The 57,671-nt window shown below is 44.7% G+C and carries 48 protein-coding genes, 7 tRNA genes and 1 CRISPR repeat array (1 of these 56 only partly in view); of the genes, 6 read left to right on the top strand and 49 right to left on the bottom strand.

From position 1 onward, the window contains the following. The 5 genes from B5G00_RS09265 to B5G00_RS09245 all read right to left on the bottom strand — a co-directional run. Nucleotides 1–1,355 carry the 5' portion of a CRISPR-associated helicase/endonuclease Cas3 gene (locus B5G00_RS09265; RefSeq protein ID WP_087271869.1) on the bottom strand. 784 nt of this gene lie to the left of the window's left edge, so 1,355 of the gene's 2,139 nt are visible here — the first part of the coding sequence; it begins with the start codon at nucleotides 1,353–1,355; the stop codon falls past the left edge of the window. Between the two features lie 274 nt (nucleotides 1,356–1,629). Further along, nucleotides 1,630–3,845: direct repeats of the CRISPR family, unit length 32 nt; unit sequence GTTTCAATCCACGTTCCCGCGCAGGGAACGAC. A gap of 378 nt (nucleotides 3,846–4,223) precedes the next feature. Continuing rightward, the gene (gene cas6 / locus B5G00_RS09260) at nucleotides 4,224–5,111 is read right to left on the bottom strand and encodes a CRISPR system precrRNA processing endoribonuclease RAMP protein Cas6 (protein ID WP_087271866.1); all 888 of its coding nucleotides are present in this window, start codon (nucleotides 5,109–5,111) and stop codon (nucleotides 4,224–4,226) included. A 62-nt stretch (nucleotides 5,112–5,173) separates the two neighbouring features. Then, nucleotides 5,174–6,541, bottom strand: a complete 1,368-nt coding sequence (rlmD, locus tag B5G00_RS09255; RefSeq protein WP_087271962.1) for a 23S rRNA (uracil(1939)-C(5))-methyltransferase RlmD — start codon at nucleotides 6,539–6,541, stop codon at nucleotides 5,174–5,176. A 165-nt stretch (nucleotides 6,542–6,706) separates the two neighbouring features. After that, the gene (locus B5G00_RS09250) at nucleotides 6,707–7,651 is read right to left on the bottom strand and encodes a 3'-5' exoribonuclease YhaM family protein (RefSeq protein ID WP_087271864.1); all 945 of its coding nucleotides are present in this window, start codon (nucleotides 7,649–7,651) and stop codon (nucleotides 6,707–6,709) included. Between the two features lie 15 nt (nucleotides 7,652–7,666). After that, nucleotides 7,667–9,109: a S1C family serine protease gene (locus B5G00_RS09245; protein WP_242971327.1), complete on the bottom strand. Its 1,443-nt coding sequence runs from the start codon at nucleotides 9,107–9,109 to the stop codon at nucleotides 7,667–7,669. 235 nt (nucleotides 9,110–9,344) lie between these two features. Here B5G00_RS09245 and B5G00_RS09240 point away from each other — a divergent pair, with 235 nt between their 5' ends. Genes B5G00_RS09240 through B5G00_RS09230 form a run of 3 tightly spaced genes read left to right on the top strand, consistent with a single transcriptional unit; the run spans nucleotide 9,345 to nucleotide 13,857 of the window. Next, a complete protein-coding gene (locus B5G00_RS09240; RefSeq protein ID WP_087271956.1) occupies nucleotides 9,345–11,723 on the top strand; it encodes an endonuclease MutS2 in 2,379 nt (792 codons plus the stop codon). A gap of 11 nt (nucleotides 11,724–11,734) precedes the next feature. Then, complete coding sequence (locus B5G00_RS09235; RefSeq protein WP_087271861.1) at nucleotides 11,735–12,439, top strand: response regulator transcription factor; 705 nt, start codon at nucleotides 11,735–11,737, stop codon at nucleotides 12,437–12,439. Continuing rightward, nucleotides 12,436–13,857: a sensor histidine kinase gene (locus B5G00_RS09230; protein WP_087271857.1), complete on the top strand. Its 1,422-nt coding sequence runs from the start codon at nucleotides 12,436–12,438 to the stop codon at nucleotides 13,855–13,857. The genes B5G00_RS09235 and B5G00_RS09230 overlap by 4 nt, the downstream gene beginning before the upstream one ends. Before the next feature lie 194 nt (nucleotides 13,858–14,051). Here the strand turns inward: B5G00_RS09230 and B5G00_RS09225 are convergent, their stop codons facing one another. The 11 genes from B5G00_RS09225 to B5G00_RS09175 form a co-directional block, all read right to left on the bottom strand. After that, entirely contained in the window at nucleotides 14,052–14,552 is a 501-nt protein-coding gene (locus B5G00_RS09225; protein WP_087271854.1) for a tRNA (cytidine(34)-2'-O)-methyltransferase, read from the bottom strand. A gap of 14 nt (nucleotides 14,553–14,566) precedes the next feature. Then, nucleotides 14,567–15,553, bottom strand: coding sequence for an AIR synthase family protein (locus B5G00_RS09220; RefSeq protein ID WP_087271851.1), 987 nt, complete (start codon nucleotides 15,551–15,553; stop codon nucleotides 14,567–14,569). 165 nt (nucleotides 15,554–15,718) lie between these two features. Then, nucleotides 15,719–16,429: a 3'-5' exonuclease gene (locus B5G00_RS09215; RefSeq protein ID WP_087271847.1), complete on the bottom strand. Its 711-nt coding sequence runs from the start codon at nucleotides 16,427–16,429 to the stop codon at nucleotides 15,719–15,721. Further along, complete coding sequence (gene nth, locus B5G00_RS09210) at nucleotides 16,426–17,082, bottom strand: endonuclease III (RefSeq protein ID WP_087271844.1); 657 nt, start codon at nucleotides 17,080–17,082, stop codon at nucleotides 16,426–16,428. Before nth ends, B5G00_RS09215 begins: the two co-directional genes overlap by 4 nt. 22 nt (nucleotides 17,083–17,104) lie before the next feature. Then, the gene (locus B5G00_RS09205) at nucleotides 17,105–18,841 is read right to left on the bottom strand and encodes a B12-binding domain-containing radical SAM protein (RefSeq protein ID WP_087271841.1); all 1,737 of its coding nucleotides are present in this window, start codon (nucleotides 18,839–18,841) and stop codon (nucleotides 17,105–17,107) included. A gap of 26 nt (nucleotides 18,842–18,867) precedes the next feature. Continuing rightward, nucleotides 18,868–20,859, bottom strand: coding sequence for a ferrous iron transport protein B (feoB, locus tag B5G00_RS09200; RefSeq protein ID WP_087271837.1), 1,992 nt, complete (start codon nucleotides 20,857–20,859; stop codon nucleotides 18,868–18,870). Continuing rightward, complete coding sequence (locus B5G00_RS09195; protein ID WP_087271834.1) at nucleotides 20,849–21,082, bottom strand: FeoA family protein; 234 nt, start codon at nucleotides 21,080–21,082, stop codon at nucleotides 20,849–20,851. The genes feoB and B5G00_RS09195 overlap by 11 nt, the downstream gene beginning before the upstream one ends. A 31-nt stretch (nucleotides 21,083–21,113) precedes the next feature. Beyond that, a complete protein-coding gene (locus B5G00_RS09190; RefSeq protein ID WP_334293305.1) occupies nucleotides 21,114–22,481 on the bottom strand; it encodes an MATE family efflux transporter in 1,368 nt (455 codons plus the stop codon). Between the two features lie 20 nt (nucleotides 22,482–22,501). Then, nucleotides 22,502–23,335 carry a diaminopimelate epimerase gene (dapF, locus tag B5G00_RS09185; protein ID WP_087271830.1) on the bottom strand — a complete coding sequence of 278 codons (834 nt, stop codon included), beginning with the start codon at nucleotides 23,333–23,335 and terminating at the stop codon, nucleotides 22,502–22,504. A gap of 163 nt (nucleotides 23,336–23,498) precedes the next feature. Then, nucleotides 23,499–24,452 (bottom strand): 4Fe-4S binding protein, encoded by a 954-nt coding sequence (locus tag B5G00_RS09180; protein WP_087271827.1) that lies wholly within the window; start codon nucleotides 24,450–24,452, stop codon nucleotides 23,499–23,501. A 24-nt stretch (nucleotides 24,453–24,476) separates the two neighbouring features. After that, nucleotides 24,477–26,114 carry an FAD-dependent oxidoreductase gene (locus tag B5G00_RS09175; protein ID WP_087271824.1) on the bottom strand — a complete coding sequence of 546 codons (1,638 nt, stop codon included), beginning with the start codon at nucleotides 26,112–26,114 and terminating at the stop codon, nucleotides 24,477–24,479. Nucleotides 26,115–26,256: 142 nt separating this feature from the next. Here B5G00_RS09175 and B5G00_RS09170 point away from each other — a divergent pair, with 142 nt between their 5' ends. Beyond that, entirely contained in the window at nucleotides 26,257–27,180 is a 924-nt protein-coding gene (locus tag B5G00_RS09170) for a LysR family transcriptional regulator (protein WP_087271821.1), read from the top strand. Nucleotides 27,181–27,229: 49 nt separating this feature from the next. Here the strand turns inward: B5G00_RS09170 and rd are convergent, their stop codons facing one another. From rd to B5G00_RS09150, 4 genes are all read right to left on the bottom strand, one after another. Next, nucleotides 27,230–27,391 (bottom strand): rubredoxin, encoded by a 162-nt coding sequence (gene rd / locus B5G00_RS09165; protein ID WP_087271818.1) that lies wholly within the window; start codon nucleotides 27,389–27,391, stop codon nucleotides 27,230–27,232. A 213-nt stretch (nucleotides 27,392–27,604) separates the two neighbouring features. Then, the gene (locus B5G00_RS09160; protein WP_087271815.1) at nucleotides 27,605–28,939 is read right to left on the bottom strand and encodes a Na+/H+ antiporter family protein; all 1,335 of its coding nucleotides are present in this window, start codon (nucleotides 28,937–28,939) and stop codon (nucleotides 27,605–27,607) included. An 85-nt stretch (nucleotides 28,940–29,024) separates the two neighbouring features. Beyond that, nucleotides 29,025–30,560: a histidine ammonia-lyase gene (gene hutH, locus B5G00_RS09155; protein WP_087271812.1), complete on the bottom strand. Its 1,536-nt coding sequence runs from the start codon at nucleotides 30,558–30,560 to the stop codon at nucleotides 29,025–29,027. A 306-nt stretch (nucleotides 30,561–30,866) separates the two neighbouring features. After that, nucleotides 30,867–33,728 carry an AAA family ATPase gene (locus tag B5G00_RS09150; protein WP_087271809.1) on the bottom strand — a complete coding sequence of 954 codons (2,862 nt, stop codon included), beginning with the start codon at nucleotides 33,726–33,728 and terminating at the stop codon, nucleotides 30,867–30,869. Nucleotides 33,729–33,886: 158 nt separating this feature from the next. Here B5G00_RS09150 and B5G00_RS09145 point away from each other — a divergent pair, with 158 nt between their 5' ends. Next, on the top strand, nucleotides 33,887–34,279 hold the full coding sequence (locus B5G00_RS09145; protein ID WP_087271806.1) for a DUF3783 domain-containing protein: 393 nt from the start codon (nucleotides 33,887–33,889) through the stop codon (nucleotides 34,277–34,279). 92 nt (nucleotides 34,280–34,371) lie between these two features. Further along, nucleotides 34,372–35,139 (top strand): polysaccharide deacetylase family protein, encoded by a 768-nt coding sequence (locus B5G00_RS09140; protein WP_087271803.1) that lies wholly within the window; start codon nucleotides 34,372–34,374, stop codon nucleotides 35,137–35,139. A gap of 31 nt (nucleotides 35,140–35,170) precedes the next feature. On the opposite strand, the gene B5G00_RS09135 is transcribed toward B5G00_RS09140, so the two are convergent. The 29 genes from B5G00_RS09135 to rplQ all read right to left on the bottom strand — a co-directional run bounded on the left by B5G00_RS09135 (nucleotide 35,171) and on the right by rplQ (nucleotide 57,615). After that, nucleotides 35,171–35,251 (bottom strand) — tRNA-Leu (locus B5G00_RS09135). A 66-nt stretch (nucleotides 35,252–35,317) separates the two neighbouring features. Next, nucleotides 35,318–35,390: transfer RNA gene (locus tag B5G00_RS09130), tRNA-Lys, on the bottom strand. Between the two features lie 10 nt (nucleotides 35,391–35,400). Next, nucleotides 35,401–35,472, bottom strand: a tRNA-Gln gene (locus B5G00_RS09125). Between the two features lie 18 nt (nucleotides 35,473–35,490). Beyond that, a tRNA-His gene (locus B5G00_RS09120) sits at nucleotides 35,491–35,564 on the bottom strand. Between the two features lie 29 nt (nucleotides 35,565–35,593). Further along, nucleotides 35,594–35,667, bottom strand: a tRNA-Arg gene (locus tag B5G00_RS09115). A 24-nt stretch (nucleotides 35,668–35,691) separates the two neighbouring features. Beyond that, nucleotides 35,692–35,762: transfer RNA gene (locus tag B5G00_RS09110), tRNA-Gly, on the bottom strand. A gap of 5 nt (nucleotides 35,763–35,767) precedes the next feature. Next, nucleotides 35,768–35,842: transfer RNA gene (locus tag B5G00_RS09105), tRNA-Pro, on the bottom strand. A gap of 167 nt (nucleotides 35,843–36,009) precedes the next feature. Further along, the gene (locus tag B5G00_RS09100) at nucleotides 36,010–36,495 is read right to left on the bottom strand and encodes a metallophosphoesterase family protein (RefSeq protein WP_087271800.1); all 486 of its coding nucleotides are present in this window, start codon (nucleotides 36,493–36,495) and stop codon (nucleotides 36,010–36,012) included. A 20-nt stretch (nucleotides 36,496–36,515) separates the two neighbouring features. Continuing rightward, nucleotides 36,516–37,115, bottom strand: a complete 600-nt coding sequence (locus tag B5G00_RS09095; RefSeq protein ID WP_087271797.1) for an XTP/dITP diphosphatase — start codon at nucleotides 37,113–37,115, stop codon at nucleotides 36,516–36,518. 6 nt (nucleotides 37,116–37,121) lie between these two features. Further along, nucleotides 37,122–38,291 carry a THUMP domain-containing class I SAM-dependent RNA methyltransferase gene (locus B5G00_RS09090; protein WP_087271794.1) on the bottom strand — a complete coding sequence of 390 codons (1,170 nt, stop codon included), beginning with the start codon at nucleotides 38,289–38,291 and terminating at the stop codon, nucleotides 37,122–37,124. Continuing rightward, nucleotides 38,291–38,833, bottom strand: a complete 543-nt coding sequence (gene yfcE / locus B5G00_RS09085; RefSeq protein WP_087271790.1) for a phosphodiesterase — start codon at nucleotides 38,831–38,833, stop codon at nucleotides 38,291–38,293. Before yfcE ends, B5G00_RS09090 begins: the two co-directional genes overlap by 1 nt. Nucleotides 38,834–38,870: 37 nt before the next feature. Next, nucleotides 38,871–39,221 carry a rhodanese-like domain-containing protein gene (locus B5G00_RS09080; protein ID WP_087271950.1) on the bottom strand — a complete coding sequence of 117 codons (351 nt, stop codon included), beginning with the start codon at nucleotides 39,219–39,221 and terminating at the stop codon, nucleotides 38,871–38,873. Between the two features lie 152 nt (nucleotides 39,222–39,373). Then, nucleotides 39,374–39,559, bottom strand: coding sequence for a hypothetical protein (locus tag B5G00_RS09075; protein WP_087271787.1), 186 nt, complete (start codon nucleotides 39,557–39,559; stop codon nucleotides 39,374–39,376). Between the two features lie 589 nt (nucleotides 39,560–40,148). Further along, nucleotides 40,149–41,345: an ATP-binding protein gene (locus B5G00_RS09070; RefSeq protein WP_087271784.1), complete on the bottom strand. Its 1,197-nt coding sequence runs from the start codon at nucleotides 41,343–41,345 to the stop codon at nucleotides 40,149–40,151. A gap of 414 nt (nucleotides 41,346–41,759) precedes the next feature. Then, nucleotides 41,760–42,953, bottom strand: coding sequence for a pyridoxal phosphate-dependent aminotransferase (locus B5G00_RS09065; RefSeq protein ID WP_087271947.1), 1,194 nt, complete (start codon nucleotides 42,951–42,953; stop codon nucleotides 41,760–41,762). 104 nt (nucleotides 42,954–43,057) lie between these two features. Then, nucleotides 43,058–44,182, bottom strand: coding sequence for an MGDG synthase family glycosyltransferase (locus tag B5G00_RS09060; protein ID WP_087271781.1), 1,125 nt, complete (start codon nucleotides 44,180–44,182; stop codon nucleotides 43,058–43,060). A gap of 3 nt (nucleotides 44,183–44,185) precedes the next feature. Further along, nucleotides 44,186–44,803, bottom strand: a complete 618-nt coding sequence (locus B5G00_RS09055) for a glycerol-3-phosphate acyltransferase (RefSeq protein ID WP_087271776.1) — start codon at nucleotides 44,801–44,803, stop codon at nucleotides 44,186–44,188. A gap of 11 nt (nucleotides 44,804–44,814) precedes the next feature. Beyond that, nucleotides 44,815–45,384, bottom strand: coding sequence for a CDP-alcohol phosphatidyltransferase family protein (locus tag B5G00_RS09050; protein WP_087271944.1), 570 nt, complete (start codon nucleotides 45,382–45,384; stop codon nucleotides 44,815–44,817). Between the two features lie 75 nt (nucleotides 45,385–45,459). Further along, nucleotides 45,460–46,662 carry a S41 family peptidase gene (locus B5G00_RS09045; protein ID WP_087271773.1) on the bottom strand — a complete coding sequence of 401 codons (1,203 nt, stop codon included), beginning with the start codon at nucleotides 46,660–46,662 and terminating at the stop codon, nucleotides 45,460–45,462. Nucleotides 46,663–46,757: 95 nt separating this feature from the next. Further along, nucleotides 46,758–47,669 carry a permease-like cell division protein FtsX gene (gene ftsX / locus B5G00_RS09040; protein ID WP_087271770.1) on the bottom strand — a complete coding sequence of 304 codons (912 nt, stop codon included), beginning with the start codon at nucleotides 47,667–47,669 and terminating at the stop codon, nucleotides 46,758–46,760. Further along, nucleotides 47,659–48,345 (bottom strand): cell division ATP-binding protein FtsE, encoded by a 687-nt coding sequence (ftsE, locus tag B5G00_RS09035; RefSeq protein WP_087271767.1) that lies wholly within the window; start codon nucleotides 48,343–48,345, stop codon nucleotides 47,659–47,661. Before ftsE ends, ftsX begins: the two co-directional genes overlap by 11 nt. Before the next feature lie 38 nt (nucleotides 48,346–48,383). Continuing rightward, a complete protein-coding gene (locus B5G00_RS09030) occupies nucleotides 48,384–49,472 on the bottom strand; it encodes a PucR family transcriptional regulator (RefSeq protein WP_087271764.1) in 1,089 nt (362 codons plus the stop codon). A gap of 145 nt (nucleotides 49,473–49,617) precedes the next feature. Continuing rightward, on the bottom strand, nucleotides 49,618–50,307 hold the full coding sequence (locus B5G00_RS09025; RefSeq protein WP_087271761.1) for a WecB/TagA/CpsF family glycosyltransferase: 690 nt from the start codon (nucleotides 50,305–50,307) through the stop codon (nucleotides 49,618–49,620). Nucleotides 50,308–50,319: 12 nt separating this feature from the next. Next, complete coding sequence (locus tag B5G00_RS09020; RefSeq protein WP_087271759.1) at nucleotides 50,320–52,086, bottom strand: cobaltochelatase CobT-related protein; 1,767 nt, start codon at nucleotides 52,084–52,086, stop codon at nucleotides 50,320–50,322. 8 nt (nucleotides 52,087–52,094) lie between these two features. Beyond that, on the bottom strand, nucleotides 52,095–53,018 hold the full coding sequence (locus tag B5G00_RS09015; RefSeq protein ID WP_087271756.1) for an AAA family ATPase: 924 nt from the start codon (nucleotides 53,016–53,018) through the stop codon (nucleotides 52,095–52,097). 98 nt (nucleotides 53,019–53,116) lie between these two features. After that, the gene (locus B5G00_RS09010) at nucleotides 53,117–55,231 is read right to left on the bottom strand and encodes a glutamine synthetase III family protein (protein ID WP_087271753.1); all 2,115 of its coding nucleotides are present in this window, start codon (nucleotides 55,229–55,231) and stop codon (nucleotides 53,117–53,119) included. 79 nt (nucleotides 55,232–55,310) lie between these two features. Next, entirely contained in the window at nucleotides 55,311–55,868 is a 558-nt protein-coding gene (locus B5G00_RS09005) for a manganese efflux pump MntP (RefSeq protein WP_087271749.1), read from the bottom strand. 59 nt (nucleotides 55,869–55,927) lie between these two features. Beyond that, the gene (locus B5G00_RS09000) at nucleotides 55,928–56,911 is read right to left on the bottom strand and encodes a diacylglycerol/lipid kinase family protein (RefSeq protein ID WP_087271746.1); all 984 of its coding nucleotides are present in this window, start codon (nucleotides 56,909–56,911) and stop codon (nucleotides 55,928–55,930) included. Between the two features lie 167 nt (nucleotides 56,912–57,078). Then, nucleotides 57,079–57,615: a 50S ribosomal protein L17 gene (gene rplQ, locus B5G00_RS08995; protein WP_087271743.1), complete on the bottom strand. Its 537-nt coding sequence runs from the start codon at nucleotides 57,613–57,615 to the stop codon at nucleotides 57,079–57,081. Nucleotides 57,616–57,671 lie beyond the last annotated feature (56 nt).

Here is a 57,671-nt window from a genome sequence, read left to right as displayed (position 1 = left end):
TGGGCTCGTTTCTTCGTGTTTACAATACAGAGTGCCTGATATTCCTGTTCTAGTTTCTCAATAAGTTCTTCTTCCGAAACTGTTCCAATATTTTTGAAGGTTACTCTGTCAAAAAACTGAAACTGTTCCTCTACTCTCGGACAAAGCTCTATAATCGGCATTTTTCTCCTAAAAAGAGGAGTCAACGCCGGTTGTGTTGCTGTACAAAGTACAATACTGGAACGAAAATTAGTGGCCAGTTCTTCCATCACCGCAATGCAGGGTTTCAAATAGTCTGTAGGGATCATTTGAGCTTCATCAAATATGATAACACTGTTGGCTATATTATGCAGTTTTCTGCATTTAGAAGACTTATTTGCAAACAAGGACTCGAAAAACTGCACATTGGTAGTCACCACTACCGGCTTGTCCCAGTTCTCCGCTGCAAGCTGCATAGACTTCAGTTCCTCCGAGCTTTCATAATCAACATTATAATGATTTTCCAGGACATTCTGATCTCCCAGTATCTCTCGGAACACTTCTGCGTTCTGTTCAATAATACTTGTATACGGAATTACATAAATAACACGGTCCATGTGATTCTTTACCGCATGCTGAAGAGCAAATGCCAATGATGCAATGGTTTTTCCCCCGCCAGTAGGCACAGTAAGTTGAAATATTCCCCTTTCCATTTGTCCATATTCGAAACAATTTCTTAATATCTCTGTTCTTCTTCCATTTACAGTATCTATATCCTTGTTCAGCAGCCATCCAGCAACATGATCTTTCAGTTTCTTAAGAAGCGCCTCTGGATTTTCCCCTGCTTCTCTCTGTGTTCCCCCATTCTTCATAAAATTTTCCGTATCCAGAAAGTCTGCATCTACAAGGCACGAATATATCATTCGGATAAACACACTTAGTGAGAAATCTGGATCTGGCGTTTTCCTTGGGTCAAATGGAATGGTTTTTATCTCAGGAATTTGAATTTCATTTTTATAAGCACTGTAATCCTCAATCTGTTTTTTCTTTCTCCCTTCTAATGTAGGCGCATTTCCTGTGTCTGAAGAATTCCCGTAATCCGGCAGTCCTGAATGATGTCCGGCAATGCAGTAACCCATAAAACTATACATCCCGCCTTTTTCAAAACATACCTTTGCTCCTGCAGTAGAATGGTCTACTTTCTTGTTGCTGTTATTCTTGATTTTTTCCTGAAATGGAAGAGAGTATTTTCCTATGTCATGAATCATACCACAGAAATAGCCCCAGTCCGCCTTTCTGAAACTACTAGCAAAATTTCCTGCTTTGTCTGCGGTTCCATATGAGTGTTCCTTTATTGACTGTATACGTTCCCTGTCAATATGTGCAAAAAATTCCATGATTTCTTCCTCTTTTCTATATTACAATTTTATACTCCGATAAAAAATAATGTTCAAGCCTATTTCATTTATTTCTAACCGTATCCTTAAACATTTGTCACTCAATATTCTTTTGACAGAATTCAGAAGATCTTGTACAAAATCATTTTATAATCATACAATTCCATGCTCATTCTTCCGTGAGACTTAGATATTCCAACATTGACTAGCTACAATCTGCATTTTCAACAGGGAAATGGCATATCGGCGGTAGCCAAACAGCAAAGAATATACTATTTTAATCCACGTTCCCGCGTAGGGAACGACGCTTCATACTGCAGTGAGTAATTCGTAACACCAGAGTTTCAATCCACGTTCCCGCGTAGGGAACGACCTTTCTATCAGGCTACAGTCTATATATCCGTCCTGGTTTCAATCCACGTTCCCGCGTAGGGAACGACTCCACTTCGATAACATACGGCTGTGGGATAGTAGGTTTCAATCCACGTTCCCGCGTAGGGAACGACTAAATCAGCAGATCAGGTCCGTAAAGCAAAGAATTGTTTCAATCCACGTTCCCGCGTAGGGAACGACGATAAACCTAATATAAAAACAGGCAAAAAAGAACGTTTCAATCCACGTTCCCGCGCAGGGAACGACGCTTACAATCTTTCCTACATGGAGGCAAAGGCAAGTTTCAATCCACGTTCCCGCGCAGGGAACGACACAAGCGATATTGGCAATTTAAAAAACGATGTAGTTTCAATCCACGTTCCCGCGCAGGGAACGACTAATCATCACTTCTTCCAACATGGAAAACCCAATGTTTCAATCCACGTTCCCGCGCAGGGAACGACGCAGTCACATAATAATATGATCACCAATTATCAGTTTCAATCCACGTTCCCGCGCAGGGAACGACTCTGGTGTGTGAAAAAAGTATGTGAGTCACAAGTAGTTTCAATCCACGTTCCCGCGCAGGGAACGACAAAGGTGTGACTTTGTGGCATACTGATAACATAGGTTTCAATCCACGTTCCCGCGCAGGGAACGACATCGTCCTCAAAATATGGAGTCTTAGAAGCAACTTGTTTCAATCCACGTTCCCGCGCAGGGAACGACTCGTTTTTCATGTCGCTCATAATGTCGTACAAGGAAGTTTCAATCCACGTTCCCGCGCAGGGAACGACATCTATTCACCGAATATAAAAAACCTAGGGACAGTTTCAATCCACGTTCCCGCGCAGGGAACGACATTTCCCAGCTTTTACTATCGCCAGTCTGCTTATAGTTTCAATCCACGTTCCCGCGCAGGGAACGACTAGCACGGCTCATTTTATCTATGACATAGTAACTGGTTTCAATCCACGTTCCCGCGCAGGGAACGACTTGTCCCAGACACCGCAGTAGTCTCTTGTTAGAGTTTCAATCCACGTTCCCGCGCAGGGAACGACTTTTATATATTCTAAAACTATATCGATATTGTATGTTTCAATCCACGTTCCCGCGCAGGGAACGACATACCGCTTCCACCACTGCAACCTCTACTAAGCCGTTTCAATCCACGTTCCCGCGCAGGGAACGACACAGCCATAGCCAATATGCTTATTTTCGTGAAAGTTTCAATCCACGTTCCCGCGCAGGGAACGACAAAGATTTTGTTTAAATGCCGTTCCAGAAATAGTGTTTCAATCCACGTTCCCGCGCAGGGAACGACCTACTAAGTCAAGAGCTTTTTGCTCATTTTCCCGGTTTCAATCCACGTTCCCGCGCAGGGAACGACTTGGTTGATTGACCAATTTTTAGATATTCCGCCCGTTTCAATCCACGTTCCCGCGCAGGGAACGACCCGCCCGAAAAATTATATAGATATAGTAGCATCGGTTTCAATCCACGTTCCCGCGCAGGGAACGACCTACTCGATAGTCGCTCGCTATTTTATCGTAATGTTTCAATCCACGTTCCCGCGCAGGGAACGACCATAGTCACGGCAATATTGGCGTTACCACAAACCAAGTTTCAATCCACGTTCCCGCGCAGGGAACGACAAATATCGCCATACACCATGGTTTTTGCTTTCTCGTTTCAATCCACGTTCCCGCGCAGGGAACGACGACACGGACAGTATACATTCAGGAGTGACGGACGGTTTCAATCCACGTTCCCGCGCAGGGAACGACAAAAAAAGCTGAGGAAGCTGCCAGGAGTACAGCTGTTTCAATCCACGTTCCCGCGCAGGGAACGACTGAAGTTAATAATGGATTGTGAAATCAGAGACATGTTTCAATCCACGTTCCCGCGCAGGGAACGACGTGCTGTCAATAACCCAAGCAACAGATGCAGTAGTTTCAATCCACGTTCCCGCGCAGGGAACGACCCGTCCACTTGATACGTCTGATTTCCGATATACGTGTTTCAATCCACGTTCCCGCGCAGGGAACGACACAGGCAACAGGAGACAGCTCATGGACAATCGCTAGTTTCAATCCACGTTCCCGCGCAGGGAACGACACCAATTTTGTACAAATCATCATCTGATTTGACACTGATTTTTATACAATTATACCAATGTTCTCTTCGCAATGCAAGCTGTATGGCTCTGTCTAAGCCTTTTCAGCCCTTCACGGTACTATCCATTTTGGTGCGAATCTTCTGGCAAATCCATGTTCGCTTAAGATTCGCACTTGTCATCTGTTTCATCTTTTTCTTATTGAACATTGCCAATATACTGAGTTTCTATGATATGCCACTTCTCATTGTCTAAATATTTTTCTCTGACCTCTATAATCTCTGCCTCACGCCCCTGCATACATTTCTACGAGAATAAACCGCCATACTTCCACAACATATCCAACAGACACATCAAAACAATCGTTTCTTCCAACTGTCTCATATAAAATATACTCTTATTTTTCCCATTCCAAATGTTGTATTTCTTCCAATATGCAGTCTTTGTGCTGCATACAGCCATGGTACAAAAGGTGTCAGGTCTCCTCTATATTCCAGCTCCCCCATTAGGCCACTAAAATCCATTTTCCTATTTGTACGATTGGAATAACGCACCATTGGTTCTATTCTAAGCTCTTCTCTTATGGTACATACTTCCGCCGCAAGTGCCTGCAGTTTCTCTGCTTCTGATCTGTCTACCCAGCCTCCATATCTTTCTGCTATCATCGTAATCCGATTTATAATATTCCGTATCAGAGTCATAAATGGTAAGCTTTTTACCATCTGCCCTCCACGCCGGATTCTTAGAGGCGTACATATCTTTATTATCACACCTGTAACCTTTGTCAACTCAAAACCTTGGATAAAGGTTGCGCTCATGTCCAATTTACTGACACTCCCATTACGCCAGATAAGTCTCTGTGTATGGCTATTTACAACTTCTGAGAGACAGAATGGATATCTGTACGCTCCCAGACCAAATTCTTGAATATGTTCTAGCGCTAAGATTAAAGAAGGGGCATATTTTGATGCATTTCCAAATAGCCAAAACTCAAAGTTGATTTTCTCTCCCCGTCTGATCATATTCCGTGGCGCACAAATCTCCGGCGGAATAATCATATACGGCTTTACAACCACCTGGTTTCTATCAGTATCCAGCGATTCACCATTCCGATATAAAAAAGCACTGGCCTCCTTATCCACTTGGAGCAGGGACTGCCCAATCGCCCCTCGCAAGGTTGAGCCAAGAAAAGTCGGTAGTTCTGCCTGTTCTAATGCGAGAAGCGAAATGGCAAGCGGCAAATAACTGATTTCAAAATGTTTATGCATTCGTTCTATTCCTCCTCTTACATTATCATCTGGCCGCATTTCCCCATTGCTCTGCAGCTCATCTATTCATTCCTTCGATTTAAAAGGCATACACTTTCTACATGAACCCCCTGAGGAAACATATCGCACACTGCCACTTTCTCCACCTGATATTCCTTCTCACACAGCACTTTCAAATCCCTTGCAAGTGTTGCAGAGTCGCAGCTTACATACACAATTTTTTCCGGCTGCATTTTCAGCATAGTCTGGAGCACTGCTCCATCGCAGCCTTTTCTTGGGGGATCTACTACGATAACGTCTGCACGGATTCCCTCTTTCTCGTATTTCTCAGGAAGGACCTCCTCCGCTTTTCCCACGAAAAATTCTGCATTGGAAATCCCATTGAGCTTAGCATTTCTTTTGGCGTCCTCGATTGCCGGGGGAACGATTTCCACCCCATAAACCTGTTTTGCCTTCTGGGCCAGAAACAGAGAGATCGTCCCGATTCCGCAGTAAAGGTCCCAGACTGTCTCTTTTCCTGTAAGGCCGGCATATTCCAGGGCAGTTCCGTAAAGTTTTTCTGTCTGTATAGGGTTTACCTGGTAGAAAGACAAGGGAGAAATCTGGTATTGGATTTCTCCAATATAATCTGTGATATACTCTTTTCCCCAAAGAGGGATTATCTTCTCTCCCAGGATTACATTATTCCTCTTTGTATTCACATTCAGGGAGATGCTGGTCATACCTGGAATATACTTTAAAGCCTCCACAAACTTGTCCTGGGCAGGAATCCTGTCCCCATTGATGATCAGGCAGACCATAATTTCTCCGGTTTTAAATCCATATCTGAGAAGGATATGGCGGACCAGTCCTGTTCCAGTCTTTTCATCGTAAGGCTCCACATGACAGGTTTCCATATAGTTCAGAATCCTGTTCAGGATTTCCTGATTTACTTCCACGCCCAGAAGGCAGTCCCGGTTGGCCACAATGCTGTGGGTTCTTCCCGCATAAAATCCGGTAATAATCTTCCCTTCTTTATTGCGTCCTACAGGGAACTGGGCTTTATTTCGGTAGCGCCAGGGTTCCTCCATCCCAATGACTCTATCCGCCTGTATATTGGTAAATCCCCCGATCCGCTGGAGGTTTCCCAGAACTTTGTTCTTCTTAAATTCCAGCTGTTTTTCATAAGAAAGGAATTGCAGCTGGCAGCCTCCACAAGCCCTTGCAATAGAACATCTTGGTTCCCTTCGGTCCTGAGAAGGTTTGAGGACCTGGAGCAGCCGGGCATATCCATAATTTTTTTTAGCTTTCATGATTTTCACTTCTGCCCGGTCACCGATAACTGTGTCCTTTACAAAAAGGGTATAGCCCTCCGCTTTTCCGATACCTTCTCCATCATGTCCCATATCTTCAATATCTATCGTCAAAATATCATTTTTCTTAAATTCCATAGAATCTCCCTCTGTTTTTCTGTTCCTCTCCTGACTGGGCTTTGGTTCTGCAGCATTCAGTGTGCAAGAGCCAGACGCCGTCTTGTACATGGAGGTGCTTTTCATAAAAAAAGCAAAAACTGCCGGCATTCTTTTTTATACCAGTCAGCTTCTGCTTTTTCTCTCTTATAAACTGCTCTTCCGAAGATTGGATTCAAAGAAGCGGTTATATCCCAGCCAGTCTTTCTGCTCTCCTGCTCCGTTGAATATCTCTGTGAGAGTTTCCATCTTGGCGTCTGTATTGTCCGCCAGGTTCAGGGCCACAGCCTCTGCCAGCGCCGGTTTTTTCGGAGAACCATATTCCAGTTCACCGTGATGGGCCAAGATGCAGTGTTTCACTTCACTTTCCAGTTTCTCCGGAAATCCCGGAATTTCTCTGGCCTTGTCATGGATCATTTCTGCTCCCATCATAATATGGCCCAGAAGCTGGCCGTCATCGGTATAATCGTTTTTTGGAAAAGGACTCAGCTCCTTTGTTTTTCCAATGTCATGGAGCATGGCCGTTGTGATCAGCAGGTCCTGATTCAGTATAGGGTAAGTCCTGCAGTAATACTGGCAGAGCTTCACTACACTCAGGGTATGCTCTAAAAGGCCGCCGATAAATCCGTGATGGACCGTCTTTGCTGCAGAATTCCCTTTAAACGCCCGGACAAATTCTTCGTCTTCCTGAAAGAAGCTGACCAGCAGTCTGTGAAGATAAGGATTTTTCACCTGGGCTGCAAGACCCAGCAGTTCCTGATACATAGTATCCACATTCTTGTCGCTTACAGGAAGATAATTTCCAGGCTCATATTCTCCTTCTCCTGCTTTTCTGGCCCGTTTGATACTCACCTGCAGACTCCCCTGAAAACTGGTCACATCTCCTACCACGTCTATGTAATCCAGAGGCTCGAATTCATCGATTCCCAGAGAATTCGGCTCCCAGATTTTTCCGTCAATAGTCCCTGTTTTATCCTGAAGAATCAGATTTTCATAAGGCTTCCCGTTTTTAGTTACTGCCGCCTGTTTGTGTTTGCATAAATATATACCTGAAATCTTTTCCCCTTCCCGGAGTTCGTTAATAAATTTCATCTTTCAATGCCCTTTCTATTTTGCCTTTAGCGTAACCTCAAAGGATACTTCCACATAACCTTCCGTTCCCTGGCGCATGGCCTTGACTTTTATGGTATCTCCGTTTTTGCAGGCTTTCATCTGCTGCTGGTATCCTTTGACAGTCTCCACTTTTTCTCCATTGACTTCCGTAATCACATCGCCGTTCTGGATCCCCACCTGCATAGCAGGAGAATCCACCTCTACTTTTTCCACAAAAACTCCCACCGGGATTCCCTTCTTTTCGGAAATCTCTGAGGTGATATTCTCTCCGGTAATGCCCATATAGATAATATCCTGATTGCCTGAAAGGGTCTGGATCAATTCTCTGCTGTCAGAAATAGACAGACCTGTGATGAGATTCTGGGTATCTTCATTAGCAAAAGACTGGGCAATAATGCCGATAATCTCCCCATCCAAATTTACAATCACGCCGCTTCCCTGGCTGCTGCCGGTAATATCGGTGGTAATAAGACCATATTCTGCATCTATCTTAGATACTGTATTTGAAGTAGAAGTTACGATTCCGTAGCCAACAGAATCACTATACCCCATAGGACAGCCAATTGCAAGCACAGGTTCTCCCTGTCTTACATTATAGGACTCGCCCAAGGGTGCAATAGCTACTGCCTGCTGGGTCTCTGCAGGCACTTCTGACTTCGGAACCTTTAAAATAGCAAAGCCAGTATTGGTATCTGCTTTCTGGAACCGGGCTTCAATCATCTTTCCATCACAAAAAGTAACATGGATCCGGTCTACCTTTTCCACGATCCGATACTCTGTAAGGATATAATATTCTTCTCCGCTTTCTGCCACCAAAAGTCCGGAAATCGAACTCTCATAAGGCGTCTGGAACCAGTCCTGGGTATTCTGGCTGCTGGTAACCGTTACTATAGCCTTTTCCGCTTCCTGAGCAGTTGAAAAAATATCCGCATATAAAGTCTGATAATCCTCTGGGGTCATTTCCTGGATGATTGTTGTCTGTTCCTGGGTATCCTCCTGTTCTTCTTCCTGAGTATCTTCCTGTTCTTCCTCAGTCTCTTCCGTACTGTTCTGAAACTGTACCTCCTGGGCGCTTTTTCTCGCCCTTGCCTCTTCCAGGAATGCCGGCGCCAGGGCACCGAAAACCAGGGCTGCCGCCAACCCAAATACTGCGCCGGAGCCCACCAGCTTTCCTGCCTGTCTGGCTATTTTCTTTTTATCCAGAGGTTTTGCTTTAATTGTCTCTTTCATAAATTCATAAGAGCTTCCGTCATCTTCCGTCTCCGCCGCTTCCAGAGAGTTCTCCTGTTTCTGAGTCTCTTCTGCAGCTTCCCGGGTATTCTCCTGGACCTGACTCTCCTTTCCCGGTTCCGGAACTCTTTCCTGTTCCCCTTTCTTTTCTGGGGTCTCCCGGGATTCTTCATACGCCTGTATCTCTTCTCTTCTATCTTCGCCCATATCCTTTGCTCTCCGTCTGTCAGATTCACAAATGCTCAACGGCATATTTTTGTCTATTATACTGAAAATTTATGAACTTTTTATGAAGAATATACAAATAAACATCTTTCTAAAAGAAAAAAAGAAGCCCAAAACCTTTTCATTCTCAGGCATTTCATGTAGAATAGAGAAGACATACAAGTGTCCCCTGAGGCCTTTGCCCCAGGAAAAAATGGAATCTGACAAGGTGGACAATATGAATGAAAAAGCATTAAAGACTTTAGAATATTATAAAATCACAGAGCAGCTGGAGAGTTTTGCCACTTCCAGCCTTGGAAAGGACATGTGCCGGCGCCTTATGCCCTCTGCGGAACTGGCAGAGATTGAGCTTATGCAGCAGGAAACGGCTGACGCACTTTCCCGGGTCTATCAGAAAGGCTCCCTTTCCTTCGGCGGAGTGAAGGATATCCGTGGTTCTCTGAAAAGGTTGGAAGTAGGTGCTTCTCTTGGAACCGGAGAGCTTCTGGATATTGCAGGACTTCTGGAAAATGCCGGACGGGCCAAAGCCTATTCCCGGAAAGACACAGAGGATGAGAATACCGATTCCCTGGACGGAATGTTTCAGGTTCTGGAACCTCTTACTCCCCTGTCTTCAGAAATCCGCCGCTGTATCCTGACTCCGGAAGAAATTGCAGATGACGCCAGTCCGGGACTCCGTCAGGTACGCCGGAATATGAAAAACATCAATGAAAAAATACACAGCCAGCTGTCTTCCTACATCAGCGGAAGTGCCAGGACCTATCTTCAGGACGGAGTGATTACCATGCGTAATGGACGATACTGTATTCCTGTAAAATCAGAATACAGAGGTCAGGTCCCCGGAATGATACATGACCAGTCCTCCACTGGCTCAACAGTATTCGTAGAGCCTATGGCTGTAGTAAAACTGAATAATGATCTGCGGGAACTGGAGGCCAAAGAACAGGCAGAGATTGAAATCATTCTCTCCAATCTCAGCCAGGCTGCCGCCGAAAGTCTGGAACTGATCCAGGACGATCTGAAAATTCTGGCCCAGCTTGACTTTATCTTCGCCCGGGCTCTTCTGGCCAAGTCTCAGAACGCCACAGAACCCAAGTTTAACACTGAGGGCATTATCGATTTAAAGAAAGCCCGGCATCCATTGATCGAAAAGCATCAGGTAGTCCCTATTGACATCCGTCTGGGAGAAACCTTCGACCTTCTCATCGTTACCGGCCCCAACACCGGCGGAAAGACGGTGTCACTGAAAACAGTAGGACTCCTCACTCTTATGGGACAGTCAGGACTTCATATTCCCGCTTTTGACAACTCCCGTCTCAGCGTGTTTAAAGAGGTTTATGCTGACATTGGAGACGAGCAGAGCATTGAACAGTCTCTCAGTACCTTTTCCTCTCACATGACCAATGTGGTCCGTTTTCTGGAAAAGGCAGACCGGGATTCCCTGGTCCTCTTCGACGAACTGGGAGCCGGAACCGACCCTACGGAAGGTGCGGCTCTGGCCATTGCCATACTTTCCCATCTCCACAGGCAGGGAATCCGTACAATGGCAACCACACACTACAGCGAACTGAAAGTTTATGCGCTCTCCACTCAGGGGGTAGAGAATGCCTCCTGTGAATTTGATGTAGAAACCCTCCGGCCTACCTACCGCCTCCTTATCGGCGTTCCCGGAAAGAGCAACGCTTTTGCGATTTCCAGTAAACTGGGTCTGCCGGATTATATTATTGAAAAGGCTAAAGAGCAGATCAGTCAGGAGGATGAATCTTTTGAGGATGTGCTCACTTCTCTGGAAGAAAGCCGGAAAACCATTGAATCAGAACAGGAGGAAATCGCAAAATACAAAGAAGAGATTAAGGAACTGAAGGCTCGGCTGGAGGCCAAAGAAGACCGGCTGGATCAGCAGAAGGAAAAAATCCTGAGAAATGCTAATGAAGAAGCCCACCGGATTCTGCGGGAGGCTAAGGAATATGCAGACCAGACCATGAAGATTTTCAACAAAGCCGGCAAAGAGACCCTCAGTGCCAAAGAACTGGAGGCTCAAAGGGAAAAGCTCCGGAAACGCGTCAATGATACGGGAAAGAAAATCGCTCTGAAAACTCCGGAGAAAAAGAAATCTTCTCTTACGCCCAAGGATATTTCCCTGGGAGACAGCGTTCGGGTATTAAGCCTGAATGTAAAAGGCACGATCAGTTCCAAACCAGACGCCAAGGGTATGGTCTATGTACAGATGGGTATTCTCCGCTCTAAAGTAGCTCTTTCCGATCTGGAGCTTATTGACGAGCCAGTGATCACCGGACCATCTCTTCAGAAAACAGGAGCCGGAAAAATCCGTATGAGTAAATCCGCTTCTGTGAGAACAGAGATTAATCTTCTTGGAAAAACTGTAGATGAAGCCGTAGCAGAACTGGATAAGTATCTGGACGACGCTTATCTGGCTCATTTAAGCAGTGTCCGTATCGTACACGGCAAAGGCACCGGCGCTTTGCGGAAAGGCGTTCATAATTATCTGAAACGTCTGAAATACGTAGATAATTTCCATCTGGCGGAATTTGGAGAAGGAGACGCCGGGGTAACTATTGTAGAATTTAAAAAGTAAGGGGGATAAATATGGCTGTAAAACAGAAAATACTCATTGTAGATGACGACAACAATATTGCAGAGCTGATCTCTCTGTATCTTACCAAGGAATGTTACGACACCAAAATTGTAAATGACGGAGAAGAGGCCCTGAAGGCTTTCGCCTCTTTTGCTCCCAATCTGATCCTGCTGGATCTGATGCTGCCAGGAATGGACGGCTATCAGGTGTGCCGGGAAATCCGTCATAAATCCAATGTACCTATTATCATGCTCTCCGCCAAGGGAGAGATTTTTGACAAGGTCCTGGGCTTGGAGCTTGGCGCAGACGACTATATGATCAAACCCTTTGACTCCAAAGAGCTGGTGGCCAGAGTAAAAGCGGTTCTTCGCAGATATCAGCCTACGGTGGCCCCCGCCACTCAGCCTGCGGGAAAATATGTGGAATATCCGGATCTGGCCATTAACCTGACCAATTACTCGGTAATCTATTACGGAAACCAGATCGACATGCCTCCAAAGGAACTGGAGCTTCTTTATTTCCTGGCTTCTTCTCCCAATCAGGTGTTTACCAGAGAGCAGCTTTTGGACCATATCTGGGGCTATGAATACATCGGAGATACCAGAACTGTAGACGTACACATTAAGCGTCTCAGGGAAAAGATAAAAGACCACCCGGCCTGGTCTATTGCCACCGTCTGGGGAATCGGCTATAAATTTGAGGTTAAAAACAAATGAAAAAATACCTGTATATAAAATTTGTCCTGGCATTTTTTATACTGGGTTTTATCGGCTTTTTCACGGTGGCCCTGGCAGGCAGCTCCATGGCAGAGCGGCATGTGGAATCCGTATACAGCAACCAGCTGTACCGGGAGGCCACAGACATTGCCTCCAACCGGGCCACCAAGTATTACAGAGAAACGATTTCGCCGGAAGACACCTACCAGAATCTCTGTACCGTAGCCTCCTACCAGGACTGCTCTATCTGGCTGATCAGTCCTCAGGGAGAAATCCTCATGAACACAGATGAAGAACTGTACACAGAGGATTATCCTGTGATCGAGGACTTTGATCCGGGAACTGCCAGCGGCTCTTATTATCAGGTGGGAAATTTTTTCAACGAATTTTCCCAGGAGCAGTTAAGCGTTATGGTTCCTGTAACCTTGAATATGAGCGTAAATGGGTATGTGGCCATCCACCTGCCCATGTCTGTAATATACGAGCAGCGAGATGATATTTTAAATATCATTTATATAGTCTTTTTCGTTTTCCTGGCAATCCTGGCAGCCATTATCCCGGTTTTTTCTTTTATGATCTACCGGCCTCTGAAAAAAATCATTCAGGGAGCAGACGCTTTCGCCTCAGGAAATCTGAAATATAATATCCCCTTGGATAAGGAAGATGAGCTGGGTTATCTGGCTCTGACTCTGAACTATATGTCAGATGAACTGGACATGACAGGGAACTATCAGAAAAAGTTTATTGCCAACGTGTCTCATGATTTCCGCTCTCCCCTTACCTCTATTAAAGGGTACACGGAAGCTATCCTGGACGGGACTATTCCCCCTGAGCTCCAGGAAAAATATCTGAAAATCGTAGTCTTTGAAACAGACCGGCTTTATAAGCTGACAGAAAGTCTTCTGACCCTGAATAATCTGGACCAGAAGGGCAGGCACCTGGACTATTCGGATTTTGATATCAACAATGTGATCAAAACCACCGCTGCCACCTTTGAAGGAACCTGCAGGGACCGGCGGATTTCCATTGAACTGCTCCTTACAGGACAGACTCTTTTTGTCCACGCAGACATGGTCCAGATCCAGCAGGTGCTTTATAACCTTATTGACAACGCCATTAAGTTCAGTCCCGAAGATTCTGTAATTAAAATTGAATCTTCCCTGAAACACGAAACTGTCTTCGTCTCTGTAAAAGATATGGGATGCGGTATTGCCAAGGCAAATCTGTCCAAAATCTGGGACAGATTTTATAAGATTGATTCTTCCAGAGGAAAGGACCGGAAGGGCACAGGCCTGGGCCTTTCTATTGTAAAGGAAATCATCAATGCCCACCAGCAGAATATCAACGTGATCAGCACAGAAGGGGTTGGCACGGAATTTATTTTTACCCTGGCCAAAAGTCAGGAAAAAGAAATCTGAGCCCGGGAAACCATATCAGCCTGCTTCCTTTTCCGAAAGTCAAAAGGAGCTGCTGCATTAATCATATGTCAGAAATATTTATACATTTTATGCGAATTCGTCGAGCACTGCTTTGAGACCATAGGCTCAAAGCGGCGCAGACTGAGCAAGAAAATGTATAAATATTCTCGATTTTGATTAATGCAGCAGCTCCTTTATTTCCACTGATATTTTGTCAAATGTCCTTCCAGCTGCATATGGTCGAAACGATTCTGCCGCAGAGCCTCATAAAGGACAATGGCCACAGAGTTGCTGAGATTCAGCGAACGGATATCCCCTATCATGGGAATCCGGATAGCAGTCTCCTGGTTCTCCAAAAGGATTTCCTCGGGAATCCCGGCGCTTTCCTTTCCGAACATAATATAGCAGTCCTCTTCGTAATGAACCTCTGTGTAAATCTGAGGGGCTTTGGTCGTAGCCATATAAATCTTTGCCCCGGGATTTTTTTCCAGGAAATCCTGGTAGTTCAGATAAGTGGTCACATCCAGGTCTTTCCAGTAGTCCATCCCTGCTCTTTTAATAGCCTTCTCATTCAGCCTGAATCCTAAAGGCTCTATAAGATGAAGTCTGGTTCCTGTAGCCACACAGGTCCTGCCGATATTTCCTGTGTTGGCAGGAATTTCCGGCTCATACAGTACAATATTCAACTTTGCCATTTTTTCTTCCTCTGTTACTGATAGATTTTGTAGAGTTCATCGCTCTGAGGCTTATCCAGGTATCTGGTGTCTTCACCATTTCTCAGTATCCTGTCATTTCCTTCAGTAGCTTTCCCAACTACGGAGGCAGGGATTCCTGCCTGCTTCAGTTTCTCTGCCAGGCTGTACCCGTCATCTGCAGCGATCATCATAGAACCGCTGGACATGAGGATATAAGGGTTCAGGCCCAGAGTCTCGCATACCTCTACGGTTTCCTGACGGATGGGAATTTTTTTCAGGTCAATGTCCAGGCCTACGCCGGAACCGCTTCCCATTTCCCAGAGAGCCCCGAAAACTCCTCCCTCAGTAATATCATGCATAGCAGAAATGCTCCACTCTCTTGCAATCCTGGCCTCAGGAAGCACAGAAAGATACTGGTCAAAATTCTTGGCAGTCTCTACAAAAGAAGGGGCGAATTTTTCCAGAAGCTCTGTTTCCTTTTCTTTTGCTGCTACAGATGTACCTTCCAGGCCAATCCACTTAGTGATCACAATATCCTGGCCAGGTCTTACAGCAGCTGTAGTCAGCACTCTGTTCTTTTTCATCTTTCCCACGCCAGTAAGCGAAATCAGCGGCTGCTTTACCACATGGGTAATCTCTGTGTGTCCGCCCATGACTTCCATGTTCAGCTCTTTACAGGCCCTTTCTACTCCCCGCATCATCTCTTTAAGTTCCTCTTCCCTGGTATCCGGAGTGAGAAGGATCGTCAGCATAACTCCCAGAGGGTCTGCTCCGGAAGCAGCCAGATCATTGGCTGTAATATGGACGCTGTGCCGTCCAATGTCCTTCGTAGTTCCGGTGATAGGGTCTGTAGAAAGTACAAAAACCTCTCCCTCTCCCAGTTCCACTACGGCACAGTCCTGACCCACTGCAGGGCCTACCAGCACCTCATCTCTTCTGTGCTCTACCTCTTTCAAAACGGAACGTATCAGCATAGGTTCCGGTAATTTCCCAATTTTCATCTTCCAAACCTCCGTCTCCAGGGGCCCGCCCCCTGGTCTTACCTGTTGTTATTCCTACAATGCATATGCCGCCATGGGCACCACCATAGCCAGCACGATGATCACGGCCAGCACAGCTGCAAAAATCCGCTGTTTTTTAGAATCCTTTCTATTTCTCATATTCTCTTACCTCACAATCTTTCCATAAGTTCCAAGAATTGTATCGATCAACCGGGAGGCTTCGTTTTTAGTCAGACTCTCCGGCTCTGTGTCAAGGTTTATTCTATGATATTTTACTAAATCCTGCAAGTAACGTTTTTGGGCCGGAGTAATAGGGCCCTGGCGCTTCACTTTGCAGATCAGTTCCTGAGGGCAGAAAAGCTGGGGATTTTTCTCTTCAAACTCTTCCCGGAGCCTTTCATAAAGGCGGAAAGTAGTCAGAGCGTCCTCTGAGGCCCTGTGGGCTTCTTCCTGAGGAAGGTGGTAATACTGTCTCAGGTTCTGAAGACTTTTGCTCTCCAGGTCCGGCAGAAGATTTCTGGCAAGCTTCAGAGTATCCATACCCTTTTTCTCAAAATCCATGCCCATATTCACTGCACTATGCTTTACGAAGCTATAATCAAACATAATATTATGGCCCAGAAGAGGAAGTTCCCCGCAGAAATCCAGAAGACCTTTCACTGCCTCCTGTCCAAAGGGTTTTCCCTCCACCATCCGGCTGCTGATACCGGTAAGCTCTGTGATCCTCTCCGGGATTTTCGTCTGCGGGTCCACCAAAGTAGCATAGGTCTCCTGTATCTGACCATCTCGGATCTTCACTGCTCCGATTTCAATGATCCTGTCCTTTTTCGGTTCCAGACCTGTAGTCTCCAGGTCCAGAGATACATATTCTCTCATGATTTTTTCCTGCTTTTCTTTTGCTTTTCTTTATACTCTGTACAATATTCTGTCAGGAAACATTCCTGGCATTTCGGGGACCTGGCAAAGCAGATCTGGCGCCCAAAAGTAATGATCTGGATATTGTAGAGGATCCAGTGGTCCTTTGGCAGCACCTTCATCAGCTCCATCTCTATCTTCTCCGGATCTGTTTCTTTTGTAAATCCCAGCCGCCTTGAAATCCTTTTAACATGGGTATCTACCACTATACTGGGCTCATGGAAAATATTTCCCCTGATCACATTGGCAGTTTTTCTCCCCACTCCGGGAAGACTTACCAGGTCTTCCAGACTTTCCGGCACTTTCCCGTCAAACTCCAGGCAGATTTTCCTGGCACATCCAATAATATTCTTCGCCTTGTTATGATAGAATCCCGTAGGCTTGATATCCTGTTCCAGCTCTTCCAGGTCTGCCCTGGCGAAAGCCTCCATATCCGGATATTTCTGAAACAGGTCCTTGGTCACCACATTCACCCTGGCATCGGTACACTGGGCGCTGAGCATAGTGGCTACCAGAAGCTGTTCCGGGGTCTCATAATTTAAATAACATTTATATTCTCTGGTATAAACCTCATCCAGCCTGGCAAGAATCTCTTTTGTCCTTTTTGAAGCCATGATCCACCTCTTTCTCTGTTCCTTACAGTTCCACCAGAAAAGCCGCCGCATCCCAGGTCAGGGGGCTTCTCTTCTGATAATCAAAAAGCACCGGATAAATTCCCTCTTCCTTCTTTCCTTCTGCTACATTCCAGGAAAAAATTTCCAGGTGGGTCATTTTTTCCATCTGTCTGGAAGAATACTCTCGGTATCCGGAAAGATATCGAGGCCCTTCTTTTTCTCTCTCATAAAAAGCCTGAATCTTGTCTTTATAAGCCTTTCTCTCCGGCGCCCAGGAAGGTCTGGTCTTCATATTTTCCCTGGCGTAAAGGTCATAGACCATCAGCTGCCGGTAAAACTCCAGGCAGGAAATCCCTGCCGTTTCCAAAAATTCCAGAAGAATTTCATATCTGCGGATCCTGGAATGGGACAAAGTGTCATATCCTTTTTCCTCATAAAATTTCCCAAGTGCTTCATAGAAGGAAAATGGCTCCGGGAATTCTTGTACTGCGGCCTGTATGGTATGAGAAAACTGCCCGCTGTTGTAATAGATTTCCGTCATCTCTTCTACGCTTTTCAGGCGGATAATATCCTGATAGGAAAGCCACCGGGTTCCGAGAACTTCATAGGGTTCCCTGTCTTTATAGAGACAGCCGTAGTCTTGGGCCTTTTCATGCATATAAGAGCCCTTCAGGACTTTTAAAAATCCCAGCTGAAGCTGGTTTGGAGAAAGGGCATAGACCTCATTGAAAGATTTCCGGAAACTCTCATAGTCCTCCCAGGGAAGTCCCGCGATCAAGTCCAGATGCTGATGGATATTCCCTCCTTCATTCACTGCCAGTACATTGGCCGCGATCTTTTCAAAGGGAGCGTACCTGCGGATTTCCCGAAGGGTCTTTTTATTGGTAGACTGAACTCCGATTTCCAGCTGTATCAGTCCGGGACGCATGGTCCTGATCAGCTCTATTTCCTTTTGAGTGAGAAGGTCGGCGCCAATCTCAAAGTGAAAATTCGTCACTCCATTGTCGTGTTCCTTAATATACTGCCATATTTCCAGGGCATGGCTCTCCCGGCAGTTAAAGGTCCTGTCTACAAATTTTACCTGAGGCACTTTATGCTCCAGGAAAATCCCCAGTTCCTTTTTTACCAGTTCCAGACTTTTAAACCGAAGTTTTTTGTCCACAGAAGACAGACAGTAGCTGCAGGAAAAAGGACAGCCTCTGCTGCTCTCATAGTACAGGATCTTATGAGCAAATAAAGACAGGTCTTCATAGGGAAATACCAGCCAGTCCATGTCCAGAACTTCCGGAAATCCGGTATTTACCAGGCTCTCCTTGTCCCGGAAACAGATTCCCGGAACAGTAGAAAGAGCACGGCCATCTTCCAGCCCAGAGTTTACATAATATTTTACCAGATTCCGGAAAGTTTCTTCTCCCTCTCCCAGCATAACGCCAAAGACCTCCGGCATTTCCCTGAGAAAGTTCTCTGCATCATAGGATACTTCTGGTCCACCTGTCCAGATAACCGTGTCCGGCAAAATCTTATGAATATCTCTGATAAGTTCTTTCACATAAGAAATATTCCAGATATAACAGGAAAAACACAGAACCCTGGGGGCCCTGTGATATATATCCTTCAATATCTGGTCTTTTTCCTGATTAATCGTATATTCCCTCAGAGAAATCCTCTGAGAGAACTCCTGGCAGTAAGCCTTCAGGCTGTAGACTGCCAGGTTTGTATGAATATATTTTGCATTTACCGCTGCAAGAAGAATATCCATTTATTTCTCCTTCTATAAAAATTCTTTTACAGCCCCAGAAGGCTTCCCACCTGGAACACCAGCACTGCCGCAGTATAAGCCAGCAGGAGCTGGAAGACCACCATTTTCAATGTCCAGGAAGTAGAATGGGTCTCCTTCCTGACTGTAGCCAATGTAGCCACACAAGGGGTATACAGCAGGCAGAATACCATCAGCGCATAAGCGTTCAGGGGGCCAAACCCAATTGCTCCCAGAGCCTGGGAAAGAGTGGTCATTCCCTCAGGAGAACTGATATTATTGACTCCGTAAAGAACGGAAAAGCTGGAAATCACCACTTCTTTTGCGGAAAGTCCGGAAATCAGCGCCACTACGATCTGCCAGGTTCCCAGCCCTGCAGGTATCAGTACCGGAGCCAGGACTTTTCCGATCATAGCGCCGAAACTTGTAGTCACATCGCTGGTCATTCCCTGAAAATTATAGTTCAGGATAAACCAGATCACAATCGAGGCTACGAAGATTGTAGTTCCTGCTTTTGTGAGATAATCCTTTACCTTCTCCCACACATAAATCCGGATAGTCCTGGGATTTGGCACCTTGTAATCCGGCAGCTCAATAAGAAGAGGTATTTTTTTATCTGTTCTCCATACTTTCCCGATGATGAGAGCCAGAAGGATCGCCACGATCATTCCCAAAGCATAAAGGGAGAATGCCGCCACCATGGCGTATTTTCCAAAAAATACATCTGCAAACAGCACGTAAATAGGCAGACGTGCAGAACAGGACATGAAAGGTGTAAGAAGGATGGTCTTCTTTCTGTCCTCCTCATTTTCCAGAGTTCTGGTGGCCATTACTGCCGGTACCGTACAGCCAAAGCCCAGTACCATAGGCAGAAAAGCTTTGCCGGACAGCCCCACTTTTCCCATGATCCCATCCATGACATAAGCCACTCTTGCCATATAGCCGCTGTCCTCCAGAAAAGCCAGGGCCAGAAACAGGATAAAGATATTTGGAAGGAAGGTCAGGATGCCGCCTACACCGGACATAATCCCGTCTACCACCAGTGAACAGACCCAGCCAGAAGCACCCAGAGCTGTAAGAGCCGTTCTGGCTGCCTCAAAAGCCCAGTCAAGGCCCAGCTCAAAGACTCCCTTAACGGCATCTCCTACTGTAAAGGTCAGGAAAAATACCAGGGCCATAATACATAAAAACACGGGAACTCCTGCCACAGGGTGGGTCAGAATCCTGTCTGCCTTTTCTGTCATAGACTGACGGTTTCCTTTATAGAACACACACTCCTCTATGATTTCCTCAATATAGTTGTATTTTTCATTGATAATCTGCTTTTCATAGTTCTTATCTGCAATATCAGAAATGTCCACAGGCTGCTCTTCTATGATCTGCTCATCATTTTCCAGGATTTTGATGCTGTGCCACCGAAGATTTTTGCTTTCCGGATACTGCTTCTGTATCCGATTGCTGATTTCCTGGATTTTCTCCTCAATTTCCCGAGAATATTCCACTACAGGATCTGCTGTCTGTTCTTCATAATGGTGCTCTACTGCATGGAGAAGCACATCCAGACCGGTACGCTTTCTGGCAGATACCGGCACTACAGGAATATTTCCCAACAGCTCCGGAAGACGATGAAGGTCAATCTCCATTCCCCGCTCTTCCACAATGTCCATCATATTCAGGGCAACTACCACAGGTTTTCCCAGTTCCAGAAGCTGGAGCGTCAGATACAGGTTTCGCTCCAGAGCCGAGGCATCCACCACGTCTACAATAATATCCACCTCATCTCCCAGGATTACCTTTCTGGAGACTTTTTCCTCCATGGAATAGGAAGTCAGACTGTAAATTCCGGGAAGGTCAATAAGACGCATTTTCCTGCCTTTGTATTCAGTCTCTCCCTCTTTTTTTTCTACTGTAACTCCCGGCCAGTTTGCCACTTTCAAATTTGCACCTGTATAGGCGTTAAAGAGTGTGGTCTTGCCGCAGTTGGGATTTCCCGCAAATCCTACACGTATCTCACTCTTCATCTGTAAGTTCCTCCACTTCTATTCCCTGGGCAATGTCATTTCCAAGAGCCCAGCGGCTGCCCCGGACTTTAATAATCGTTGCTCCATTTCTCTTCCGATTCAGCACCCGCACTCTGGTCCCTTCCAGGATACCCAGAGCCTCCAGCCGGCGGAGGATTTTTTCACTTTCCCGAACATTTGCCACCCGGAAGTCTTTTTCAATCGGTGTCTCATTTAATTTCATCCAGTGAACATCTCCAATCTTTTGTGACATTTTATCTGGTTACGTTCCGCAGCCAGCGGTAACTCTTATATCTCTGCAGTGAGAAAGGCACCTTAATCACCTCGTCACTGCACAGAAGGATATAAACCCATGGCATAGGGATTCCTATGACAAAGGCCCCCACTGCCGCTCCTAATATGGAGCAGAGCCACATAACCCCTACGTCCAGGAAAAGTCCGAATCTGGTATCTCCCCCTGCCCGGAGCACCCCTACTACGATAGTGCTGTTCAGAGACTGCCCGATCACATAATAGGACATGATAAGCATCATAGCCGTAAGATAGCTCTTGGCCAGAGGGGTCAATTTCAAAAACATGGGCAGCAGCGGAGAAATGGCTAATATTACCACAGCTCCTCCTATACCGCAGACAATGGACAGCTTTACAAAGCGGCTGCCATATTCCTTTGCCAGTTCTTCTTTCTTCTCTCCAATGGCTTTGCCGATCATAATAGCCGTAGCGCTGGAGATACCAAAGCCGATGACCATAGAAAGCTGCCGGCACACCTGAGCCACAGAATGAGCTGCTACCGCAGCACTTCCCAGATGGCCTACAATAGCAGAAATAGCTGCCATTCCTGCACCCCATGCCAGCTCATTTAAAAGTACGGGAAAAGCATAGGTAAAAAAGTCTCTTCCCAGAGCCTTGTCTTTTACAAAAAGATCCTTTATATGAATCTTCACCACATCGTTCTTTTTCTGAGCATAGTACACTACTATGATAACTTCAATTGCTCTGGAAAGCAAGGTTCCCAGAGCAGCTCCTGCAGACCCCATTGCCGGCGCTCCCAGAAGACCAAAGATAAAAATGGAGTTCAGTATAATATTGGCGCAGAGAGAAACTCCATAGACCACTGTGGCAATGATCACCCGCTCAATGCTTCTGATGATATTCAGATATACATTCGTAAAGGCTGACAAAACATAGGAGAATCCTGCAATCCTCAGATAAGCTACTCCTTCTGCAATAACTGCCTGGTCTGAAGTAAAAATCAGCATCAGATACTGAGGAATAAAGATTGCTGCAGCTCCAAAAACAATGCCCGCTCCAATGGAAATACGAAAAGACATCCCCATAACCTTTTCAATTGTCCTGGTATCCTTTTTTCCCCAGTACTGGGCAGTGAGAACACAAGCTCCCGATGTCAGTCCGAAATACAGCAGGCTTAGGATAAAATACACCTGATTTGCAAGGGACACGCCTGAGAGAGCCGTCTCGCTTACCCTTCCCAGCATAATTACATCTGTAGAGGTCACCCCTACATTAATGAGATTCTGGACTGCCATAGGCATGACCAGCCGCAGAACATCCCGATAAAACCTTTTGTCTTCAATACTCGTCTTCTTTTTCATAAATGCCATCTTTTGTTTCCCATCGTCTCCTACAGTGTAATCTCCCCGTCAAAGACTACCTCTGCAGGGCCGGTCATATACACCAGATTTTCCTTTCTGTCCCAGAATATTTTCAGATCTCCTCCTAAAAGGTGCACCGTCACTTCATCATCTGTATAGCTGTTTAGCACACTGGCCACTGTAACGGCACATGCCCCTGTACCACAGGCCAGGGTCTCTCCGCTGCCTCTCTCCCAGACACGCATTTCTACAGTATTCCTGTCAATTACCCGGACAAATTCTGTATTTACACTTTCTGGAAAAGCTTTGTTCTTTTCAAAAAAAGGTCCCACTTCTTCAATCTTCAGATTTTTTACATCTTCCATATAGACCACTGCATGAGGATTTCCCATAGAAACTGCGGTCACCTCATAAATCTCCTGAGCCACATTCAAAGGCTGGCTGATTACCGGACTCTTGGAATAAATCATAGGAATCTTTCCTGTTTCCAGTATGGGAGAGCCCATATTTACACGGACTTCTTTCACCTTTCCCTCTTTTACAGTCAGATCCAGATATTTTATGCCGCTTTTTGTGTCCACAGAGATACTGGTCTTATCCGTAAGGCCATAATCATAGACATACTTTGCCACACAGCGGATGCCATTGCCGCACATAGCTCCCTGGCTTCCGTCTGCATTGTACATTTCCATCTCAAAATCTGCCTTTTCAGAAGGCTTTATGAGAATCAGGCCGTCAGAGCCAATACCAAAATGGCGGTCACTGACCTTCCTGGAAACTTCTGAGGGATTGTCTATCTTCTCTGTAAAGCAGTTTACATAAACATAGTCGTTACCGATACCGTGCATCTTTGTGAATTTCATATACCTACCTCCCGATTTCTGAATTTTCCAAAGGAAAAGAGGGCCTCTTTTCTTCAAGATACCCTCTTCTTTCTCTTTGCTTTATCATAGCAATCTGTATTTCATTTGTCAACGGGAGAACCATTCTTTTCCTCTGCCTACGGACAAGTTTTTCTGTCCTTTATCAGCAGGTAGCTCCTCCTGCTTCATGAAGCTTCGCTTCCAGGATTTCCTGCTTTCTGTCCAGGATATCATCTGAGAGGAGCTGGGCTTCTACACTTTCAAACCCCAGTCTGTCTACCGTCTCTGCAAAACGTTCTCCGGTCTTTCCCTGTTCTCTGTAAAGAAGGATGGCTTTTTCTACCAGTTTGAGGACTTCCTCTTTGGATGTAAAGATTTTATTCAGGGTCTTGCCCATGGAAATTTTCTTTCCCCATCTTCCTCCAATATAAACCTTATAGCCGTTTACCCCATCTTCAATAGCATCAAAATGGCAGCTTCCAATGCACCGTCCGCAGTTAATACATTTTTCCTTATCAATCTCCATCAAACCGTCTACAACTGCAGCAGCTCCTACTGGACAGGCTTTAACCACACCGCACTTCTTGCAGCCGTTGCAAAGGTCTTCATCATAATTTGGAACCATCTGTCCAATAATTCCCAGGTCGTTGAGGTTTGGCTTTACACAATTGTTTGGACATCCGCCTACAGCAATTTTGAATTTATGAGGCAGCTTTACTCCACGGTATCCCACATAAAACTTCTCATGGATTTCCTCGGAAAGGCCAAAGGTATCAATGAGTCCATACTGGCAGGTAGTACCCTTGCAGGATACTACCGGACGTACTTTAGAACCTGTTCCTCCTGTATCCAGTCCTGCCTCCTGGATAAATGCCCGGAATTCATCAATCTTCTCATAGGGAATCCCCTGGACTTCTACAGTAAGACGGGTTGTATATGTAACATTTCCATTGCCGAACTTTTTTGCAGCCTCGCCAATAGCAATCTGCTGGTCAGCAGTAATCTTTCCGTTTTTTGTGATAATCCTTCCGGAAAAATTGTCTGTTCCTTTATTGCTGAGAAAGCCCAGGGCTTTCACTCTCTTTTCATCCTCTTTGCTTACGGTAAGTGTTGCCATAAAAATTTCCTCCTATATTCTTTTTTATTCTTCTGTAGACAGCTCTGTGCCGTTAAAAGCAGTTCCGCCTTCCAGCACTTTGGTATTAGTATATCCGTAATATTTCAGCCGGTTCTGAAGGAGATAAGCCCGTTTTCCTTTGGTGCATACCAGAAGAAGCTTTTCCTCTTTATCATGTCCTGGAAGATCTCCTTCTACCTCTGCAGGATTGATAAACTCTGCTCCCTCAATGGCAGGAGCCATACCAGCATCCAGAATGGTGTATCCTGCAGCCTTTCCTTCCTGGAATTCTGCGGGAGTAAAGGTATCCAGCTTACCTTCCATCTTATTGAGCAGCACGTTAATGGTATGACCAAAGGGATGAATGGCTGTAGAAAAAGGAGGAGCATAGGCGAAATCCAAGTCTCTCAGCTGATATACTGTTGCCTTCAGACTAATAGCTGTCACTGCAATATCTACCATTTTATCTACAGCACCTTTTCCCAGGACCTGGATACCCAAGAATTCTCCTGTAGTCCTGTCGGCAATCATCTTCACAATAAAATTGCCGGCACCTGGATAATAGTGGGCCTTATCATCAACCACTGTAGTCACTGTTATCACATCATGGCCTTCTGCCCTGGCTGTTTCTTCATTAAGACCGCTACGGCCTGCATTCAGTCCAGGCAATTTTACCACGCCGGTTCCCAGTACTCCCGGATAAGTCAGATCTGCTCCTGCAAGATTCTGAGCAGCGATCCTTCCTTCAATGTTAGCAGAAGAGCCCATAGGAGACCAGGCTCTCTTTCCGGTCATGCGGTTCGTGATCATTGCACAGTCTCCAAGAGCATAGATATCCGGATCATTTGTCCTGAGATGCTCGTCCACCAGAATCGTGCGGTTCGGAGCCAGCTCCAGTCCTGTTCCTTCCAGGAAAGCTGTATTGGCGCGGATTCCCAGAGACATGATAAGGGCGTCTGCCTTAATGGCCCTCCGTGAAGTCTTAACCTTCTCTACGCATTCCGTGCCTTCTACTCCTTCCAGTCTTGTATTGGTCATGACCATAATGCCATTATCCGCCAGATAATCCTCTACATATCCAGCCATTTCCGGATCAAATCCAGGCATGATATGAGGCGCCATATCAATTACTGTAGTGCGGACGCCTCTGCTCATAAGATTTTCTGCAACTTCCAGACCGATAAATCCGCCGCCGGCAATGACTGCCCGCTTGATCCCGCCGGCTTCCACAGCTTTTCTCAGATCTTCTGCATCCTGAGGCGTACGCATAAAGAAAATATTCTTCAGCCCCATCCCTTCAATAGGAGGCGCAATGGGGGAAGCCCCTGTTGCAATGACCAGCTTGTCATAAGAATACTCTGCTGCTTCTCCTGTTTTAACATCTTTGGCCGTTACCTTCTTTTCTTCTCTGTTCAAAGCTGTAACTTCTATGCCAGTCTTCACCTCAGCACCGGTAAGTTTAGCAAAAGACTGAGGCGTGTTTACAATGAGCTGGCTTCTCTCATGGATCACATCTCCCACGTAATAGGGAAGCCCGCAGCCGGCATAAGAAATATCTTCACTCTTCGTAAGGAGCAAAACTTCTGCCCCTCTGTTTTCTCTCTTCAGCTTTGCAGCTACCTTAGTACCTGCCGCCACACCGCCGATAATAAGAACCTTCATGCTTATTCTCCTCTTTTCTTCTGTTCTGTCTTATAGATAACTTTTCACTTGCCCTTATTATAGCACTTGCAATAGTATAAGAAAAGAAATATAATTTTATATAACTCATAGGTAAATCTTATAATGATACAGAGGAACTTTTATGACCATACGCCATCTGAAAATCTTCATTACCGTAGCGGACACCGGAAAAATGAGTGCTGCGGCAGAAAAACTCTACATATCCCAGCCCTCTGTCAGCCAGGCTATCCGAGAGCTTGAGGAGCATTACCAGACTCTGCTTTTTGAACGGCTTTCAAAAAAACTGTTTATCACAGAAGCCGGGAAACGGCTGTACAGCTATGCCAGACCTGTAGTAACCCAATTTGATCTGATAGAACAAAATATGGCCCAGGAAAGCCGGATACAACGTCTCCGCATCGGAGGCACCATTACTCTGGGAAGCAGTATCCTGTCCTATATGATCCGGGATCTGAAAAAATCCTGTCCCGATCTGGAGCTGTATTCTTATGTAAATAATACCAGGATTATTGAGCAGAAGCTGCTGAATATGGAGCTGGATGTGGCTATAGTGGAAGGGCAGATTAAAAGTCCGGATCTGGTATCCATTCCCATGGTCCAGGATATGCTGGTCCTGGTCTGCAGCGCAGACCACCCTTTTGCCGGAAAATCTGCGATTAAGGTAACAGAATTGAACGAGCAGCCTTTTGTTATGCGGGAATCCGGAAGCGGTACCAGAGAACTTTTTGAAACCTTTATCCGCCGTCACCATCTTCATATCCGCACAGCTTTTGAGGAGACTACTCCCGACGGTATCCTCAATGCAGTAAAGATCAATGGCTGTCTGGCAGTGATTTCTCTGCGGCTTTTAGAGAAGGACCTGAAAGCTCATAATGTCTATGTCTTTACCAGCTCCAGCCATGAATGGAACCGGCAGTTCAGTTTTGTCTACCATAAAGACAAGTTCCTTTCGGGCCCTATCCTGAAGCTTCAGGAAATTGTGAAAAGTTATGATAATATTGATTATCTTCACTCCCTGACCGGGGGAGTCCTTATAGACGGATAAAACAAAACCCCGCTGCATAAACAACGGGGTTTTTCCTCTGGGAAACTGATCAGTCTTCCGGAACAAAGTCTTCTTTGCCTACGCCGCAGATTGGGCATACCCAGTCTTCCGGCAGATCTTCAAAAGCTGTTCCTGGTGCGATTCCGCTATCCGGATCACCTACTTCGGGATCATATACATATCCACATGGTTCACATACATATTTCTGCATCGTTTCTCGTACCTCCTATAAAATTCAGTATTTCAGCTTTTTCCTAAAGCTATACTCAGTCTATCACATTTCTCTGCATGTTACCAGAGTATTTTCGTACAGTTTTATTTTTTTCATCAAGAGCAGAAAAAAGAATTCTCCATACAGTGAAAAGTCTGCCCCATTATGAGGCAGACTTTTCATTAAAGGTTTCATTATGTAACTATTCTTCTATTACAGAATCTGTGCTGCAATGATGGCTGCGATCATCAACGGGATATTAAAGTGCAGGAATGTAGGTACACAAGTATCCCAGATATGGTCATGCTGTCCATCAGCATTCAAACCAGATGTTGGTCCAAGGGTTGTATCAGAAGCAGGTGATCCTGCATCGCCCAGAGCTGCTGCTGCAGACATCAGAACGATAGTTGCTGCAGGAGAAAATCCCATCTGATAGCACAGAGGCACATAAAGTACTGCAAGGACAGGAACTGTACCAAAGGAAGTTCCGATACCCATAGTAACCAGCAGACCGATGAGTGTAATGATAGTTGCTGCAATCCACTTGTTGCCGCCCATTAAGGAAATCGCGCTTTGTACCAGAGCATCTACTGCTCCTGTGTTCTGAAGTACAGTTGCAAATCCGCCTGCTACCAGCATAACGAATGCAATGAATCCCATCAATTTTACGCCGCCCTGGAACTGGTCGTCAATATCCTGTGGTTTTACAGCACGGAAGATAAACATTACAAGCAGACCGCCTAATGCTGCTACCGGCAGAGAACTGAATACGATCTGAAGGACTACAACTACTACCAGCGCAATCAGAGTTACCCAGTGTTCACGTTTCAAATGCAGGTCTTCCAGCTCATGTACACCTTCCAGAGGAATATCTTTATATTCTCTTGGTTTTCTGTATGAAACGAACACAGCGATAGCCAGACCGATGATCATAGATACAGCAAGAATCCAGTTTACAGATGTAATCTGTCCTATGGTGATATTCCATCCCCAGGAAGGATCTACGTTGTCGTTAATATTATCGCGGATGATAGTCATGAAAATCAGACCAAATCCCATAGGGATTGCAATATACGGCGCCTTATGACCGAAAGCGATAGTACATGCCACACCACGTCTGTCCAGCTTCATCTTATTCATCATAGATAAAAGCGGCGGAACCAGAATTGGAATGTATGCGATATGGATCGGTACAATGTTCTGGGATGCACAGGCGATTACCAGCAGGATTGCCAGCAATATCCACTTATTTCCCTTTACGATTTTTGCAATCTTTTTAGATAAAATTTCTGTTATTCCCGTATAGGCCATACAGGATGCCAGAGTTCCCAGGAGCACGTAAGCCAGAGCTGTTTCTGCGTTACTGGAAAAACCGGTGGTAATAGAATTCATAATGCTGACACCCTCGTCTGCCACAATCGGAAGTCCTCCGATAAGTCCTGCTACAAACAGGGAAATCAGCATGGACAGCAATACGTTTACCTTTAACAGGCAGAGCACACACAACAGTATAACTGCCACAATTACAGGATTAAGTAAATTTGACATAGAAATACCTCCCTCTTTTTTACATAGCCGCCTCTGTCAAAGGGGTCCCTCTCAAAATACAGAAGCGGCAGTTTTCACACCTTCTTTATTTTGTTTCAATTTCTCCGCCAATAGCTTCTTCTACGGCTTTTACTAATGAACCATCTGCAATGATCTGCTCGCAGTAATTGATATCCCCGTACAGCTCTCTGTCGTCGTCCAGAGTAGCCACTTTACTGCGCACCAGGTCGTAAGCTGCCTGGGTTCCTTTTCCAAGGCCCTTATTTCCTCTCATATCGATTCCCTGGCAGGCAACCATCAATTCCATAGCCAGTACTCTTCTTACGTTTCCGGCGATTTCTCCGGCTTTTCTGGCTGCAATGGTTCCCATAGATACATGGTCTTCCTGTCCTGCAGAAGATGGAATACTGTCTACAGATGCCGGATGAGCCAGCACTTTATTCTCTGATACCAGAGCTGCTGCGGAATACTGAACAATCATAAATCCAGAGCATACGCCGCCGTGTGGAGTCAGGAATGCAGGAAGGTTGCTGTAAGCAGGATTTACCAGACGCTCAATTCTTCTCTCAGATACGTTTGCCAGTTCTGCTACACCGATTCCCAGGAAGTCAAAGCTTAATGCCATTGGCTGTCCATGGAAGTTTCCTCCGGAGATGCCGGCCTGATCTTCTTTGAAGATAATCGGGTTGTCTGTTACAGAGTTAATCTCAATATTTACCTTATCCAGCACGTAGTTGATGGCATCCTTGCTGGCTCCATGAATCTGCGGTGAACATCTTAAAGAATAGGCATCCTGTACACGGATTTCTCCCTGACGGGTAGTATTTTTACTTCCCTCCAGCAGTCTCAGCAGGTTTCTGGCTGTAGCAAGCTGTCCAGAATGTGGACGTACCTCATGAACTCTTGGATCCAGAGCATCTACTACACCATTCTGAGCTTCGAAGCACAGCGCATCTGTAATATCTGCTACCTTTAACAGGTTCAAAGCATCGTAAACGGCCAGAGCACCAGCAGAAGTCATGGCCTGAGTACCGTTATTCAGCGCCAGTCCTTCTTTTGCTGACAGTTCAATAGTAGGAATTCCTGCACGTTTCATGGCTTCTGCGCCTGGAAGCAGTTCTCCCTGATAGTAGGCCATGCCCAGTCCCAGCATAGGCAGTACCATATGGGACAGCGGAGCCAGATCGCCGGAAGCTCCAAGAGAACCTTTTTCAGGAATAAAGGCTGTTACTCCCTTATTCAGCATGTCCACCATGGTCTGTACAGTCTCAAGACGGATACCAGAAAATCCCTTTACCAGATTATTGATTCTCAGAAGCATAATTCCTCTGGCAATATCCTCTCTAAAAGGATCTCCTGCGCCTACCGCATGAGTAATGATCAGATTTTTCTGGAGGGCCTTGCACTGGTCCTGGGAAATCACCACGTCACTGAACTTTCCGAATCCGGTGGTGATTCCATAAACTACTTTTTCCTCTTCCACCAGCTGATCTACTACTTTTCTAGATTCAACAATCTGCCTTTTTGCTTCTTCTGCCAATTCTATTTTGGCATGGTCCCGACAGATGGCTGCAATCTGATCCAGTGTCAGGTCTTTACCCGTAATCATTATGTTACTCATATCACACCCTCTTTTCGTTATATTATAGTATATAAAAAATTATACATCTTAGGGTGTCTAAAAATCGTCAACAGGCGTCAAATTGCATAACATCTTCTCTTTTTATTTTATTTATTTTGTTATTTTTACATTAATACACTCTATTAGCATGTCACTTATGCGCATTTTTACCAAATTGCCTTTTTAAAGTTTTATCGTGCAAAAGTCAAAAAAAACACACAAGTCAGCAAGCCTTGTACGCTGTCCGCTGCCATAAAAAAAGACCGGCTGTTCCAACAGACAGACACGGTCTTTTTTGTGAAAGGCTTACTTCAATTCTCTCTCTACTTCCCTCAGAAGCAACTCTGTAGAAGGATTTTTTATTTTCTCTGAAATTCTCCGGCTCTCTTTAAAATATTCTCTTGCCTCTTCCTTTCTTCCGGTTTTCAACAGCAGAAGGGCCATACAGGCCTCGGCTTTTTCTCTTCCCCAGTAATATCCATGGCGCTTCAGACATTCTATGGCCTCATTGAGGTACTTCTCCCCCTCTTCGTATCTGCCCTGAAGCAGACGTACCTGTCCCAGGCCGGAATAGAACTGTCCCAGGCCGTTAGCCATTACTTTGTCAGTCCCCGTTTTCAGCGCAGTTTCATAATAGCCTGCTGCTTCTTCCAGTTTCCCCTGTTCTCTGTATAAATCTCCCAGATATCCGTAGCAGGCGGCAATACTGATATGGAGACATCCCTCCTGAGACTCTGGCTTCTGGAAAAGCTCAACTGCCTCCAGGAACTTCTCCTCCGCTTTCTCGTAGTCTTTTTTATACAGATAATACCAACCTAAAAGCCGGGTAAATACTCCCCTTTCCTCATTTTCATCTTCCTGGAGAAGAGCAAATCCTTTATCCAGATATTCCTTCACCAGTTCTGGGTCTTCCACCTGGATTCCGTAAAAGCTCATCTGCTTATAACAGTTCAGAAGTGTTTTTACACTGCCAAGCTTTTCCGCCAGCTCTATGCTCTGCCGGATTCCCTCCAGCCCTGGCTCATATTCTCCCTGGGCAATATTATACCGGCCCTTTAAATAGTACATTCGCATTTTCATTTCCTGTACTTTAGGGGAAGTATCCGAAAGGCGGATCACCTCATCAGCCAAGTCCATCATCTGAGCGGCTCCTGCAGCCAATGCAGGTTCTTCCTCCCCTTCTTCAATCTCCCAATGGAGAATGGGAAAGTTCTCATTGACCAGAGTATAGTATTCATTAAGATAGGCAATTTTATATTCATAAGTCTTTGCCTGGTCATGGCATCTCTCATAATGATAGATTGTCATAGGAAGGGTGGGAAAATTGGGTTTTGTTTTCCCCTGTTCCTCATAATACTTTGCCAGTATCTGGTGGCAGACTCTTCTCTTTCCCTGACTCTGATGCTCATAAATATATTCCCGGAAAACTCTGTGGACAAATTCATAATATATATTCCAGCCTACAAGGGTTTCCTTTATCAGATGTCTTTCCTGGAGTTTTTCCAGTATCCGCACAAGAGTCAGTCTGTCCATATCCGGCAGCAGCAGTTCCAGCTCCTCTATAGTGATTTTTTCCGGAAATACAGACATACAACTGAGCACCTGGTTTTCAGCCTCTGGCAGCCCTGCCAGACGGGCCTTGATCACATTATTGGCTTTTGGCGATATTTCAAGGGTAAATCCTTTCTCTTTAATGTAATTGATCATCTCCATTAAAAAGAAAGCATTTCCTTCTGTCATCTCGTAAATCTGCTCTTTCTTTTCATTCTCTTCGTCTAACTGGGGAAGATGCCGGTGGAGCAGCTCCTCTGTCTCCTGTTTTGTAAACGGCTCAATGGAAAAAGTGGTAAGAAGATCCTGGCGAATCAATTTTTCCATTGCTTCTATAACTTCCTGATCACTGTTTTGATTATAAGTACATATAAAAAGGATTTTCTCTGTCCCCAGAGTAAGAAGGAGTCTGTTAAGAAGCTGAAAGCTCATGGTGTCCATCCACTGGACATCATCAAAGAAAAGCATCAGCCTGTGGCTTTTGGTAAGCTTCCTGCACATTTCTATGGCAACGCGCTCAATACTCTGGAAAGAGGGCTGCCGGATTTCTCCTGGCTTTTCTCCTCCTGTGCCTCTGATGAGCTGATGGAGCTGCTGCTTTTCCTCCTGAATCAGATCTGCTTCAAAAATCCCGCTCTCTACACACTGCTCCAGTTCCCAAAAAATATCATTCCATGGCCGAAGATAAAACTCTTTTTCTTCAGAATAGCAGGCCGCATGGAGAATAACCCTCTGATAACCCTTAGCCATTTGGGCAGCTTTATTCAATAGAGCGGTTTTTCCCACTCCTTCTTCTCCTGCAATAGCCACACATCTTGGAGCTCCAGACTGACCAATGCCAGTAATGCACTGGCTGATCTGATAGATTTCCTGAGTTCTTCCTACAAAGGATACATTCCAGCTCTCTCCTGTCTGTGCTACATTCCCCTTAACATTGAAAATACGGTGAAACAACTGTGTGATCTCGCCAGAAGGCTCCACTCCCAAATCTTCTGACAGAGTCTTTTCCAGATCATAATAGAGCTTTATAGCCATATTATAGTTTCCTCCAGCTGCGTAAATCTCCATGATTTCCTGGTAAAGTTCCTCATTGTACGGATCCTGCCGTATCAGCATATTTCCATATTTCTGTACCTGTCCCATATCCTTTTGTATGTTTGCCTGGAAAAGCTTTTCTCTCACGGATTTCATAATATGCTGATTATACTGTTCCCGCATGGATGAAACCCATTCTTCAAATTCATAGCAGTTTTTAATATGAAAATGTAACAGAAAACCATCTTCTTCACTTTCAGGAATATAGTCTTCCCCTATCTTATCCCAGTCAATTTCCGGCATACTGAGAGGATTCAGGGATATGCCCGTATGTCCTTCCGTAACCAATATTTCCTTTCCCAAAAGCTTCTTTATCTGATATACAGCTTCTCTCAGATTCTTTCTTCCTACATTCTCGTTATCCGCGCCCCAGAGGACATAGATAATCTCTTCTCTTGTGATGTCTTTTTTCACACAGAGATAATAGAAAAAACCCTCTGCTTTTTTATAAGGAAAGTTTACTCGTTTTCCATTCAGTTCTACATATGGTCTTCCTAAAAGATGTACATTAATCTTATCCAATTTTTCATCCCTCTCTGCTTACTTAGCCCTAAGTATACGAAACAGGGAGGGGATTGTCAATAATTACAGTTTATCCAGAAATCTTTTTGAAAACCGTTGAATTTTACCGGCACTGAGTATATGATTAAATTAACAGATTACAGCAGAGGGGGACGCATATGATTGTTCGCAAGCCAATGATTTTATACTATGACAACGGACAGGAAGAAAAAAGGAAATCCATGGAAAAAGCCCTGAGCCATATGGGCATCGATCTGGTACCCGTTACAGCGGCTCATCTTCTCCAGACAGTAGGACATCTGGCAAAAGTAAAAGGATTTCCCCCAAGGAAAATACCGCCCTTCCAAAGCACACCTGAAGTTACCAAAGATGTTCTCATCATGTGTAATTTTACCGAGGAAAAGCTGGACATGCTCCTGGATTCCATGAAAAAAGGATTGTTTCCTCAGGTGGCTTTAAAAGCCGTTCTCACAGCCCAGAACTGCTTCTGGACTTTTGCTCAATTATTTCAGGAACTGGAAGAGGAGCACAGCCATTTCTACAGTGAATAACACAGGCGCCGCATTTTTGCCGGCGTCTGTGTTATTTTTCTGCAGCAGTAAGCATACAATCATATCAAGTCTGTTCTGAAAGGCAGCTTATAATGTCAAAACGAATCTTTAATACATTCCTTATCCTGGGCTTTACCGCTCTTCTTATCCTGTGCGGAACAACCTACATTCCACGATTCATTTCTGCAGCAAACACTTCCGGCAGCCGGAAACTTCCCATCTACTGTGTAGAAACGGATAAACCCCAGATTTCCCTCAGTTTCGATTCGGCCTGGGGAAATGAATACACACAGACTATTCTGGATATCCTGGCCGCCCACGATGTAAAGGCAACCTTTTTCATGACTGGACAATGGGTGGACAGTTATCCCGAAGAAGTAGTAAAAATATATGAGGCAGGCCATGACCTGGGCAATCACAGCCAGAGTCATCCCTATATGAGCCAGCTGGAAGAAGCCGAACAGGTCCAGGAACTTATGAACGTCCACAACAAGGTAAAACAGCTCACCGGCCACGATATGTTCCTTTTCCGGGCGCCTTACGGCGACTATAATGACCAAGTCATCTCCTGTGCCAATGAAAACGGATACTACCCCATACAATGGGATATTGATTCTCTTGACTGGAAAGACTACGGCGCCCAGGATATTATCCAACGGATAACGGAAAATGAAAAACTGGGAAACGGAAGTATTATTCTCTGTCATAACGGCGCCAAATACATCACCGACGCTTTAGATACCGTTATCACTACCCTTCAAGACAAAGGATATGAATTTGTTCCTATTTCCCAGCTTATCTATAAAGATCATTATTCTATTAATCATGAAGGACGACAGATACCGGAGACAGATTCATAAAAATCCTCTCCGGTATCTATAAAAATTCAACTGCGGATAACAGGACTTGAACCTGCACGTCGTAGACACCAGAACCTAAATCTGGCGCGTCTGCCAATTCCGCCATATCCGCACAACATATAATATTGAAAGAAAAAAGGCTCAAATCCATTTATGGATTTAAGCCACTCCTACAAAGTGAAGCATCGGGGATTCGAACCCCGGACAACTTGATTAAAAGTCAAGTGCTCTACCGACTGAGCTAATGCTCCATAATGTCAACTGGGCTAGCTGGATTCGAACCAGCGAGTGCAGGAGTCAAAGTCCTGTGCCTTACCGCTTGGCGATAGCCCAAGACCGCCTTACGGCTAAGGTGGATAAAGGGATTCGAACCCTTGGCCTCCAGAGCCACAATCTGGCGCGCTAACCAACTGCGCTATACCCACCATATTTATTGATGCATTTTATATGCAAGCGTGCTTGGAGGGATTCGAACCCCCGACCCACGGCTTAGAAGGCCGTTGCTCTATCCAGCTGAGCTACAAACACATCAGCATCAGATATTGATGCAAGAGCGGGTGATGGGAATCGAACCCACATATCCAGCTTGGAAGGCTGGTGTTCTACCACTGAACTACACCCGCATGAATCGGGGTGACAGGATTCGAACCTGCGACCTCCTGGTCCCAAACCAGGCGCTCTAGCCAAGCTGAGCCACACCCCGTGGTGTTTTTTTCTTGCCGTCAGCACCTTCGCTTGACGACGAAGTTAAATATACCATACGAAAAAACAAAAGTCAACACTTTTTTTATAATTTTTTTCATATTTTTTTCACTTCTGTTTTTTAGTTTCCGGGGATGGGACACAGCGGCAGTATTTCTCCGGCTTCTTCTAATTTTCTATGTAGTTAATCGTATAATGGGCCTCTCCTTCCCTGTCGATTTCCATAAGCATATAGCTGGGTTTTCTTCCCCATTGCCTTGGATAGGAAAGGCTCCCCGGATTCAGGACCGTCACATGGTCGTCAATATCAATCTCCGGGCGATGAGTATGTCCATACATAACGATATCTATATTTCTGGAACGGGCCTCCTCTTTCAGTCTGTCTGTTCCCACAGAGACTCCATAATAATGACCATGGGTGATCAGCACACGGTATCTTCCCAGCTGAAACTCTTCTTCCCGGGGAAGGTCGGAGAAAAAATCATTATTTCCTGATACCATATGAACAGGACAGTCCGCCAATGCTTCTATATAATCTTCATGGCCCTCAATATCTCCCAAATGAATAAAGAGATCTGTCTGTCCCACTTTTTCTATTACTTTTTTCAAGTTTCTTTCATGACCGTGGGTATCGCTGACTATTAATATTTTCATATCTTTGCCCCTCGTTTTACTTATAATATCTCTTCTTTCTCCAATATCTCCTTCATTTTTCTCAGAGCGTTTCCTCTGTGGCTGATGCTGTTTTTTTCTTCCGGGGGAAGCTGTGCAGTGGTCATTCCCCGCTCTGGGAGATAAAAAATAGGGTCGTATCCAAAACCGTTCTCTCCCTTTTCCTCGTATCCGATCCTTCCCTCTACAGTGCCTCTTACCACAAATTCTCTTCCATCAGGAAACACTGCGGCAATGGCGCAGACAAAGCGGGCAGTACGCTTTTCATCCGGCACCCCTTCCAGACGGTCAATAAGGTTCTGATTCTTAATTCTATAGGAAGTATCTTCTCCCATATATCTTGCGGAATAGATGCCCGGTTCCTTATTCAAATAATCAATCTCCAGGCCGGAATCATCGGCCAGCACCATTTCTCCTGCCAGCTTACAGATGGCCCGGGCCTTGATCAGGGCATTTTCCTCAAAAGTGCTGCCGTTTTCATCAACATACGCATATACTCCCGCCTCTTTCATTGACTGGATCTCCAGAGGAAGCTCTCCCAGGATTTCTCTGATTTCTACCATTTTATTCTCATTGCCTGTGGCAAATACCATTCTTCTCATGTTCTTCTATTCCTTCCCTTCCTGCAGGACTTTTCTTTTAGGCGGCTTTGGTCCCGGAAACTGGTAAAAATATGTCTTCATCATGCCATTGTAGATTTTCCGGTTTTTGTCTGCTTTTCGGCCAATATACTTTTCTGCATCTGTAAAGGCTGTTATCACATACAGAGACCAGGAGTCCAGACCTGCAAAACTTTTTCCCAGGCTGGTATAAATGGCAGGCAGATTTTCTCTTTCCTCCAGCCGTTCTCCATATGGAGGATTGGTCACAATAAATCCATACTTTTTAGAGTGTCTCAGGTCTTTCACATCTCTGGCCTGAAAATGGATAAGCTCTTCCACTCCTGCGACTCTGGCATTTTCTCTGGCTGCTTTTATCATCTGGCTGTCCAGGTCATATCCCTGGATATCTGTCTGTATATTTCTGTTTACAAGACTCTCCGCTTCGTCATGGGCATAATACCAGTGTTTTCTGGGAATCAGATTTTTCCAGTCCTCAGCCAGAAAAGTACGGTTCATTCCCGGAGCAATATTGGCGGCCATCAGGGCTGCTTCTATAGGAAAAGTACCGCTGCCGCAGAATGGATCCACCAGAATCCTGTCCTTATTCCAGGGCGTAAGCATAAGAAGGGCTGCTGCCAGGGTCTCTGTAATAGGAGCCTTACTGGTGAGACGGCGGTATCCCCTCTTATGGAGAGAAACGCCGCTGGTATCTATACCTATAGTTGCCTGGTCTTTCATAAAGGCCACCCGGATAGGGTACTCTGGCCCATCCTCTGCAAACCATTCTACATGATAAACCTGTTTCAAACGTTCCACTATGGCTTTTTTCATGATAGACTGGATATCAGAGGGACTGAAAAGCTTGCTCTTTACAGAGTTTGCCTTAGCTATCCAGAATTTTCCGTTGACTGGGATATACTTTTCCCAGGGAAGGGCCTTGGTTTTTTCAAAAAGCTCATCGAAGGTTTCTGCCTTAATCTGTCCTGCTTTCAGGAGAATCCTCTCTGTAGTCCTGAGAAAAATATTTGCTCTGGCTATTGCACCGGCGTCCCCCAGAAAGGTCACCTTTCCATCTTCTACCTGGCTGATCTCATATCCCAGGTTCTGAATTTCTCTTTTTAAAACCGCTTCCAGACCAAAGTGGCAGGGCGCGATCAGCTCATATCTCTCATCCATTAAAGCTGTAACTCCTTCACAATTTCTCCTTCAAAGCCACGGATGCTGAAAATTCCATTCTCCAGGACAGCATAGGTAGGGATATTTCCTTCTTTTGGAATAGATACAGAGCCCGGATTGAGGATTGTATAGTTTTCTTTCTTATCAGCCCGGAGCACATGAGTATGTCCATGAATAAATATATCGCCGTTTTTCATAGGAGGAAGATTCTCCTCATTGTAAACATGTCCATGGCTGCAGTAGATCGTGCGCTCTCCGTCCATCAGGATACAGTAATCTGCCATGATGGGAAATTGCAGAACCATCTGGTCCACCTCTGCGTCACAGTTTCCCCGGACAACATAAAGGTGCTCCTTCCATTGATTGAGCATGGCGATCACCTGTTTGGGAGCATAGTCCTTTGGAAGGTCATTTCTGGGGCCATGGTACAGCAGATCTCCCAGCAGGACCAGACGGTCTGCCTTTTCTTTCTGGTATGCTTCCAGCATCTTATTGCAGTAATATGCGGAGCCGTGAATATCTGATGCAAACATATATTTCATATCTTCTGTTCTCCTTTAGTCTTTTTCCCTGAGATTCTCAGAGATTTTCAGGTATTTTATTCTTTATTCTACTATGACCAGCAGGAAAATACAAGTTTGAACCTTGATAACATCGGATTCCTCCCACTACGGATTTCACCCTGAATCCCATCTTCATCAGCTCCCTGGCTGCAAACAGGCTGGCGCTTCCTCTCTCGCAGTATAAGACCAGAAGTTTCCGCCTGGGTATTTTTCTGCACTTCTCAAGCTCCTCATAAGGAATGTTTACAGCGGTTTTCAGATGGCTTTTTTCATAAGCTTCTTTCTCCCGCAGATCTATGATGACGGCATCCTGTCTGCCGATATAAGAATCCAGTTCTTCCGCAGAAACAGTGTCTATACTCTGCATGAAAAAAAATACTCCTTTTTCTTTTAGTATATGCAGCAAAAAGGCTGCCTCTCTTAGCAAAGGCGCATATGCTCTTTTTAAGAAAACTATATGTAGAAAAAGCTGCTCCGGCAGACCTTTTCGGTCCCCGGAGCAGCTTTCATGTCAGCCGATTAATACTCGGATTTAAAAGTATTTTTGTTAGCTGATGTGTTTTTATTCTTGGCTTTTCCAGAATTCTGCGCATTTTTCTCTTTGTTGCTTTCGTAACTATCTGAGCAGTTTTCTACAAATGTATTTCTGCTGTTGGATGCTCCTGATTTGTTTTTACTGTTTTCGCTGCTATAATTCTTAGCCATTATCATTACCTCCTGATTGAACATTATTGTTACAATCCTAGTATTTCTACATTGTGAGAAAATATTCTCCAGGAAATTGTTAAAATATTGTTTTTTTATTATGAACAGGCAAAAATAAATCTTGCAGAAATTTTTAAGAAAAAAATAATATTATTGCTTTTTTTTTCCTTTTATATTATAATATGGGTTGTAAAAAGAATTTACCCTTCAAAAAATTTTTTTTACATTATAACCCCTTATTTAATTATTTATACTCCCCTCGAAATGCTCTGCAGCTCCCCTGCAGGGCATTTCTCTTTGGATCTATCGGGGTTTTCAGGGTTAGCCCTCTTTCACCTTCGCACTTTAATGTGTGAAATTCTCTTACCTGTACCCAACTTTTACCCAAGATGGCTTTCCGGCCTCTTCCACCCATAACCTTGCAGTTCCAGGGAAAGGGGCGCTAACCATGTTTGAAGCTTATGATGACATATTAACTGTGGAAGATGTATCTTCAATTCTAAAAATTGGGATGACTCAGACCTATAAAATCCGGCTTGAGGAGATAAATTCCTCTTGCCGGATTTTCTATAAACATTTTCAGGTATTTCTACTCATCAGCTTCAATACTCTCTATGATTAAATCAGGGTTGATTCTTTTTAAGTACCTATCAAACTGTGGCACAGTAAAATCAATCTCACCATGCCCAGTAGAATAAATAATTCCCTTGCTGATAAGCTGTGCTCTGGTGGGTGATATAGAGCTTACCCTTTTTCCTAAAATCTTCGCCACATTGGAAATCGTACATGGCAAACTTCCACATCTGACCATAGCAAACAAAAAATCATGCTCTTTTTTCGTGCAGCGATCATATCGTATTTTAAAGAATCCCTTATCCAATTTGTCCAGAAAAACTGGTATCACACGCTCTACATCGGATTTTTTAATAATCTCGCTCCCTGTCTCTTCCCAAATTGTATTACATAGTTCCTGAATAAAAAATGGATATCCCTTGCTCCATTCTTTTATTTCTTCTACTGCTTCTTCTTCATACTGAACCCCCAGCTCCGTTGCCGGTTTAACAATGGCGTCCGTTGCCGCATGGTCAGATAGCTCTGCAACCTCAATATATTGAAATAGTCTCTCGGAATAAGATTTTACCTCCCCCAAAATTTTCAAGATCTTGGGAAGGCCTGCACCATATATCGTAATGGGTAATCGCAGTTGGTTTACCCTGTGTAACGCATTTATCAGAGCCTCCATTTCATTAGGCTTCATATATTGAATCTCATCTACGAAAAAACAGATTGCCCTTTTTGCCTTTGCTGCCATTCGTCCCATTGCCACAAACATTTCTGTCAGATCATCTGACAGGACCCCTGAAGATACATACATAGAGGGTTCTGCAATCCCTGCTGTAAAGGTTTGTTCTTCTGGATTATAAGTCACCTGAAATGCCTGGAGTATTCCCAATGCCTTATGTCCTAAATCTTTTACGGATTCTATGACACTCATGCGGTGAATAATTTTTTTAGAGGCATTTGCTATCTGAACAATAAAGCTTCTTTTTTCTGCAATCTCGATGTGAGCATACAAAATGTCCAATTCTTCTGCCTTTTCTTCAATAGCATTCAATAAAACTGTTTTTCCTACCCCTCGCAGTCCATAATAAATAACAGGCTTTTGCGGATATCCCATTGCTACTGCTTCTAATATTTTATCTGCTTCTTCCAGCATAGATTCACGGCCTGCAAGGTAACGGGGCATGGCTCCTGCCCCTGGTGTATACGGTGACGCATATCTCATGACAGCCTTCCTCCTTCCACTATTTTCTCATTATAACTGAAACTCTCTTTTTATACAATCATATTTGCTGCAAAAGAAAAAGGCAGAATCTCCATAGGAGACTCCGCTTCTGTTTTCTTGTTTCTAAAACTTCCAATTTCCCATTGATCCTACCCAATTTGTACCCAACTTTTACCCAAGATTCCACATTCTAACATGATCCAGTACAAACTATACAATGCAGAAAAGCCTTGATTTATAGGCATTTTAAGCCCATAAAGCACAGTATAATTTATACATGGACTAACCCCTTATTTAATTATTTATACTCCCCTCGAAATGCTCTGCAGCTCCCCTGCAGGGCATTTCTCTTTTTCATTCTTCTTCATATAAGAAAACAGCCCGTGAAGGTCTCACGGACTGCTTTATCATCGATTATTTCTTCACTCCAAACTCTTCCGCCAGCTTGGCAAATCCCGGCATGGAATTAAGTATGGTCTCATAGGCCACACAGTAGGCAATCCGTACATATCCCGGGCAGGCAAAAGATGAACCTGGCACGATGAGTATATGGTGCTTCTTTGCCGCCTGGCAGAATACCTGCTCGTCTTCTACCGGAGACTTTACAAAAAGATAGAAAGCTCCCTCTGGCTTTATACAGGAAAATCCCAGCTCTTTCAATCCCTGATACAAAGCGTTCCGGTTCCTGTCATAGTAAGGAACATCGGCCTTTGCATCCAGGCATTTAGCCACTGCCCTCTGCATAAGAGAAGGAGCGTTTACAAATCCCAAAATCCTGGTGGCCACATTGGCAGCGCTTTGAAGATCGGAGGAATCAGCAGCTTCATCTGGTATTACCAGATAGCCGATGCGCTCTCCTGGAAGGGACAGGGATTTGCTGAAGGAATATCCCACAATCGTGTCCTTATAATATTTTGTAAGATAGGGAACCTCCACGCCGTCATAGGCCAGCTCCCGGTAAGGTTCGTCAGAAATCAGATAAATATCTGTGCCAAACTCCTGCTCTTTTTTCGCCAGGATTTCAGCCATAGCTTTAATCGTTGCTTCTGAATATACCACTCCGGTAGGATTATTGGGAGAATTGACAATTACCGCTTTTGTCTTCTCGGTAATCTTTTCTTCCATTTCTGTCAGGTTGGGCTGGAAAGTCTCTGTATTGGGGCTTACCACTGTCACCTCTCCGTCATAATTTTCCACATAGGAATTGTATTCACCGAAATAGGGAGCAAACACAAGTACCTGGTCCCCTGGGTTCAGGATAGCTTTCAGGATTACATTTAAGCCTCCTGCTGCTCCCACCGTCATAACAATATTATTTTCATGGAAGGCTGTGCCGAACCGCTGGTTCAGAGATTCTGCAACTGCCTGCCGCACATCCTCATAACCGCTGTTGCTCATATAGCCGTGGAGCATTACCGGGTCCTCTTTTTCCAGCTCTTCTATAATGGCTTCTTTCACTTTTACAGGTGCAGGAACATTAGGGTTTCCAAGACTGAAATCATAAACATTCTCTGCACCGTATTTTTCCGCCATTTTCTTTCCTTCTTCAAACATAGCGCGAATAGCGGAACTGTTTTTCACAAAACTTTTCATCTTATCTGCTATCATTACCACTTCATCCTTTCCAGGTTCCTTACGCTCTGGCATGGCCTTTCACGCCTAATACGTCCGGGAATCCATTTTTTCTATTATAGTCTTTTTCCCCTTCCATATCAATGTTTTCCTGCAGACACACTTTTCTCCAGGAAGTCTACAATTTTAGCCGCGGCTTTTCCAGAGATACAGTTTCTCTGGGCCTCTACCATAGCCTGTACCCGTTCTGGAGATTCCAGCAGCCGGATTCCTTCCGCCACCTGTCTGTCTATAGTCCTGGGGGACAAAGACATCTTATGCTTCTCAAAGAACTTTCTATTGGCAGTCTCACAGCCAGGTATGGGGGCTGTATGGACAATGGGAATCCCAGATACTGCTGCCTCTGTAGAGGTCAGTCCTCCCGGCTTAGTATAGATAATATCGCAGGCTTTCATATATAGTTCCATCTGCCTGGTCTTCCCGATTATAAAGAAGTTTTTCTCCCCGCCATATTTCTTTTTCAGCTTCTGGAAAATCTTTTTATTGCTTCCGCAGATAATAGCTACGCAGTCTCTGCCTCCTACTTCTTTCCAAAACCTTTCCGTAAGTTTCTCCAGGTCACCTGCTCCCATACTGCCGCCCATGAGCAGATATATTTTTTTCTCTGAAGGAAATCCCAGATACTCTCTGGCCTTCTTTTTATCTGCTTTCAGGCGGAACCGGCGGCTTACCGGGATTCCCAAAGGCAAAAGTTTCTCCCTGGGCATCCCTCTTTTGACGCATGTTTCCGTCAGTTCTTCGTGAGGAATGATATAATAATCACACTCCGTCTCTTCCCAGAAAGGAATACAGGTGTAGTCCGTCATAACCGCCAGGGTAAGGGGCAGCCTAATTCCCTTTCTTTTCATATAGGTCAGAGTCTCTGCCGGATAGAGATGGGGCATAAGAACTGCATCAAAATCCTCCTCTTCCAGATATGGCTGAAGATACTTTGCCATTCTGGAATTCACATAATATACGGGAGATTTTCTGGCAATCCGACTCACTGCCATGCCAATATTGTACACAGCCCCGAATACATGGGGCGTTTTCTTAACTGTATTTACATATACATCCTCTACTGCATTGGATACTTTCTGCCCTGCCAGGACCAGATAATCGAACATGATCCCCTGGTGTCCTCTGCTTTCCAGTTCTTCTTTCAGAGCCATTCCTGCGGCATCATGTCCCCCTCCTGTCTTGCAGGATAAGATCAATACTTTCATTTCCTAATTTCTCCTGAATATAAAACTTATTTTTCTGTCTTCTGTATGTCTCAATTCTTCTTTATGTTTATCCAGGACTACTGCAGAAATCAAAAATGTTCCTGCTGCAACAGACGGGTGTATTTTGCATAGAATGCTGCTTACCAGCCAACAGAGATAGGTCACTCCCGTCCTGAGGCTGTGAGGGTTGACAATGATCACCAATGAAAACAGCAGATACCAGAAAATCAGCAGTTCCAGACTGTCCAAAAAAGGATACAAACCTGCCAGAACGCCAAAAGTCACGGCAATTCCTTTTCCGCCCTTCTCTCTTCCTCCCTGGATAGGACATGCATGGCCTATCACTGGTCCGGCCATGATGAGAGCAAATCCCATCTGCTCCGTTCCCAGTTCTCCTGCCGCCAGATGGACAGGCAGAAATCCTTTCAGGATATCACAGATAAGGACCAGCATCCCCCATGCAGGGCCTGCATAAGTAAAGGCATTGGCTGTACCCGGATTTCCATCTTTGCTCATTTCTCTTACATCCAGACCGCAGAATATCTTTGGGATCCAGTATCCAAACATGATTCCTCCGGAAAGATATGCCAGCAAAAAATAAAATATATATCTTAGAATCATCATCTCACCTATTACTTTCTGTCCCAGGACCTGATCATTCTGTAAAATTCCGGTATATACAGAATAAGTGTAAGAGCCATAATCAAAATTTCCAGACTGATCAGACGGTCCGCCCAGACACCGGGGATTGCCGGCCAGCAGACTAACAGAAAAAGCAGGACAAAGAGAGAGCCTGTACATACCTTGCCGAACCATTTTGCCCCGTCCAGTTTTCTTCCGTGACGAAGATTTATGATTCCCATAACAGTCATAAAGCCTTCCTTCAGGAGCATCAGAAGAAACAGATAAATCATCTTTTCATATCGGAAGACCAGACAAAGGGCAACAGCCCCATGGGTCAGTTTATCTGCAACCGGGTCCAGAAACTTTCCAAACTCTGTGATCATGTGAAATCGTCTTGCCACCTGCCCGTCCAGGAAATCTGTAATATAAGACAGCAGGATTATGCCTGCTGCCAGATAATAATCTCCAGGTCTTTCTGCCCTCAGATAAATCCAGCAGAATACCGGTATCAGTAAAATGCGAAAGTACCCCATACAATTTGGTATGGAGTACAGTTCTTCCTTTTTTATCTTCTTCATAAGCATCATTCCAGTCCTTTCAGATAGTAGTAACTGTAGCACAGCCTTACTTCTCTGTCAAGAAAGGTTCCTGTTTCATCCAGCTTCGGAGCCTTTAACTACTTCTATAGCCTTCTGAAGCTGATTGTCTTCTTCATGGGAAATTGAAGTCTCCTGCTCAAGGCCTTCACTCAGTTCCACCTCTACATCCGGCTGGATTCCTGTTCCGTGGATACATTTTCCACTGGGTGTATAATATTTCGCTGTTGTAGTTTTAATAGCGCTGCCATCATTAAAAGGAATGAGACTCTGGACAATTCCCTTGCCAAAAGTAGTGGTTCCCACAATCGTTCCTTTACTGTAGTCCTGAATTGCTCCTGCAAAAATCTCAGAAGCACTGGCACTGTTGCCATTTACCAGAACTGCCAGAGGAATATCCAGCTCATTTTCTCCATCACAGGTATATTCCTCTCTTTCTCCATTCTTATCCTCTGTATACACGATCAGGCCCTCAGGAAGGATATCTTCCAGGATATCACATACAGATGTGAGCAGACCTCCCGGATTATTCCTTACATCTATGATCAGTCGTTCCATTCCCTGGTCTTTCAGTGCTTCAAAAGCTTCCATATACTGAGGTTCCGTCTGCTCGGTAAATTCATAAAGGGCAATATAGCCGATATTGTCCTCCAGCATTTCGGACTGTACTACAGGAATATTTACCTCTTCCAGATGCACATCGATCTCCAGGTATTCGCTCTCACCTTCTCTGGCAATGGTCAGATGAGCCACCTGGTCCTGAGAGCTTTTTACTTTGTCTACTACTTCCGACAATTCCATACCAGAAACAGACTCTCCATTAACCTCTACCAGCACATCCTCCGGCAAAAGTCCTGCTTTTTCTCCCGGTGCTCCCTCATAACAGCGGACCACCTTTACTTCTCCAGTGTTTACATCCTGCTGCATTACCACGCCGATTCCTTCATAGGAGCCTGTGGTTTCCGTAGTCAGCTCTTCATATTCCTCACTGGTATAATAAGCGGAATATGGGTCCCCAAGGCTTGCCATCATCCCTTTATACATATATTCTTCCATCTGCTCATCGTCTATATCCCCGGTATAGCTTTCCTTCACTGTCTCTTCGATATACTTTGCCTTCTGTACAAAGCTGTCTGTCACTGCTCCCTGGTTCCTCTCATTAGACTGAACTACGTCGTAAATCTTCAGTCCGCCGCCTCCGATGATCAGCGTGCAGACAATGCCAAGTATAAAGCCTTTTCTGAACCTGCCCTGTTCCATTTTCCGTCCTCCGATTTTTCTCTGATATAAATACTGGCAAGACCCACAATCCTGTGTGCCCTGCCAGCTTTGCTAACCTTGCTCTTTGGTTATGATCACACTCTGAGGTGCTTTCTTACTGAGAAAATACTTCCTATAAAACCGATGCCGATTCCAAGTCCCAGTCCGATGGGAACCAGATACTGGAAGACATCAGCTACAGGCAAGAACTGAAGAAAGCTTCCCAGATTCTGAAATCTTTCAATTACATAAGTAATGATTCTTTCGTATAAGAAATATAGTATGCAGATAGGGATTGCAGCTCCAATAGCTCCCAGAAGGATTCCTTCTATTACGAAAGGAGATCTTACAAAGAAGTCTGTAGCCCCTATCAGTTTCATGATACCGATTTCTTCCTGTCGTACAGAAATACCCATGGTAATAGTGTTTCTGATCAGGAAGAAGGCCACTGCCAGAAGGATCACTACAATAGCAATAGACACATATCCGATCAGCCGGTTAAAGGTGGAAAGAACATCTGCTGCTGCTTCGGACTGTTCTACCTTTCTCACTCCATCCAGACTCTCTGCAAAAGAAACCAGCTCTTCCTGTCCCTCTACATTATCCAGATACACATCATATCTGGAGGAGTTTGCTAAGGGATTATCCTGCATAAAACCTTCTGCCAGTTCTGCATTATCCTCTCCAAGATATACCTTGCTGTAAGCTTCCCATGCCTCATCAGCAGATATATAATCTATCTCTGCTACTTCTGGCCGGTCTTCCAGTTCTCTTCCGATATCATCAATCTGATCCTGGGTGATGCCCTCATCAAAATACACCAGTATGGCAATTCCTTCCTCAGCAGAATGGACAATATGATTGAAGTTCATGACCAATGCCAGAAACAGTCCAAAGAGGAAGATACAGGCTGCCATAGTGGAAATAGATGCCAGAGAGAACCGCAGGTTACGCCAGATATTTTTAAATCCCTGTTTAAATATGTATGCAATGGTACTAATTCGCATTCCGATATTCCCCTTCCTGTTCGTCGCTGACAATCACGCCTTTCTTCATGGTGATCACACGTTTTCTGAAAGCGTTGACGATTTCTCTGTTGTGAGTAACTACAAGGACAGTGGTGCCTCTTTCATTGATCTCCTCCAGAAGCTTCATGATCTCAAAGGAGTTTTTAGGATCCAGATTACCTGTAGGCTCGTCAGCCAGCAGAATACTCGGTCTGTTTACCAGAGCTCGGGCAAGAGCAACTCTCTGCTGCTCGCCTCCTGAGAGCTGGTCTGGTTTTGACTTGTATTTTTCAGCCAGACCTACCAGAGTCAGTACTTCAGGGACTCTTTTCCGGATAATACGGGTAGGGCGCTCAATAACCCTTTGGGCAAAGGCCACGTTTTCATAGACATTTCTGTCCTTCAGCAGACGGAAATCCTGGAACACAACACCGACTCCCCTGCGGTATTTGGCTACCTTTCTCCGTCTCAGCTTATTCAGCTGCTGGCCGTTTACTGTGATGGTTCCGCTAGTAGGATCCAATTCTTTTAAAAGAAGCTTGATCAGAGTGGATTTCCCTGAACCGCTGTTTCCCACTACGAACACAAATTCACCCTTCTCTACGTGAAGATTCATATGGTCAATGGCCGGCTGGCCCTTGCTGTATGACTTGCTCACGTCCACTAAATCAATCATAATAACCTCCTGTTTTCCTATTGAGAGAAAATCTCTCTTTAGTAATCAAGCGTTTCCATGTATTTCATATACTTCACTACCATCAGAGCGATCTTAAAAGTAATCGCATCTTCAAACACCCTCAGATCCAGGCCTGTGCTTTTCTGGAGCTTATCAAGCCTGTAGACCAGTGTGTTCCTGTGTATATATAGTTGCCTGGAGGTTTCTGAAACATTCAGGCTGTTCTCAAAGAACTTGTTAATGGTAGTCAGCGTCTCCTCGTCAAAGTCATCGGGAGATTTTCCGTCAAAGATTTCCCGTATGAACATTTTGCACAGAGGAATAGGGAGCTGATAGATCAGACGTCCGATTCCCAGGGAACTATAGGCAATAACTTCTCTCTCTCCAAAGAAAATCTTGCCCACGTCCAGAGCCATTCTGGCCTCCTTATAAGACCGTGAAACTTCCTTAAGTTCCTTTACAATGGTTCCATAAGCAATGTGGGTCTTTCCGTCTCGCTCTACTCCCAGGGTAGACAAAATGGTGTAGGCCGCTTTTTCAAGCTGTGCATAATCATCAGCGGGAGCCAGCTCCTTTACGATAATAATGCTCTTCTCGTCTACAGCAGTAACAAAGTCTCCTGATTTTCCTCCTAGAAGATTCTTAATATTTTCCAGGGAACCATAGTCTTTGTCCTGATTGGTCTCCAGAATATATACAACTCTGCGGGCATCAGATTCAATATGGAGCTTTTTGGCCCGGTTTTGGATATCCACCAGCAAAAGATTGTCAAGAAGAAGATTCTTTATAAAATTGTCTTTATTAAATCTCTCCTTGTAAGCAGTGAGCAGGCCCTGGATCTGGAACGTTACAAGTTTTCCCAGGGTATAGGCATCCTCTGCATCACCATCTAACACCAATATGTATTCCAGCTGATGATCATCATATATTTTAAAATACAGATTGTTCCTTACCACCTGGCTGTCTGCGGGAGAATTGGCAAAAGCCATAATCTCTTCTTCTCCGCATACGCTTTCAGGATAGGTAGTGGCCAATACCTTTCCCTCCATATCGGTTACACAAAAATCTGTTCTGGATATTTCTTTTAACCCATCCAGAGTATTTTGAAGTATCTGGTTTGAAATCATCTTGTCTCCCTCTTTCATCATATAGTTTTATTAATTTGTATCCCATAATATAAAAAACCCTACTATATATACTAATACATAATCCTGAAAAAATAAAGAGAAAATCTAAAATTATTACATATTTTTTTCATTTGTAATAATTTCTTCATATTTCCTTCTTTTCTTCTTTATAACTGGAAACCATCTTTTTAAAAATATTTTTTTCCATGATTTTTCCCAGCCAGGCCGGCTTCAGTCCCGGTCCCTTCCAGATTTCCTGGCAGTTTCCCAGGCTGAACCACACTCTCGTATTAACAATTTTTCGGTTTTTACTCACAAATTTCTCCAATTCATAAGTTCTGGAACAGCTTAGGACAGCCTGAGGACTGAGGGCATTAATCTCATTGATCACTCTGTCTACCTGGTCTGTCTCTCCTGTCAGCAGGCTGTCTCTTCCAGTAATAACAATTTCCGGATATTTTTCTTTCAGGTACCGGAACATTCCTTCCGCATCCTCCTGGTCTTCTCCCAGAATAAAGATACGATTTTTATATTGGGCAAGAAGCCAGAAGAGAGTACCAATAAACCCGTGCTGAGTAATCTCCTCTTCCATTTCACTGTCATGGAGCCCTGCTGCCCACAGTATCTCCGTATCATCAGGCACTGCTTTATCCAGCATTTCAATATAGGCCTTCAGCTCAGGATCTTTCTGAGCTTCCACAAAAAGCTTCATGGTAAGCGCTCCATAGGTGGACAGGGATTCCTCCTGATTCCAGTGGACATTAATACTCTCCATAATTTCTTCCACTGAACAAATGTCCAGAGAAATTCCCATAATTTCTACTTTTCCGTTCATATTTCAGCTCCGTCAAATATCTTTTTCCAGCTGTTTCATCAGATAGCGACCTACTACCGGTGAAAAGCCGGAAATATTCCGTATATAGGCAAAATCTTTTCCGAATATCTTCTTCTCTGCCGCCAGGTCCTTTTCTTCCCCAGCAAAAACTCCCAGAACACAGACTCCCTGATTCCGCAGTTTCCGCACCTCAAAGCCAGTGTCCTGGACTGCATATTTGCCTTGATAGGGCTGGGGATTTCTGGCATTTGGCCTGTTCAGGATTACGTCATAAGGTCTTCCGTCGCTTAAAATGATCAATATCTTGTGCTCCTCGTCTCTGGCTGTCAGCCCCTGACCTGCTGCCTTAATTGCAAGGCCGTCCCGGTTATTAGATGAAGTAATATATTCAAAAATGTTTCCGTTTTCTTTCCTGTCCGAATCATAGTCCCGGAACTGGTGCAGAATGGTATAGTCCCAGAAGGTGCAAAAACTCATTACCCGATGAGGGATCCCTACATTGCTTAAAGACTCACTTAGAATATATGCCTGGATAGCCACCTGGCCCTGGCGGCTCCTCTGAGAACCGCTGGCGTCGATCAGAACATCTACCACAAAACTGGAACTTTCTGCATGGAGCTCTCTTTTGAAAACCTTTGCGTCCTCTGTCCTTCCTATCCTCCAGAGTCTGGAAGGGATCACGACCCCTCGGTCAGAAAGAGTTTCCTCTGCCTCATCCCGCATGACCAGTGTCTTCTTCAGCATGTCTGTCAGTATCTGGATATTATTTTTTACCAGACGATGATTATCATAATATTCATAAAGGTTTTTATCTTTCTGCTTTCTGGCATACTCATACTGATAATTTCTCAGTACCGGATCTTTCAGGATACCCCTGGTAAAATACAGGCTGCAGTCTCCGTGGATCCCTCTGCACAAAAGATAGTTCAGCCTTTTCTCCTCAGACTCTTTCAGAAAAGTTTTCCCATAGTTTCTTTCTACATAGGAGTATACCTTCTGAAGAGCTTTCTCATCGACTACCAGAACACGCTTTTTGTTTTCTACCTGTTCTGACTCCTCCTGGTCCTCTCCTGTCTCCATCTGATCCAGATTTGTCATATTCTCTGAGACCTTATCCAGATAAGTCTCCAGACTTCCGTTTAAAGCTTCTTCGTCCAGATAGTCCTGCCAGGAAAATTCCGCCAGTTCTTCCAGGGTCACTGCCAGGACCTTTTCCAGATTTCCGTGCTGCCGTTCAAAATAGGGATCTACTACTTCGTTATAAAGCTGGTCTGTGACTTTTATGATATCCATGGTGTTTTCCGCCTTATCCAGGCTTTCTGCCATATCCATCCATTTCCGCTGTCTGGCAGGGGCCGGCTCATGGCCCCTGAGGACCTCCCTGAACAGGGAAATCTTCAGTCTTCCTGCCCCGTTTTCCTGGAGGCGGTGAAAATCCTTCTCCAGAACATCTTCACAGGCCTTTTTTCTTATGGAAGCAACGCCCTCCCGCTCTTTAATAATCTTCCCTGAAACTGCAAATTCAATACAAAGCTGTGCAAGACTCATAAGGGGAGCCTCCATGGCATGAAGATAGATTTTCTTCACCAGGTACAGGGAATATGCTTCTCTGTCAAAATATTTCGCAAAGGCTCCCTGTTTAATGCCGTCATAAAGGGCAATATATTTTGAACGGGTAAATGCCTGAAGATCTGGTTTAAATTCCAGGCCATAATCCCCGCTTACTGTCCACATAAGATTCTTTATTCTGTTTTCCAGTTCCAGCTGAAATTCATCCATAATTTCCTCTATTCTTCAAATACATCCCCGGCTGTCCAGGAATCAGGTATCCTGGTCATCACTACATCCTGTACGATCTCTTTTTCAAAAATATCAAAGCATTTATTCACTACTCCCATTTTCACTGCAAGAGCCGGTTTCAATCCTTTTTCTACTGTCTTCAGTGCTCCGATAACCCCTCGCAGATCCAGGGCCTTGGTGGTGATCTCACTGTTATATGCTTTCAGCTGCAGGTCCATAAAAAGGCCGATCCACTGTTTCAGAGCATTTTCCCTGATCTTTGGAAATTTCCTTTTCAGGATAAATTCCAGCGTCTCTTCATCCTGGGCAGGCATGTCAATGACCAGGAAGCGGGAAACCAGAGCTTCGTTCAGCTCTTTCGTACCTGCATATCCATAATTCATGGTAGCAATAAACCGGGCAGCTTCGTGCATATCAATCCGGTCATATCCAGGCACATCAATACACCTTCTGTAGTCCAGTGCAGCATGGAGTACGGAAACCGCATCGTTCTTAGCCATATTGATCTCATCCAGGATGCCGAAGCCTCCATACTGGGCGCAGCGGTATATGCTGCCTTTTCGAAGCTGTACCCGGTTGTCCGCAAAAGTGTCTGTTCCGATCAGATCTCCGCTGTTTGTATTCACATGAAAAGAAACATTATAGACAGGCCGCCCAAAAATCCATGCCAGATTTTCTGCCAGGATATTTTTCCCTGTGGCCTTGGCTCCTGTGAGAAGAATATTCTCCCCCTGAAGCACTGCAGCAATTCCCATTTCCAATACTTCTCTTCCATAAAAAGGCATATCCGGCTGGGATACTCTGTTCTTTTCTTCCTCCTCTACAGGATAACGGCTCCTGAAGGCTTCTACCTCCTGGATCAGTTCTCTGTCTACCTGTTGCTCTCTTAAAAAATCTAATGTATGGTCCATCTTTTTCCTTTCTCCTGATTTTGCCCATAACAGAAACAAGGCTGCCGCATTGAACAGATATCTTGTTTCATGCAGCAGCCCCGGACTTTCTGAAGTTCCTATACTTCGAATAAAAGATCTCCGTAGGACGGCATTGGCCAGACTTCTTTGTCAACGATCATTTCCAGTTCATCAACTGGTTTTCTCAGGGCGTCCATGGCTGGGATCACCTGACGGCGATAGAAATATGCCTTATCTCTGCCGTCTGACATTCCATGGGCTTTTTCAGATACAGTCTTAAGGTTTTCCAGGGCGTCTCTGGTCTCTTTCAGAAGGCGGGATGTGGTCTGCAAAAGTTCAGTCTGCACATCTACATCCAGCACACCGGCAGAAACAATAGAGTTAATGGCGTCTGCCAGATTCTTCGTATATTTGATCACTGCCGGAATAATCTGTTTTCCAGCAATATCAATCATGGTCTTTGCCTCAATATTGATTGCCTTGGAATAAGTCTCGTATTTAATCTCCTGTCTGGACTCCAATTCTGCTTTTGTAAATACTCCGAACTTTTCGAAAAGCTCCACTGCTTTATCTGAAGTCATTACATCTACTGCCTCTACCATGCAGGTCAGGTTGGGAAGGCCTCTTCTTTCAGCTTCTTCCACCCACTCCTGAGAATATCCGTTTCCGTTGAATACGATCCTCTGGTGCTCCGTAAAGTTTTTCTTGATCAGATCATGAACAGCCAGGCTGAAGTCTTCTGCCTTTTCCAGCTCATCGCAGGCCTCTTTAAAGGCTTCTGCAACAATGGTATTCAGCACCACGTTTGCCGGAGCGATAGAGTCTCTGGAACCCACCATACGGAACTCAAATTTATTTCCTGTAAAGGCAAATGGTGAGGTTCTGTTCCTGTCTGTAGTATCTCTCATAAACTCTGGAATGGATTTTACTCCGGTTTCCAGCTTTTCACTTTCAATACTGTGGTCTGCCATACCGGTTGTGATCAGCTGGTTCATTACATCTGTAAGCTGATCTCCCAAAAATACAGAAACGATGGCCGGCGGCGCCTCATTTGCCCCCAGACGATGATCATTTCCTACATCAGAAGCTGACTCTCTCAGAAGATCTGCATGTCTGTCAACAGCTTTGAGGACGCAGCTTAAAATAAGAAGGAACTGGATATTTTCATGAGGAGTATTTCCCGGATCTAAAAGATTGACTCCTGTGTCTGTGGTCAGAGACCAGTTATTATGCTTTCCTGAACCATTTACCCCTGCAAAAGGTTTCTCATGAAGAAGACACTTCATGCCATGCTGAGATGCTACTCTTTTCAATGTCTGCATAATGATCTGGTTGTGGTCTACCTCTACATTAGCTTCCGCATAGATCGGCGCCAGTTCATGCTGTGCAGGAGCCACTTCGTTATGCTGGGTCTTGGAAGTTACTCCCAGTTTCCAGAGTTCCTCATTTACATGTTTCATATATGCAGAAACTCTCTGGCGGATAGTTCCCAGATAGTGGTCATCCAGCTCCTGCCCTTTAGGAGGCATGGCTCCAAAAAGAGTCCTGCCTGTAAACACCAGGTCTTTTCTTCTGCTGAACATCTTCTCGCTGACCAGGAAATATTCCTGTTCTGCCCCAACAGAAGGAATCACCCTTTTCGCAGTAGTATCGCCAAAAAGCCGTACCAAGCGAAGGGCCTGAGTGCCTACTGCCTGCATGGAGCGGAGAAGAGGGGTCTTCTGGTCCAGAGCCTCCCCTGTGTAGGAGCAAAAGGCTGTAGGAATACAGAGAGTTGCTCCTGCCGCATCATGTCTTACAAAAGCCGGGGAAGTGCAGTCCCAGGCAGTATAGCCTCTGGCCTCGAAAGTAGCCCGCAGACCTCCAGATGGAAAAGAAGAAGCATCTGGCTCTCCCTTTATCAGTTCCTTTCCTGAAAAACTCATAAGGACCTTGCCATTTGGCTGAGGTGCAGTGATAAAGGCGTCATGTTTCTCTGCTGTTACGCCAGTAAGAGGCTGAAACCAGTGGGTATAGTGAGTAGCGCCTTTTTCAATGGCCCATTCTTTCATTTCATGGGCGATAACGTCTGCCATCTCCAGAGACAGCTCCTTGCCCTCCAGTATTGTCTGCTTTAATTCCTTATAGACTTTCTTCGGGAGACGCTGCTGCATCACGAAATCATTAAATACATCTTCTCCAAATATCTCGGTTACATTGGTATATTCGCCCATACTCCGGCTCCTTCCTCTTTTACAATTTTTTAAAACTGTTACTAAGATACCGCAAAAACCCTGAAAATGCAAGTGTTTTTTACAGTTTACATAAAGTTCCCGCTCCAAGGATCAACAGACAGATGCCGCTTATCCAGGAAATATCTTTCCGAAAAACATGTCGAAAATGATTTCCTGCTCTCCATCCGGCCTCCATCATAAGAATACCTCCAAGAAAAACGCCGGGAATCAGGAGCCCCTCTTCAGCCTGTACCAGTCCTGTGCCGATGCCTGCCGCCAATCCGTCCAGGGAAAGAATAAGGGCCAGTAGAATTCCCTGGAAATAATCCAGTTCCTGAACCTCCTGTTCCTCCCCGCTTCTCCTGCCCTGTAAGAATTTCCATATTCTATATCCCCCCATTCCCAGAAGGACCAGCGCACCTGCAGCAATAGCAATGTTCCTGGGAAAAAAACCTTCCATAACCCTCCCAGTGCAGATTCCGCCAGCCAGAAGAAGACTCATCACAAGATTCATGACCAAAATCATTTTCATGGACATTTTCACGTTCTGAGCGCCATATGAAAAACTGACCACAAAAGAATCTGTGGTCAGTGCAGCAATCAACAGGATTACATTAAGAAAAGCAGTCCAGTTCATAATACACCATCATTTATCAATTTCTATATCATATGACAGTGTTTCTTCAGAGGTTTCTTTTACTGTGGGGTTATTTCCTGTTCCTTCTGTTCTTCCTGCTCTTTCTCTTCTATATTCTCCATCTCATTTGCATTGTTGATCAGCGGTACTTTGTCATTTACGGGCAGCATAATCTTCACTGCATGCTTCAGATTCCGGATTTCTACCCTGTCATGTTCCCCGCCGTACTCTCCGTCAAGAGTCCAGGGAATCTCCTCTTCCCCAATAACGGTCAGAGAAGAGGTTTTAAAGGCCTCAATCATCTTTGTATCATTTCCGCCTACTAAAGAGGCAATAATCTCGTTAAGCTCTAAAAGTGTTTTGGGCATTCGGATAAACATAACCTCAAATACTCCGTCATCCAGCATTACATCTGGACCTGTGAGTTTCTTAAATCCTCCCACTGAAGTGGAATTACTCACCATTCCGAAAATAAATTCCCCCTCCAGATTCACTTCTTCACTTATAACCTGGAGTTTATAAGACTTAATATTAAAAATCCTCTGAGTTCCTTCTAATATATATGCTGCATGGCCCAGGATATTTTTCAAATCCTGGTTTGTTTCATAAGAAACGTCCGTGAAAAGGCCAAAAGCTGCAATATATACAAAATAGTCCTGATTAAATTTCCCCACATCAAAAGCATGGGGTACTCCTTCCACAATATCTGTAGCTGCCTGGAGCATATTCTTGGAAATATGCAGACTATTGGCAAAATCATTAGTACTGCCCGCAGGAATATAGCCTACAGGCGTAGTGCAATCTACCCGCAGCATACCGGAAACGATCTCATCTAATGTGCCGTCTCCGCCGCTGGCAACTACAATATCATATTCTCCCGCTTTTTTCCTTGCTATTTTAAATCCATCCATATAGGCCTGGGTAGGATGTACCGTAACTTCATATCCTCCTTTTACAAAAATATCCAGGATATCCATAAGACGAGTTTTGATACTTCCCTTTCCTGACCTGGGATTAAATATGAATAACATTTTTTTGCCCATAAATTTCCTCCAGTCACTATTAACCTTTTCCAGAAGTTTTGATTCTTAATTTTACTACTTTTACAATTATGAGACAAGGTAAAAAAAAGAAGTTATCTCCCGCTTTTAAGTGAGATAACTTCTTTTCCATATCTTTCCGCTCTTCTCGCTCAGAAAATTACAGAAGCTTATACCAGCTCTAATACAACTTCCATTGCGGCATCGCCTTTACGAGGACCGATTTTGATGATTCTTGTATAACCACCATTGCGGTCAGCGTATTTTGGAGCGATTTCTGTAAACATTTTCTCTACCATGTCTACATTCTTTGTGTTTTTCTTTTTGCCAGCTGCTGCAGCAGGAACTTCTGTTACAGGATAGAAGACTTTCAGCATCTGTCTTCTGGCATGTAATCTGGAAGGAGCATCTTTCTTGATCTCTTTCTGTACTTCGTCATATACGGTAACTTTCTTGCCGTCTACAACTTCTTTTACTCTCTTGCCTTCAGCATCTTTGCGGGCAACTTTTGCTGTAACTGTAACAGTCTCAAAGTTGTCTTTTTCGCGAACAGCCATAGCAATAAGGCCTTCAGCGATCTTGCGGACTTCTTTGGCTCTTGTCTCAGTTGTAACAATTTTTCCATGGTATAACAGATTTGTAACCTGATTTCTGAGTAATGCTTTTCTCTGATCAGATGTTCTGCCTAATTTTCTATACTTTGCCATTTTTGATTTCCTCCATTTGTGGAACAATACGCCATGCTTTCATCGGTCTTACTGAC

The organism is Blautia sp. An46 (assembly GCF_002161645.1).
GTDB lineage: Bacteria > Bacillota > Clostridia > Lachnospirales > Lachnospiraceae > Blautia > Blautia ornithocaccae.
The sequence above is the reverse complement of the archived record's forward strand: the minus strand, read 5'-3'. Positions and strand labels throughout refer to the sequence as shown.

What these genes read in the sequence shown, in the direction of transcription:
- B5G00_RS09235 (WP_087271861.1), top strand. Translation starts at nt 11,735, where the DNA reads ATGGCTGTAAAACAGAAAATACTCATTGTAGATGACGACAACAATATT.
- B5G00_RS09075 (WP_087271787.1), bottom strand. Translation starts at nt 39,559, where the DNA reads ATGGCTAAGAATTATAGCAGCGAAAACAGTAAAAACAAATCAGGAGCA.
- ftsX (WP_087271770.1), bottom strand. Translation starts at nt 47,669, where the DNA reads ATGCGAATTAGTACCATTGCATACATATTTAAACAGGGATTTAAAAAT.
- B5G00_RS09080 (WP_087271950.1), bottom strand. Translation starts at nt 39,221, where the DNA reads ATGCAGAGTATAGACACTGTTTCTGCGGAAGAACTGGATTCTTATATC.
- ftsE (WP_087271767.1), bottom strand. Translation starts at nt 48,345, where the DNA reads ATGATTGATTTAGTGGACGTGAGCAAGTCATACAGCAAGGGCCAGCCG.
- B5G00_RS09000 (WP_087271746.1), bottom strand. Translation starts at nt 56,911, where the DNA reads ATGGGCAAAAAAATGTTATTCATATTTAATCCCAGGTCAGGAAAGGGA.
- B5G00_RS09100 (WP_087271800.1), bottom strand. Translation starts at nt 36,495, where the DNA reads ATGAAAATATTAATAGTCAGCGATACCCACGGTCATGAAAGAAACTTG.
- B5G00_RS09065 (WP_087271947.1), bottom strand. Translation starts at nt 42,953, where the DNA reads ATGATAGCAGATAAGATGAAAAGTTTTGTGAAAAACAGTTCCGCTATT.
- B5G00_RS09050 (WP_087271944.1), bottom strand. Translation starts at nt 45,384, where the DNA reads ATGAAGAAGATAAAAAAGGAAGAACTGTACTCCATACCAAATTGTATG.
- B5G00_RS09215 (WP_087271847.1), bottom strand. Translation starts at nt 16,429, where the DNA reads ATGAGAGAATATGTATCTCTGGACCTGGAGACTACAGGTCTGGAACCG.
- B5G00_RS09055 (WP_087271776.1), bottom strand. Translation starts at nt 44,803, where the DNA reads ATGATTCTAAGATATATATTTTATTTTTTGCTGGCATATCTTTCCGGA.
- rplQ (WP_087271743.1), bottom strand. Translation starts at nt 57,615, where the DNA reads ATGGCAAAGTATAGAAAATTAGGCAGAACATCTGATCAGAGAAAAGCA.
- B5G00_RS09070 (WP_087271784.1), bottom strand. Translation starts at nt 41,345, where the DNA reads ATGAGATATGCGTCACCGTATACACCAGGGGCAGGAGCCATGCCCCGT.
- rlmD (WP_087271962.1), bottom strand. Translation starts at nt 6,541, where the DNA reads ATGGAATTTAAGAAAAATGATATTTTGACGATAGATATTGAAGATATG.
- B5G00_RS09205 (WP_087271841.1), bottom strand. Translation starts at nt 18,841, where the DNA reads ATGGATATTCTTCTTGCAGCGGTAAATGCAAAATATATTCATACAAAC.
- B5G00_RS09245 (WP_242971327.1), bottom strand. Translation starts at nt 9,109, where the DNA reads ATGGGCGAAGATAGAAGAGAAGAGATACAGGCGTATGAAGAATCCCGG.
- hutH (WP_087271812.1), bottom strand. Translation starts at nt 30,560, where the DNA reads ATGAGTAACATAATGATTACGGGTAAAGACCTGACACTGGATCAGATT.
- cas6 (WP_087271866.1), bottom strand. Translation starts at nt 5,111, where the DNA reads ATGCATAAACATTTTGAAATCAGTTATTTGCCGCTTGCCATTTCGCTT.
- B5G00_RS09095 (WP_087271797.1), bottom strand. Translation starts at nt 37,115, where the DNA reads ATGAGAAGAATGGTATTTGCCACAGGCAATGAGAATAAAATGGTAGAA.
- B5G00_RS09230 (WP_087271857.1), top strand. Translation starts at nt 12,436, where the DNA reads ATGAAAAAATACCTGTATATAAAATTTGTCCTGGCATTTTTTATACTG.
- dapF (WP_087271830.1), bottom strand. Translation starts at nt 23,335, where the DNA reads ATGAAATTCACAAAGATGCACGGTATCGGTAACGACTATGTTTATGTA.
- B5G00_RS09180 (WP_087271827.1), bottom strand. Translation starts at nt 24,452, where the DNA reads ATGGCAACACTTACCGTAAGCAAAGAGGATGAAAAGAGAGTGAAAGCC.
- B5G00_RS09160 (WP_087271815.1), bottom strand. Translation starts at nt 28,939, where the DNA reads ATGTCAAATTTACTTAATCCTGTAATTGTGGCAGTTATACTGTTGTGT.
- B5G00_RS09030 (WP_087271764.1), bottom strand. Translation starts at nt 49,472, where the DNA reads ATGATTTCAAACCAGATACTTCAAAATACTCTGGATGGGTTAAAAGAA.
- B5G00_RS09250 (WP_087271864.1), bottom strand. Translation starts at nt 7,651, where the DNA reads ATGAAATTTATTAACGAACTCCGGGAAGGGGAAAAGATTTCAGGTATA.
- rd (WP_087271818.1), bottom strand. Translation starts at nt 27,391, where the DNA reads ATGCAGAAATATGTATGTGAACCATGTGGATATGTATATGATCCCGAA.
- B5G00_RS09090 (WP_087271794.1), bottom strand. Translation starts at nt 38,291, where the DNA reads ATGGATGAGAGATATGAGCTGATCGCGCCCTGCCACTTTGGTCTGGAA.
- B5G00_RS09145 (WP_087271806.1), top strand. Translation starts at nt 33,887, where the DNA reads ATGATTGTTCGCAAGCCAATGATTTTATACTATGACAACGGACAGGAA.
- B5G00_RS09140 (WP_087271803.1), top strand. Translation starts at nt 34,372, where the DNA reads ATGTCAAAACGAATCTTTAATACATTCCTTATCCTGGGCTTTACCGCT.
- B5G00_RS09010 (WP_087271753.1), bottom strand. Translation starts at nt 55,231, where the DNA reads ATGGGCGAATATACCAATGTAACCGAGATATTTGGAGAAGATGTATTT.
- B5G00_RS09220 (WP_087271851.1), bottom strand. Translation starts at nt 15,553, where the DNA reads ATGAAAATTGGGAAATTACCGGAACCTATGCTGATACGTTCCGTTTTG.
- B5G00_RS09015 (WP_087271756.1), bottom strand. Translation starts at nt 53,018, where the DNA reads ATGGACCATACATTAGATTTTTTAAGAGAGCAACAGGTAGACAGAGAA.
- B5G00_RS09005 (WP_087271749.1), bottom strand. Translation starts at nt 55,868, where the DNA reads ATGAACTGGACTGCTTTTCTTAATGTAATCCTGTTGATTGCTGCACTG.
- B5G00_RS09025 (WP_087271761.1), bottom strand. Translation starts at nt 50,307, where the DNA reads ATGAACGGAAAAGTAGAAATTATGGGAATTTCTCTGGACATTTGTTCA.
- B5G00_RS09060 (WP_087271781.1), bottom strand. Translation starts at nt 44,182, where the DNA reads ATGAAAGTATTGATCTTATCCTGCAAGACAGGAGGGGGACATGATGCC.
- B5G00_RS09175 (WP_087271824.1), bottom strand. Translation starts at nt 26,114, where the DNA reads ATGAAGGTTCTTATTATCGGCGGTGTGGCGGCAGGTACTAAGGTAGCT.
- yfcE (WP_087271790.1), bottom strand. Translation starts at nt 38,833, where the DNA reads ATGAAATATATGTTTGCATCAGATATTCACGGCTCCGCATATTACTGC.
- B5G00_RS09045 (WP_087271773.1), bottom strand. Translation starts at nt 46,662, where the DNA reads ATGGAACAGGGCAGGTTCAGAAAAGGCTTTATACTTGGCATTGTCTGC.
- feoB (WP_087271837.1), bottom strand. Translation starts at nt 20,859, where the DNA reads ATGAAGAGTGAGATACGTGTAGGATTTGCGGGAAATCCCAACTGCGGC.
- B5G00_RS09195 (WP_087271834.1), bottom strand. Translation starts at nt 21,082, where the DNA reads ATGAAATTAAATGAGACACCGATTGAAAAAGACTTCCGGGTGGCAAAT.
- B5G00_RS09020 (WP_087271759.1), bottom strand. Translation starts at nt 52,086, where the DNA reads ATGGATGAATTTCAGCTGGAACTGGAAAACAGAATAAAGAATCTTATG.
- B5G00_RS09225 (WP_087271854.1), bottom strand. Translation starts at nt 14,552, where the DNA reads ATGGCAAAGTTGAATATTGTACTGTATGAGCCGGAAATTCCTGCCAAC.
- B5G00_RS09190 (WP_334293305.1), bottom strand. Translation starts at nt 22,481, where the DNA reads ATGGCATTTATGAAAAAGAAGACGAGTATTGAAGACAAAAGGTTTTAT.
- B5G00_RS09240 (WP_087271956.1), top strand. Translation starts at nt 9,345, where the DNA reads ATGAATGAAAAAGCATTAAAGACTTTAGAATATTATAAAATCACAGAG.
- nth (WP_087271844.1), bottom strand. Translation starts at nt 17,082, where the DNA reads ATGGCTTCAAAAAGGACAAAAGAGATTCTTGCCAGGCTGGATGAGGTT.
- B5G00_RS09170 (WP_087271821.1), top strand. Translation starts at nt 26,257, where the DNA reads ATGACCATACGCCATCTGAAAATCTTCATTACCGTAGCGGACACCGGA.